This is a genomic window from Mycobacterium sp. 050272, from assembly GCF_039023525.1.
In the GTDB taxonomy this organism is placed as follows: domain Bacteria; phylum Actinomycetota; class Actinomycetes; order Mycobacteriales; family Mycobacteriaceae; genus Mycobacterium.
In genome coordinates this window covers 398,304-441,230 of the sequence record NZ_JBCHKV010000004.1, presented here as the reverse complement: position 1 = coordinate 441,230, position 42,927 = coordinate 398,304, and the positions used below count along the sequence as shown (strand labels likewise).

Annotated in this window: 46 protein-coding genes and 1 pseudogene (1 of these 47 cut by a window edge); 24 read left to right on the top strand and 23 right to left on the bottom strand. The window is 65.3% G+C overall.

Annotated elements, in window-relative coordinates:
• The first annotated feature begins 210 nt into the window (after window positions 1-210).
• A complete protein-coding gene (locus AAHS21_RS12090) occupies window positions 211-852 on the top strand; it encodes a cutinase family protein (protein ID WP_342927886.1) in 642 nt (213 codons plus the stop codon).
• Window positions 853-889: 37 nt separating this feature from the next.
• Window positions 890-2,062, top strand: a complete 1,173-nt coding sequence (locus tag AAHS21_RS12085) for a nucleotide disphospho-sugar-binding domain-containing protein (RefSeq protein ID WP_342927885.1) — start codon at window positions 890-892, stop codon at window positions 2,060-2,062.
• On the opposite strand, the gene AAHS21_RS12080 is transcribed toward AAHS21_RS12085, so the two are convergent.
• Entirely contained in the window at window positions 2,055-2,984 is a 930-nt protein-coding gene (locus AAHS21_RS12080; protein WP_342927884.1) for a DMT family transporter, read from the bottom strand. The genes AAHS21_RS12085 and AAHS21_RS12080 overlap by 8 nt on opposite strands.
• Before the next feature lie 115 nt (window positions 2,985-3,099).
• Here AAHS21_RS12080 and AAHS21_RS12075 point away from each other — a divergent pair, with 115 nt between their 5' ends.
• Together AAHS21_RS12075 and AAHS21_RS12070 are read left to right on the top strand one after the other, a co-directional pair.
• Window positions 3,100-3,648 carry a thioredoxin family protein gene (locus AAHS21_RS12075; RefSeq protein ID WP_342927883.1) on the top strand — a complete coding sequence of 183 codons (549 nt, stop codon included), beginning with the start codon at window positions 3,100-3,102 and terminating at the stop codon, window positions 3,646-3,648.
• A 167-nt stretch (window positions 3,649-3,815) separates the two neighbouring features.
• The gene (locus AAHS21_RS12070) at window positions 3,816-4,574 is read left to right on the top strand and encodes a cutinase family protein (protein ID WP_342927882.1); all 759 of its coding nucleotides are present in this window, start codon (window positions 3,816-3,818) and stop codon (window positions 4,572-4,574) included.
• Between the two features lie 4 nt (window positions 4,575-4,578).
• On the opposite strand, the gene AAHS21_RS12065 is transcribed toward AAHS21_RS12070, so the two are convergent.
• Both AAHS21_RS12065 and AAHS21_RS12060 read right to left on the bottom strand, forming a co-directional pair.
• Window positions 4,579-5,391 carry an MOSC N-terminal beta barrel domain-containing protein gene (locus tag AAHS21_RS12065; protein WP_342927881.1) on the bottom strand — a complete coding sequence of 271 codons (813 nt, stop codon included), beginning with the start codon at window positions 5,389-5,391 and terminating at the stop codon, window positions 4,579-4,581.
• A gap of 78 nt (window positions 5,392-5,469) precedes the next feature.
• Complete coding sequence (locus AAHS21_RS12060; RefSeq protein WP_342927880.1) at window positions 5,470-5,874, bottom strand: PPOX class F420-dependent oxidoreductase; 405 nt, start codon at window positions 5,872-5,874, stop codon at window positions 5,470-5,472.
• 86 nt (window positions 5,875-5,960) lie between these two features.
• On the opposite strand from AAHS21_RS12060, the gene AAHS21_RS12055 reads away from it, so the two are divergent.
• The gene (locus AAHS21_RS12055) at window positions 5,961-7,004 is read left to right on the top strand and encodes a class I SAM-dependent methyltransferase (RefSeq protein WP_342927879.1); all 1,044 of its coding nucleotides are present in this window, start codon (window positions 5,961-5,963) and stop codon (window positions 7,002-7,004) included.
• Window positions 7,005-7,022: 18 nt separating this feature from the next.
• Here AAHS21_RS12055 and AAHS21_RS12050 read toward each other — a convergent pair whose 3' ends face one another.
• Entirely contained in the window at window positions 7,023-8,534 is a 1,512-nt protein-coding gene (locus AAHS21_RS12050; RefSeq protein WP_342927878.1) for an FAD-dependent oxidoreductase, read from the bottom strand.
• Between the two features lie 58 nt (window positions 8,535-8,592).
• Window positions 8,593-9,351 (bottom strand): hypothetical protein, encoded by a 759-nt coding sequence (locus AAHS21_RS12045; protein WP_342927877.1) that lies wholly within the window; start codon window positions 9,349-9,351, stop codon window positions 8,593-8,595.
• 124 nt (window positions 9,352-9,475) lie between these two features.
• On the opposite strand from AAHS21_RS12045, the gene AAHS21_RS12040 reads away from it, so the two are divergent.
• From AAHS21_RS12040 to AAHS21_RS12025, 4 genes are all read left to right on the top strand, one after another.
• Window positions 9,476-10,735: an Ig-like domain-containing protein gene (locus AAHS21_RS12040; RefSeq protein ID WP_342927876.1), complete on the top strand. Its 1,260-nt coding sequence runs from the start codon at window positions 9,476-9,478 to the stop codon at window positions 10,733-10,735.
• A 72-nt stretch (window positions 10,736-10,807) separates the two neighbouring features.
• Window positions 10,808-11,248: a Fur family transcriptional regulator gene (locus tag AAHS21_RS12035; RefSeq protein WP_342927875.1), complete on the top strand. Its 441-nt coding sequence runs from the start codon at window positions 10,808-10,810 to the stop codon at window positions 11,246-11,248.
• Window positions 11,249-11,297: 49 nt separating this feature from the next.
• On the top strand, window positions 11,298-13,538 hold the full coding sequence (gene katG / locus AAHS21_RS12030) for a catalase/peroxidase HPI (RefSeq protein WP_342927874.1): 2,241 nt from the start codon (window positions 11,298-11,300) through the stop codon (window positions 13,536-13,538).
• 197 nt (window positions 13,539-13,735) lie between these two features.
• The gene (locus AAHS21_RS12025; protein ID WP_342927873.1) at window positions 13,736-14,611 is read left to right on the top strand and encodes an alpha/beta fold hydrolase; all 876 of its coding nucleotides are present in this window, start codon (window positions 13,736-13,738) and stop codon (window positions 14,609-14,611) included.
• Window positions 14,612-14,618: 7 nt separating this feature from the next.
• Here AAHS21_RS12025 and AAHS21_RS12020 read toward each other — a convergent pair whose 3' ends face one another.
• The 5 genes and pseudogenes from AAHS21_RS12020 to AAHS21_RS12000 all read right to left on the bottom strand — a co-directional run bounded on the left by AAHS21_RS12020 (window position 14,619) and on the right by AAHS21_RS12000 (window position 19,049).
• Entirely contained in the window at window positions 14,619-15,305 is a 687-nt protein-coding gene (locus tag AAHS21_RS12020) for a DUF1906 domain-containing protein (protein ID WP_342927916.1), read from the bottom strand.
• 127 nt (window positions 15,306-15,432) lie between these two features.
• Window positions 15,433-16,224: an alpha/beta fold hydrolase gene (locus AAHS21_RS12015; RefSeq protein WP_342927872.1), complete on the bottom strand. Its 792-nt coding sequence runs from the start codon at window positions 16,222-16,224 to the stop codon at window positions 15,433-15,435.
• Between the two features lie 95 nt (window positions 16,225-16,319).
• A complete protein-coding gene (locus AAHS21_RS12010) occupies window positions 16,320-17,873 on the bottom strand; it encodes a GMC family oxidoreductase N-terminal domain-containing protein (RefSeq protein ID WP_342927871.1) in 1,554 nt (517 codons plus the stop codon).
• Between the two features lie 146 nt (window positions 17,874-18,019).
• Window positions 18,020-18,175: pseudogene (locus tag AAHS21_RS12005) on the bottom strand (SRPBCC family protein); the annotation flags it as partial.
• Between the two features lie 61 nt (window positions 18,176-18,236).
• Window positions 18,237-19,049 carry an SDR family oxidoreductase gene (locus tag AAHS21_RS12000; protein WP_342927870.1) on the bottom strand — a complete coding sequence of 271 codons (813 nt, stop codon included), beginning with the start codon at window positions 19,047-19,049 and terminating at the stop codon, window positions 18,237-18,239.
• A gap of 62 nt (window positions 19,050-19,111) precedes the next feature.
• Between AAHS21_RS12000 and AAHS21_RS11995 the strand changes: the two genes are divergently transcribed.
• From AAHS21_RS11995 to AAHS21_RS11980, 4 genes are all read left to right on the top strand, one after another.
• The gene (locus AAHS21_RS11995) at window positions 19,112-19,735 is read left to right on the top strand and encodes a TetR/AcrR family transcriptional regulator (RefSeq protein WP_342927869.1); all 624 of its coding nucleotides are present in this window, start codon (window positions 19,112-19,114) and stop codon (window positions 19,733-19,735) included.
• Window positions 19,736-20,052: 317 nt separating this feature from the next.
• Entirely contained in the window at window positions 20,053-21,309 is a 1,257-nt protein-coding gene (locus tag AAHS21_RS11990; protein ID WP_342927868.1) for a glycosyltransferase family 4 protein, read from the top strand.
• Window positions 21,303-22,061, top strand: a complete 759-nt coding sequence (locus AAHS21_RS11985) for a class I SAM-dependent methyltransferase (RefSeq protein ID WP_342927867.1) — start codon at window positions 21,303-21,305, stop codon at window positions 22,059-22,061. Before AAHS21_RS11990 ends, AAHS21_RS11985 begins: the two co-directional genes overlap by 7 nt.
• Window positions 22,048-23,124, top strand: coding sequence for a prenyltransferase (locus AAHS21_RS11980; protein ID WP_342927866.1), 1,077 nt, complete (start codon window positions 22,048-22,050; stop codon window positions 23,122-23,124). Before AAHS21_RS11985 ends, AAHS21_RS11980 begins: the two co-directional genes overlap by 14 nt.
• Here AAHS21_RS11980 and AAHS21_RS11975 read toward each other — a convergent pair.
• Window positions 23,105-23,788, bottom strand: a complete 684-nt coding sequence (locus tag AAHS21_RS11975) for a class I SAM-dependent methyltransferase (RefSeq protein WP_342927865.1) — start codon at window positions 23,786-23,788, stop codon at window positions 23,105-23,107. The genes AAHS21_RS11980 and AAHS21_RS11975 overlap by 20 nt on opposite strands.
• A gap of 161 nt (window positions 23,789-23,949) precedes the next feature.
• Between AAHS21_RS11975 and AAHS21_RS11970 the strand changes: the two genes are divergently transcribed.
• Complete coding sequence (locus AAHS21_RS11970; protein WP_342927915.1) at window positions 23,950-24,594, top strand: cutinase family protein; 645 nt, start codon at window positions 23,950-23,952, stop codon at window positions 24,592-24,594.
• Here the strand turns inward: AAHS21_RS11970 and AAHS21_RS11965 are convergent.
• The gene (locus AAHS21_RS11965; protein WP_342927864.1) at window positions 24,591-25,379 is read right to left on the bottom strand and encodes a glycerophosphodiester phosphodiesterase; all 789 of its coding nucleotides are present in this window, start codon (window positions 25,377-25,379) and stop codon (window positions 24,591-24,593) included. The two genes, AAHS21_RS11970 and AAHS21_RS11965, sit on opposite strands and share 4 nt — an antisense overlap.
• Window positions 25,380-25,538: 159 nt before the next feature.
• Here AAHS21_RS11965 and AAHS21_RS11960 point away from each other — a divergent pair, with 159 nt between their 5' ends.
• Together AAHS21_RS11960 and AAHS21_RS11955 are read left to right on the top strand one after the other, a co-directional pair.
• Window positions 25,539-26,180, top strand: coding sequence for a carboxymuconolactone decarboxylase family protein (locus AAHS21_RS11960; RefSeq protein ID WP_342927863.1), 642 nt, complete (start codon window positions 25,539-25,541; stop codon window positions 26,178-26,180).
• 1 nt (window position 26,181) lies between these two features.
• Entirely contained in the window at window positions 26,182-26,877 is a 696-nt protein-coding gene (locus AAHS21_RS11955) for a GntR family transcriptional regulator (RefSeq protein WP_342927862.1), read from the top strand.
• On the opposite strand, the gene AAHS21_RS11950 is transcribed toward AAHS21_RS11955, so the two are convergent.
• Both AAHS21_RS11950 and AAHS21_RS11945 read right to left on the bottom strand, forming a co-directional pair.
• Complete coding sequence (locus AAHS21_RS11950; protein WP_342927861.1) at window positions 26,865-27,146, bottom strand: hypothetical protein; 282 nt, start codon at window positions 27,144-27,146, stop codon at window positions 26,865-26,867. The two genes, AAHS21_RS11955 and AAHS21_RS11950, sit on opposite strands and share 13 nt — an antisense overlap.
• Entirely contained in the window at window positions 27,116-27,538 is a 423-nt protein-coding gene (locus tag AAHS21_RS11945; protein WP_342927860.1) for a hypothetical protein, read from the bottom strand. The genes AAHS21_RS11950 and AAHS21_RS11945 overlap by 31 nt, the downstream gene beginning before the upstream one ends.
• A gap of 700 nt (window positions 27,539-28,238) precedes the next feature.
• On the opposite strand from AAHS21_RS11945, the gene AAHS21_RS11940 reads away from it, so the two are divergent.
• Entirely contained in the window at window positions 28,239-29,066 is an 828-nt protein-coding gene (locus tag AAHS21_RS11940; protein ID WP_342927859.1) for a glycoside hydrolase family 16 protein, read from the top strand.
• A gap of 9 nt (window positions 29,067-29,075) precedes the next feature.
• Here the strand turns inward: AAHS21_RS11940 and AAHS21_RS11935 are convergent, their stop codons facing one another.
• The 3 genes from AAHS21_RS11935 to AAHS21_RS11925 all read right to left on the bottom strand — a co-directional run bounded on the left by AAHS21_RS11935 (window position 29,076) and on the right by AAHS21_RS11925 (window position 31,631).
• Window positions 29,076-29,711, bottom strand: a complete 636-nt coding sequence (locus AAHS21_RS11935) for a hypothetical protein (protein ID WP_342927858.1) — start codon at window positions 29,709-29,711, stop codon at window positions 29,076-29,078.
• 70 nt (window positions 29,712-29,781) lie between these two features.
• On the bottom strand, window positions 29,782-30,633 hold the full coding sequence (locus AAHS21_RS11930; RefSeq protein WP_342927857.1) for an LLM class flavin-dependent oxidoreductase: 852 nt from the start codon (window positions 30,631-30,633) through the stop codon (window positions 29,782-29,784).
• A gap of 158 nt (window positions 30,634-30,791) precedes the next feature.
• Window positions 30,792-31,631 (bottom strand): SAM-dependent methyltransferase, encoded by an 840-nt coding sequence (locus AAHS21_RS11925; protein WP_342927856.1) that lies wholly within the window; start codon window positions 31,629-31,631, stop codon window positions 30,792-30,794.
• A 44-nt stretch (window positions 31,632-31,675) separates the two neighbouring features.
• Between AAHS21_RS11925 and AAHS21_RS11920 the strand changes: the two genes are divergently transcribed.
• The gene (locus tag AAHS21_RS11920) at window positions 31,676-32,689 is read left to right on the top strand and encodes an NADP-dependent oxidoreductase (RefSeq protein WP_342927855.1); all 1,014 of its coding nucleotides are present in this window, start codon (window positions 31,676-31,678) and stop codon (window positions 32,687-32,689) included.
• 3 nt (window positions 32,690-32,692) lie between these two features.
• Here AAHS21_RS11920 and AAHS21_RS11915 read toward each other — a convergent pair whose 3' ends face one another.
• The gene (locus AAHS21_RS11915) at window positions 32,693-32,884 is read right to left on the bottom strand and encodes a hypothetical protein (RefSeq protein ID WP_342927854.1); all 192 of its coding nucleotides are present in this window, start codon (window positions 32,882-32,884) and stop codon (window positions 32,693-32,695) included.
• Between the two features lie 131 nt (window positions 32,885-33,015).
• Between AAHS21_RS11915 and AAHS21_RS11910 the strand changes: the two genes are divergently transcribed.
• Both AAHS21_RS11910 and AAHS21_RS11905 read left to right on the top strand, forming a co-directional pair.
• Window positions 33,016-34,482, top strand: a complete 1,467-nt coding sequence (locus AAHS21_RS11910) for an amino acid permease (protein WP_342927853.1) — start codon at window positions 33,016-33,018, stop codon at window positions 34,480-34,482.
• Between the two features lie 100 nt (window positions 34,483-34,582).
• A complete protein-coding gene (locus AAHS21_RS11905; protein ID WP_342927852.1) occupies window positions 34,583-34,837 on the top strand; it encodes a hypothetical protein in 255 nt (84 codons plus the stop codon).
• 64 nt (window positions 34,838-34,901) lie between these two features.
• On the opposite strand, the gene AAHS21_RS11900 is transcribed toward AAHS21_RS11905, so the two are convergent.
• The 4 genes from AAHS21_RS11900 to AAHS21_RS11885 form a co-directional block, all read right to left on the bottom strand.
• Window positions 34,902-36,356, bottom strand: coding sequence for an aldehyde dehydrogenase family protein (locus tag AAHS21_RS11900; protein WP_342927851.1), 1,455 nt, complete (start codon window positions 36,354-36,356; stop codon window positions 34,902-34,904).
• A 124-nt stretch (window positions 36,357-36,480) separates the two neighbouring features.
• Window positions 36,481-36,951, bottom strand: a complete 471-nt coding sequence (locus AAHS21_RS11895) for a hypothetical protein (protein WP_342927850.1) — start codon at window positions 36,949-36,951, stop codon at window positions 36,481-36,483.
• Window positions 36,952-37,034: 83 nt separating this feature from the next.
• Complete coding sequence (locus AAHS21_RS11890) at window positions 37,035-37,895, bottom strand: lysophospholipid acyltransferase family protein (RefSeq protein WP_342927849.1); 861 nt, start codon at window positions 37,893-37,895, stop codon at window positions 37,035-37,037.
• The gene (locus AAHS21_RS11885) at window positions 37,888-38,694 is read right to left on the bottom strand and encodes a class I SAM-dependent methyltransferase (RefSeq protein WP_342927848.1); all 807 of its coding nucleotides are present in this window, start codon (window positions 38,692-38,694) and stop codon (window positions 37,888-37,890) included. Before AAHS21_RS11885 ends, AAHS21_RS11890 begins: the two co-directional genes overlap by 8 nt.
• Window positions 38,695-38,764: 70 nt before the next feature.
• Between AAHS21_RS11885 and AAHS21_RS11880 the strand changes: the two genes are divergently transcribed.
• Window positions 38,765-39,331: a TetR family transcriptional regulator gene (locus AAHS21_RS11880; protein ID WP_342927847.1), complete on the top strand. Its 567-nt coding sequence runs from the start codon at window positions 38,765-38,767 to the stop codon at window positions 39,329-39,331.
• A gap of 43 nt (window positions 39,332-39,374) precedes the next feature.
• Window positions 39,375-40,658, top strand: coding sequence for a hydroxyacid-oxoacid transhydrogenase (locus AAHS21_RS11875; protein ID WP_342927846.1), 1,284 nt, complete (start codon window positions 39,375-39,377; stop codon window positions 40,656-40,658).
• Between the two features lie 6 nt (window positions 40,659-40,664).
• On the opposite strand, the gene AAHS21_RS11870 is transcribed toward AAHS21_RS11875, so the two are convergent.
• A complete protein-coding gene (locus AAHS21_RS11870; protein WP_342927845.1) occupies window positions 40,665-41,567 on the bottom strand; it encodes an NAD-dependent epimerase/dehydratase family protein in 903 nt (300 codons plus the stop codon).
• A 59-nt stretch (window positions 41,568-41,626) separates the two neighbouring features.
• Here AAHS21_RS11870 and AAHS21_RS11865 point away from each other — a divergent pair, with 59 nt between their 5' ends.
• Together AAHS21_RS11865 and AAHS21_RS11860 are read left to right on the top strand one after the other, a co-directional pair.
• A complete protein-coding gene (locus AAHS21_RS11865; protein ID WP_342927844.1) occupies window positions 41,627-42,448 on the top strand; it encodes an alpha/beta hydrolase in 822 nt (273 codons plus the stop codon).
• Between the two features lie 117 nt (window positions 42,449-42,565).
• Window positions 42,566-42,927, top strand: the 5' end (the start) of a protein-coding gene (locus AAHS21_RS11860) for a PE domain-containing protein (RefSeq protein ID WP_342927843.1). The gene runs 427 nt beyond the window's last position; only the first 362 of its 789 coding nucleotides appear in the window; it begins with the start codon at window positions 42,566-42,568; its stop codon lies beyond the right edge, outside the window.

The window sequence follows — 42,927 nt, the reverse complement described above, 5'->3', positions numbered from 1 at the left end:
CGACGCGCCGTGGGCTTCCCCGGCAACTGTTCCTTCGGCATACCTGCATCCTCGTTTCCAAGGTCAGGAGCCTCCGGGATTTCCAGGGCGTTTCAGTTGCTTCCCAGCGGCAAGTACCTCATTTTTTATAGGTGGCCCCGCAACTCGTCCGCATCCGGGTAAAGCGAGCCGCCGGTACGGCCGTCTCGGTCGGTATGTCAGCATTTGAGAATGAGTGCACTCAGGCTTGTTCGGATTGTCGGCGTCGCTGCAGCGATGATGTGGGCGTTGGTTGGTTCGCCGATTTCACCTATCGCGGCGGCCGATCCCTGCTCTGACGTCGAGGTGGTGTTCGCTCGAGGCACTCACCAGGAGCCCGGCCTCGGGAACATCGGTCAAGCATTCACCGACTCCCTGACGTCGCAGCTCGGCGGGAAGTCCGTCGGGGTCTACGCGGTCAACTACCCGGCCAACGACGACTACCACGCCAGTGCTCCGGCCGGCGCCGATGACGCAAGCGGGCACATCCAGGGCACCGTCGCCAGCTGCCCCAAGACGAAGATCGTGCTCGGTGGATACTCGCAGGGTTCGACGGTGATCGACCTCGCCACTCAGGCGATGCCGCCCACGGTCGCCGACCATGTCGCCGCGGTCGCCTTGTTCGGCGAACCGACCAGCCAGTTCTCCAGCGCGCTGTGGGGCGGTCAACCGCTGCCCACGATCAATCCGATCTACAGCGGAAAAACCATCAGCCTGTGCGCGCAAGACGACCCGATCTGCTCGGCGGGCGGCAACATCATGGCGCACGTTTCGTATATCCAGTTGGGGATGACCAATCAGGCCGCGACCTTCGCCGCCAACAAGATCCGTTAACCGGCCGTCGCGCAGCGCCGCGAGTGAGGTTTCGCCGATGAAATGCGTGCTGGCCGGCTATGGGAGTCGTGGCGATGTCGAGCCTCTGGCTGCCGTCGGCCGGGAGCTGATGCGACGTGGTCACGAGGTGCAGATGGCCGTCGCGCCCAACATGGTGTCCTTCGTCGAATCCGCGGGGCTGCGGGCGGTCGCGTACGGCCGGGACACGCGCGAACAGATGGACTTCGCCGCGGCGTTCGTCGGCAAGATATCGAATCCGGTCACGATGTGGGCCGACATTGCCCAGCATGTCAACGAGATCAAGGCCGAAAAGAGTACGGCGCTGACCTCGTTGGCCGAAGGGGCAGACCTGCTGGTCGCGGCCTTCAACGAGCAGGGCCTAGCCGCCAATATCGCTGAGTACTACGGCATTCCGCTCGGCGTGCTGCACTACTTCCCGGCGCGAATTCTGGCCGGTGGCACGTTCGGTCCGCAGATCACCAAGGACACCGACGACGCCCAGCGTGCCGCGCTCGGCTTGTCGGACGTCGCCGGAGATTTGGCTCAACCGACCATCGAAATTCAGGCCTACGACGAGGTCTACTTGCCGGGAACGGCTGCCGAATGGCTGGACTCGGATGTGTCGGCGCTGTTCGTCGGCGCGCTGACGCTGGGACTGCCCGCCGATTCCGACGACGAGGTGCTCTCCTGGATCGCCGATGGCACGCCGCCGATCTACTTCGGTTTCGGCAGTACGCCGCTTGCATCGCCCATGGAGACCGTCGCTGTGATCAGCGAGGCCTGCGCACGGGTCGGCGAGCGGGCGCTGGTTTGCACCGGCCCGAACGACGTCGCCGGCCTCCCGAACGTCGAGCACGTGAAGGTCGTGCCCGCGGTGAACCATGCCGTCGTTTTTCCGCGGTGCCGCGCCGTCGTCCACCATGGCGGCGCCGGGGCAACGGCCGCCGGCCTGCGGGCCGGACTTCCCACGCTGATCCTATGGTTCTGGCTCGATCAGCCTGTCTGGGCGGAAGGAGTCACGCAGTTGAAAGTTGGCTCTGGACGGGCGTTTATGGAGAGCACCCTGGACTCGGTGGTGGCCGACCTGCAGGGCATCCTCACGCCGGAACGCGCGGCACGGGCCCGCGAGGTGTCCGAGTTGATCAGCACGGCTGACGAAAGCCTTGCGCGCGCAGTCGATCTCCTGGAAGGAGCCGCACGGCCTACGTGATGATCACATCGTCTTCGTTAGCACGCGGTGTGCCAACATCTTCGGCGGCCGGATGGCTCACACCGGGTGCCTGGTCGCGTGCCAGCGCGACGGTAGATGCCACCATCGCGGCGACGGCGACGAGCAGGCCGATCGCTGCTGAGCCCCGCACCGCAAGGTGTTCGCCGAGCACGATGACTCCAAGCATCACCGCGACAACAGGCTCCCCCACCAACATCAGCGGCACCGAGGCCTGTAACGCGCCGGCGTGAAAGGCCGAGCTCTGCACCATGGTGACCGCCACTGCCAGCACGACCAGCAGGTACGGCGCCGGCACGGTCAGAAGTCCGTGCCATCCGCCGATGGCATAGCGGTGCGTGCAGATCTTCGTCAACACGGCCACCATGCCCAGCAGAACCGCCACCGTGACCGCCAGCAGCATCGCGCGGGTCCGGCCGTGGGTGCGCCGGGCCGCGAGGAGACACACGATGACCAGCGGCGCGGTGAGCATCACCGCCATCGTCCACGACGGTATCGGCGAACGGTGATGGCCCTCGCGGGGTTGACCGACGAGCACGAACGCCGCCAGCGCCACGGTCAACACGATCGCCCAAGCCCACTCGGCCCCGGTGATGCGCTGATGGCAAAGCCTCGCGCTGAGCGGCAGGGCAAACAGCAGCGACGACACCAACAGCGGCTGCACCAGCAGCAGAGATCCGTTAGCAAGGGCCAGGGCCTGAAACACGTAGCCGGCGATGGCGGCGAGAATCCCGGCCCACCACAGCGGCTGACGAACCACGCTCGTCACCGTCGGTCGGGACCGCTCCCCGTCAGCCGGCACGCTTTGGGCGACTCGTTGTCGAACGACGATGCCGACGGCTGCCCAAAACGCGGCGAGTAAACCGGAGAAGATCGCGACGGCGTGCGAAATCACCCACCCCATGTTTCGGACTGGTACCCCGGATTGCAACGCCGCTAACTCTGGCCACACGAGATGCAGCCTTGCGCACCCGCGATCGGTCGCGGTCGCCGGGTCGCCACGGACTAGTCTGGCGGGCATGGCAATCGAGTCGACAATGCTCGCCCTCGGCACGCCCGCGCCGCCGTTCACGTTGCCCGACCCGGCAACAGGCGCCCTGGTCAGCCTCGATGAGCTCACCGGTCCGGCGCTGGTCGTCACCTTTATCTGCAACCACTGCCCCTACGTCAAGCATGTCGCGGCGGGGCTGGCCGCCCTGGGCAGAGACCTCGCCGAGCAAGGCGTCGCGATGGTGGGAATTTCCAGCAACGACGTCGCCACCTACCCGCAGGACGGGCCCGACGAGATGGTGACCGAGGCTCGCCGCCACGGCTGGACGTTTCCGTACCTGTACGACGAGACGCAAGACGTTGCCCGCGCTTTCTCCGCGGCGTGCACGCCGGACACGTTCGTGTTCGACGGCGAGCGCCGACTCGTCTACCGCGGCCAGCTCGACGACTCCCGCCCCAAAAACGACGTGCCGGTAACGGGCGCCGACGTCCGGGCAGCCGTCGACGCTGTGCTGGCCGGACGTCCGGTCAACGCGGATCAGCGGCCGTCGATAGGCTGCGGCATCAAATGGCGTTGAGCCGACTTCACGCCGACGGCCGGCCGGTGCCAGCTACTTACGTCGGCGGGGCGTGAATTCGACTGCGGCTGTGCGCTGTTCGCACGGCGAACACGCCACCGCAGTTCCGATCGGTGGGGTTTGCTGCGAACGCGTGTGGAATATCACTCGTTTGGTGATCGGCACAGATGGGCATTTATGTGGACATGATTGCCGGTTACGTCATTCGCTTGATGGGTGCTGCGGCCGCAGCAACTGCGAGTCTTGGTGCCTCTGTCCTGTTTTCGCCCGTCCCCTCGTCCGCCGAGCCATGCCCCGACGTCCAGGTGGTGTACGCCCGCGGCACCGGCGAGCCGGAGGGGGTCGGCGCGACCGGGCAGGCCTTCATCGACAACCTGCGCGGACGCGAGGGTGGAAAGTCGGTCGACGTCTACGCGGTCAATTACCCCGCCAGTAATGAGTGGGACACCGGCCTCGACGGCATCCGGGACGCGGGCGCGCACGTCGTGTCGATGGCGGCCAGCTGCCCCAAGACCAAGATGGTGCTCAGTGGCTTCTCCCAGGGCGCGGCGGTGATGGGTTTCGTGACGTCGGACGCGGTGCCCGCCGGTGTCGACCCGGCAACCGTGCCCAAGCCACTTTCACCCGAGATCGCCGACCACGTCGCCGCGGTGGTGCTTTTCGGCATGCCTAACGTGCGGGCGATGAACTTCCTGGGTGAGCCGCCTGTCGTCATCGGACCGACCTACCAAGCCAAGACGATCAAGGTGTGTGCGAACGAGGACCCGGTGTGCTCGGACGGCATGAACTTCGCCGCTCACAACACCTACGCCGACGACGGCACCATGATCGACAAGGGCGCGTCCTTTGCCGCCAGCCGGATCGACGCGGGCCCCGCCGGGCCGGCCACGGTGGTGCGCACACCCCCCAATAGCTTCGGCAACTAGACGCCTAGGGGTCGAGGGTGACCTGCTCGCCCACCCGGATGGTGCCTGCAGTTGTGGCTTTGAAGTAGATCCCCGCGCATGCGGCCACGCCGCAACTGCCTGCTTGCAAACGGTTCTCGGCGGCGGGCGTCCGTAGTGCCTGTGGCGCTTTCGGCAGTCGACCGTGCTCGAGTGTCGGGACCACACACCGCGGGGTGAGTTCCAGGCCGCGCAGCCGCACCGATCCGATGGCCAATTCACGTTCGACCCAATCATTTTCGACATATGGCGGCCAGTCGGCCGGTGTCGCGATCACCAGATTCGGCCGGTAACGCAAGGCCTCGACCCCGATGTGGTCCAACGTAGCGGTAGTGATCGCGTGCAGCGGAGCATCGTCAGTGAACGAATCCCCAGGCGTGCCCAACCCGATCTCCAAGATGCGGCCGGCGACATCGGCGTCCAACCCGAGCTCGAGCAGCTTCTCGGGGTCCGGGCGCTCGACCGTCGCGCCGTTCGGGCGCTTACCTACCAGTCGGACCGAGCGCCCCAACAACTTCGATAGCACCTCGTTGGCGTCCGGATCATCGGCGGCGACTGTTGTACCGTCGGGCAGCCCGATGCGGACGTGGCCGACATCCCCGATGGCAGTGCACTTCAACAGCTCGCGCCATAGCCGCGCCTGTTTGGCGCTGGCCACATGCCCCGTCGTGGTGTCCACGAGTGCGAGCCGGCGGTCTCCCTGGGCGCCGCGTTCGTCGACGAACAAGCTCTCGACGTCCTCCCCAAGCATTGATTTCACCGGATAGCGGCGCAAACTCTCGACCTGCATAGCGACCATCTTCCATCAGTTCGACGCGGCTCATTGCCGCGGTTCAGGCGACAAAGCCGCGAACGATCCCGGCAAATAGCACCGACATCACTCGCCGGGCGTCAGCGCGATCCGCAGGACAAACCGCGGCTTTCGGCCGCGGGCGAGGATGGCCTCGATGAAGGTCACCACGCGAAATTCCAAGCCGTACTTGCGTTTGACGAGCGATTCGACGCGGGTGACCTCCGCCGGATCGGTGATCACCTCGGCGGTCCCGGCGAAGACGGGCTGACCGGGGGCGACCTTGCCGGTTCGACCGCACACCGCAAGCGTGACCCGGGGATCGCGCCGAACCCGCTTGACCTTCCACGAGTCTGCCGGTGTCCACACCGAGAGCCGCGCGCCGTCACCGACGACCCACATCGGCGACGCGACCGCATCGCCGTTGCGCTTGAACGTCGTCAAAGACACGAACTTCTTGGCACCCAACTGGGCGGTCACATCGTCGCTCATCATCTCCCCTTCTCGGCCGCGATCGGCTCGCCGGCTATCCCGCGCCCCATTGTGCAGCCAGCAACTCGGTCGTGTACAAGAGTCTGATGGAGGATCGCGACCGCAGATCTTTCGACCCGGCGACGCTGCGCGACGCAATGGCCCGTCGGTTACACCGACGAATGATGTCGGAAGGGCGGCTTCATGTACCGGCCGTTCCCGGCATGCTCGACGAGTACGTCAGAATGTGCACGACCGTCTTCGCCGGATTGGGCATACCGTACACAGACGAAGAGACCGTTCAGCTCAGAGCGGTGTTGGAAGGCGAGTTGGCGAAAGCCTTTAAGGCTTCGTCTCGTTCGAACATCGTCATAGAGTTCAATTCACCGTTCGGTACGACACTGAACTACCGCGTCAAACCTCAGTGGGCAACGATCGGGGCCGATTACGACAATTGGGTCGACACTCGCGAGGGGTCGCTGTTCGGCACCGAACCCGATGCCCGTGTCTGGTCGCTCGCCATGGAAGCCGACGATCCCAGCACCTATCGGATACTCGACGTTGGCGCGGGCACCGGGCGAAATGCCCTCGCCCTGGCCAAGCGCGGTCACCCGGTCGACGCGGTAGAGCTGGCCGGGAAGTTCGCCGACATCATTCGTACAGAAGCCAAACGAATTTCGGTTGATATCAACGTCATCCAAAGCGATGTCTTCGTGGCGATGGAGGGCGTCAGCGGTGACTTTCAGCTGGTCGTGTTCTCCGAAGTGGTGCCGGACTTCCGGACGCCACAGGAACTGGGCGGCATGTTCGAACTGGCCGCGCAGTGTCTGGCCGCCGGTGGATTCTTGGTGTTCAACGCGTTCCTGCCGCGCGAGGGCTACACGCCCGACGACGCCGCCCGACAACTCGGGCAGCAATGCCACACCATGATCTTCACCCGCGACGAAGTCAGCAAAGCCGCGGCCGGTTTGTCGCTTGAACTCGTTTCCGACGAGTCGGCGTACGAGTACGAGAAAGCCCATCTACCGGAAGGCGCCTGGCCGCCCACGGCCTGGTTCGACGGATGGGCCAGTGGCCAAGACATTTTCGATGTCGAGCGGGAGGATTCCCCCATCGAGTTGCGCTGGCTTGTATACCGGAAAGCGGGTTGAGTCAGCGGGACGAGCGTGTCAATGCGATGCGGTCAAGTCTCTGGTGGCGGGCCCTTCTAGCAGCGTGCCGTCCGGCGCGAATCGCGACCCGTGCAGTGGGCATTCCCAGGCCTTGTCGGCGTCGTTCCAATTCACTATCCCGCCAAGGTGCGGGCAGACCGGCGAAACGCGGTGTTCGGTACCGTTGACGCGACTCCTGGCCTCCAGCTGCCACGGGAGTCCGCTCACCACGCCGCCCTCGTCAGGGCCGGGGCTGCGCCGGCCGATGCGAGCAGCCGGGGTGATCCAGCCTTTCGCCAAGTCGAATCCCACCTCGAGGTTGGCCTGGATGGCCGTGGGCAGGCCAGTCAGCTCGTGCGGGCTCCAGCTGGCGAACGCGCGCGCCCAGTCCATCCGGCCACCCAAAATGCGGCTGGTCAGTGCCAGCGCAGCGGCGGCGCCGTTGGTCATGCCCCACTTGTTGAAACCCGTTGCGATATAGATGGATTCGTTATTCGGCAGGATCGGACCTACGTATGGCAGATGGTCGATCGGCGTGTAATCCTGTGCCGACCAGAAATGAGTCTGCTTGGCGCCCGGAAAGTGTTTGCGTGTCCACGACGAGAGTTCGGCGAGGGCCTTGGCCGGACTCTTTTCACGACCCACGGTGTGTCCGGCACCCCCCACGATCAACAGCTCCCCGTCGGAGACCGGGGCGTACCGCACCGAACGAGTCGGTGAGTCGGTGGAAATCATCATCGGCCGGGTGATGTCTCCGGGCACCTTGAACGCCAGGCAGTACGACCGGCTGGGCTTCACTCGCGCGAAATATCCGCCGCGATCGAGGATCGGGACCCCGGTGGCAAGGATCAGTTTCCGAGCCTCGAGTTCGATGTCGCGCTGTGCCGCGTCGTTCACCTGCACATGCACCTTGCCGCCGCGACTCGACACCCGCCGGACCCTGGTGCCCTCTACCAGTCGTCCGCCGCGTTCGAGCAGCTCGGCGGCCAGCGCGTCCAGGAACTCCACCGGATCGAACTGCACTTGGTTGGGCAGCCGCACCCCGCCGTGGTAAGGGAACGGCACGTCGGCGTCGTCCGCCCATTCGACAGGCAGCCCAACCGCCTGGCATGCCTTCAGTTCCAAGCGGGCCGACGGCACGCCCTTGGCGGACTGGGCGTAGGTGTAGGCGTCCTCGCGTTGCACGGCGATGCCGCGCGACCGGCAGTGCTCGACTATCCAATCCTGGCCCTCCCGGTTGCCTTCCACGTAGGCGTGGGTCAGCTCCTTGCCGTGCCGGGGTAACGCCTTCGACAGCTGGGTGCCCTGCAGCAGGCTGATCTTGGCGGTGGTGTTTCCGGTGGCGCAGGCGCCGACGCTGCGCGCCTCCACCACCATCACCTCCTTGCCGGCGCGGGCCAGCAGGACACCCGTCATCAGACCGGTGAGGCCGGCGCCCACCACGATGATCTCGGCGGAGCGGGATCCATCGTCGAGTTGGCTCGCAGTCCACGATGGCTGGGTTCGATCGGCAAGCCACAGAGAAGTCATGGCTGGCCTGATACCCGGCGTTGCCACCCGGAAACGCGGCCGCGGCTCGGAGTCGTGGCTAGCTTCGCTGCAGGTGCGCTTTCGCCTCCCGGAGCAGTTCGGCGGCATCGCGGCTGGCTTGTTGCGCTTTGCCGTAGTTCTTATCGGCGCGGTCGAGCTCGCGTTCCGCCCTGCGCAGATCGACAAGCGCCTCGTCACGACGCTCGCGGGCCGTCTGCCTTTCGGATTCCGACCGCGCCAGCCTGTCGTCGGCGTCGGCCTTATCGCGCTCGGCGGCGCCGACCGCCGCGGCGAGTTTCTCCCGTCGGCGCTCAACACCCTTGTCGGGCGGTTTGGCGGGTGCCGGTTCGGCGTCATCGCCGTACGCACCGAATCCCGACCATCGTTCGGGCCGGTCCAGTCGCCCCAGTCGCGCCCTGACCCCGGGATCGGCGATCGCGGCCTGCAGTGTGCTCGTGACGTCCTCACGCACCGCGGCGGACGCGCTGATGCCGGCCTTGTCAAAGGCCGACCGAACCAGGTCCTGGATCAGTCGATGTTGCTCGCCGGACAGCTCGCGGATGCGGTGGCCATCCATCGCGGCGTGCGCGGAACGCAGCCTGTCGCCCAGGTCGGCGATACGCCGCGCGACATCCTTGTCGCGGATCGCAAGTTGATTGACCACCCAGGCCGCGGTGGTCGGTTTGCGGCTGGCCGAGATCCGTTTGGCGGCGGCCTCGTCGCCTCGGCGCCGAGCGGCCGCGGACAATTCGGTGCGCTGGGCCGTGAAGCCACTGGGCCGCGCCGAATACAGCGCGTCGAGTTCATCGTCGGCCATCACGCCATGATCTCTCGCAGACGTTTCAGGACGTGCCGGTGGGGCTACTTGTTAGGCAACGTTGTTTCCGCGCGGGTTCAACCTCGAGCCGGCTGATGAGTAACCCTCAAGGATGCGCATCCAGATGAACCCCAGGAACGGTGCCGAATTTTTGCGGCGGCTTCGACCGGCGCACCGGATCTTGCTGTGCGTATTCGTCGTCGTCGGAATTTGCGCCGCGATCCAGCTCGCCGCCTCACCGCGCTGCACGAGTTGTGCTACGAAAGTTACTGATGCTCTGACGATTTCGTTTACTCCCGGTGTCAATGCACGAGATGTCGATCCGGTTTCGCCGGTGCAGGTGAAGGTTCAGAACGGGACGCTCACCGAGGTCCGTATGGTCAACGAGGCCGGCAAGTCCATCGACGGCGTGATGACGCCGGACAACACCGTCTGGAAGCCGACCGCCCCGTTGGGCTACGGACGTACCTACACTCTCAATGCCAGCGGCCGCAGCCCGGACGGCGTTGTGGCGAACCAGGTTTCGTCGTTCTCCACCCTGCGGCCGTCGAATCAGACAAAGGTCTCGTTCACCACCACCTCCGAGGCTGCGCTGCGCGACGGCGGTACCTACGGCGTCGGGACGGTCGTGGTCGCGCACTTCGACGAACAGATCACGGATCGCGCGGCCGCCGAGCGTCAACTGAAAGTGACGACCAACCCGGCGGTTGCGGGCTCGTGGTACTGGATCGACGGGCAGCATGCCCATTGGCGGCCGGAACACTACTACGCACCCGGCACCACCGTCACCGCCGAAGCCAAGATTTACGGAATCGCTTTGGGCGACGGCCTGTTCGGGCAGGAAGACACCCGGGTGTCATTCCGGATCGGTGACGCGCATGTGTCGATCGCCGATGACGCCACGAAAATGGTGAGCGTCTTCGACAACGGGGCACTGGTCCGCACGATGCCCACCTCCATGGGGATGGGTGGCGAGGAGAAGATCGGAACGCAAACCATCTCGCTGTGGACCCCGCCGGGCACCTACACCGTGCTCGACAAGGGCAACCCCGTCGTGATGGACTCGTCAACCTTTGGCCTGCCGAAGAACTCGCGTCTGGGTTATCGGGAGACCATCAACTACGCGACCCGAATCAGCATCGACGGCATCTATTTGCACCAACTCGACGCCACGGTATGGGCCCAGGGGCACACCGATACCTCGCACGGATGCCTGAACCTCAACGGCGACAACGCGAAATGGTTCTATGACTTCTCCGTGCCCGGAGACGTGGTGGAGATCCGTAACACCGGAGGACCACCGTTGAAGCTGACTCAAAACGGCGATTGGACGCTTAGCTGGGACCAGTGGCGTGCCGGCAGCGCCGTAAAGCCGGCTTCCTGACGTCAAATTTTTACGGGGTGTTGCCCCGAGAAACTCTTGACCGAATCCAGATAAGCGGGGCATATTGGCGTTGTGTCGTCAACGTCGGACTACGCGGAGCGGCTGCGTTCGGCCGAGCTGCGTGTGACCCGGCCCAGGATCGCCGTCCTGGAAGCAGTGCACGCCCATCCTCATGCCGACACCGAGACGATCTTCTCCTCGGTGCGGACCGGTCTCCCCGACGTCTCGCGCCAAGCCGTGTACGACGTACTCAATGCCCTGACAGCGGTGGGCCTGGTTCGGCGCATCCAGCCGTCGGGGCTGGTCGCACGGTACGAATCCCGGGTCGGCGACAACCACCATCACGTCGTGTGCCGATCCTGCGGGGTGATCGCCGACGTCGACTGCGCGGTCGGCGATGCCCCGTGCCTGACGCCAGCCGACGACGACAACGCTCTCGACGGCTTCGTGCTCGATGAGGCCGAAGTCATCTATTGGGGCCTGTGCCCCGACTGTTCGACCGCGGATTCCTGATCACAGGTCGTGATCACAGCCCAATCACCCACCACTGGAAAGGAATGCTGTGTCATCAGATATCTCCGAGAGTCGCCCGCCGCAGCCGGACGCCGATACGTCCAGCACGAGCGAAAGCGAGAACCCGGCAATTCCCTCGCCCAAGCCCAAGGGCGACGCTCCCCTGACGAACCAGGACTGGTGGCCCAACCAGATCGACGTATCGAGGCTGCACCCGCATTCGCCTCAGGCCAACCCGCTCGGTGATGACTTCGACTATGCCGAGGAGTTCGCCAAGCTTGACGTCGAAGCGGTCAAGGCCGACCTGATCTCGGTGTTGACCACCTCTCAGGACTGGTGGCCCGCCGACTACGGCCACTACGGCGGCTTCTTCATCCGGATGAGTTGGCACGCCGCCGGTACCTACCGGATCTTCGACGGCCGCGGTGGTGGCGGTCAGGGCATGCAGCGCTTCGCCCCGCTGAACAGCTGGCCGGACAACGCGAGCCTGGACAAGGCCCGCCGGCTGCTATGGCCGGTCAAAAAGAAGCACGGCAACAAGATCTCGTGGGCGGACCTGCTGCTACTGGCCGGCAACGTGGCTCTGGAATCCATGGGGTTCAAGACCTTCGGGTTTGCCTTCGGTCGCGAAGACGTGTGGGAGCCCGAAGAGATCCTGTTCGGTGAAGAGGGCGAGTGGCTTGGCACCAACAAGCGCTACTCCGGCAAGCGTGACCTCGCGCAGCCCTACGGTGCCACCACGATGGGTCTCATCTATGTGAATCCCGAAGGGCCCGAGGGTAAACCGGATCCGGTCGCCGCGGCGATCGACATCCGCGAGACCTTCGGCCGGATGGCGATGAACGACGAAGAGACGGCCGCGCTGATCGTCGGTGGCCACAGCTTCGGCAAGACCCACGGCGCCGGTGACGCCGACCTGGTCGGCCCCGAGCCGGAGGCCGCTCCGATCGAACAACAGGGGTTGGGCTGGAAGAGCTCCTACGGCAGCGGCGTGGGCAAGGACGCGATCACCAGTGGCCTGGAAGTCGTCTGGACGCCCACCCCGACCAAGTGGGACAACACGTTCCTGGAGACGCTGTACGGCTACGAGTGGGAGCTGGTGAAGAGCCCGGCCGGAGCGTGGCAATACCAGGCCAAGGACGGCGCCGGCGCGGGCACCATCCCCGACCCGTTCGGCGGGCCGGGCCGGGCGCCGACGATGCTGGTCACCGACGTCTCGCTGCGTGAGGACCCGATCTACCGCGAGATCACCCAGCGGTGGCTGAAGAACCCCGACGAACTGGCCGAGGCGTTCGCCAAGGCCTGGTACAAGCTGCTGCACCGCGACATGGGACCGATCTCGCGTTACCTCGGCCCCTGGATTCCGGAGCCGCAGTTGTGGCAGGACCCGGTTCCGGAGGTTGACCACAAGCTCGTCGACGACAAGGACGTGGCCGGCCTGAAGAAGAAGGTGCTCGAATCGGGCCTGTCGGTACCCCAGCTGGTCAAGACCGCCTGGGCGGCTGCCGGCAGCTACCGCAACACCGACAAGCGCGGTGGAGCCAATGGCGCACGTATTCGCCTTGAGCCGCAACGGAATTGGGAAGTCAACGAGCCTTCAGAGCTGGACCAGGTGTTGCCGGTGCTGGAAAAGATCCAGCAGGACTTCAACGCCTCGGCCTCGGGCGGCAAGAAGATCTCACTGGCTGACCTCATCGTGCTGGCCGGCTCTGCCGCGGTCGAGAAGGCGGCCAAGGAGGCCGGGTACGACATCGCGGTGCACTTCGCACCGGGCCGCACCGACGCCACCCAGGAGAACACCGATGTGGAGTCGTTCGCGGTGCTCGAACCGCGTGCTGACGGGTTCCGCAACTACGCCCGGCCGGGCGAGAAGGCCCCACTCGAGCAGCTGCTGCTGGAGCGGGCCTACCTACTCGGTGTAACCGGCCCGGAGTTGACGGTGCTCGTCGGCGGCTTGCGGGCTCTCGGTGCCAACCACGGCGGCAACAAGCACGGCGTGTTCACCGACAAGCCGGGCGCGTTGACCAACGACTTCTTCGTCAACCTGCTCGACATGGGCACGGAGTGGAAGCCGTCGGAGACTCAGGAGAACGTCTACGAGGGCCGCGATCGGGCCTCGGGGGCGCTGAAATGGACCGCGACCGCGAACGACCTGGTGTTCGGGTCGAACTCGGTGCTGCGCGCGCTGGTCGAGGTTTACGCGCAGGACGACAACGCGGGCAAGTTCGTAGAGGACTTCGTCGCCGCGTGGGTCAAGGTCATGAACAACGATCGATACGACCTGAAGTGACCTGATCATCAGCACGAAGCGACACCCCGCGGGCCCGCCCAGCTCGCGGGGTGTCGTCATTTCGTGGTGGACGCGTCGGACGCGTGAGGCCTGCCACACTATTACCCGCCAGTAACCTACGAAGGCGTAAGTTGCGTATTCTTGGGTAATCGCCGGTGTATCCAACTACCACCAAGGCTGGGGCAAACGGTCTGATTATGAGCGAATTGAGCTACCTCGAACTTCACGGCGACCGGATCGCCTACCGCGAAGCGGGCCACGGCCACGCGCTGCTGCTGATCCACGGAATGGCAGGCAGCTCGGCCACCTGGCGAGCGATCATCCCGCAGCTCGCCAAGAAATACCGCGTCATCGCGCCTGACCTGCTCGGTCACGGCGAGTCGGCAAAGCCACGCGGTGACTACTCACTGGGCGCATTCGCGGTCTCGCTGCGTGATCTGCTCGACGAACTCGGCGTGTCCCGTGCCACCGTGGTCGGGCAGTCGCTCGGCGGCGGCATCGCGATGCAGTTCACCCATCAGCACCGCGACTACTGCGAGCGCCTGGCCTTGATCGGCAGCGGCGGCCTCGGCCCGGAACTCAGTCCGGTGCTGCGGATGCTGTCCGCACCCGGTGCGGAGTTGCTGTTGCCCATCGTCGCGCCGCGACCGGTGTTGAACCTCGGCAACAAGCTGGGCTCGTGGCTGACCTCGGCCGGCATCCGCGCGCCGCGAGCCGGCGAGATGTGGCAGGCGTACTGCTCACTGTCGGATGCGCGGACCCGCCAGGCGTTCCTGCGCACCTTGCGCTCCGTCGTGGACTACCGCGGTCAGGCCGTCAGCGCGCTCAACAAGCTGCATGTCGCCGCCGGTTTACCCACGGTGCTGATCTGGGGCGACCAGGACCGGATCATTCCCGTCGCGCACGCCTACGCCGCCCATGACGCGCTGGATGGCAGCCGTCTTGAGGTACTCGAAGGCGTCGGACACTTCCCGCACGTCGAGGCGCCGGCGGCCGTGGCGGACATCCTGGAGAACTTCATCGCTTCGACGACGCCCCAGGCGACCAACAATTCGGTGCCGCTGGGCATGTAGGGACGGCTCAGCGGCCGAGATCCCACTGTCCGTAGTCGGCCGCGAGAACGTCGTCCACATCGACGTTGATCCCGCCCAGCAGCGGGCCGGGGTTCGACGGGCTGTTGACGACCGCCTGGTACAGCACCGCCATCGGCTCGCGCTGGCCGTGCGACCATGACCGAGTTTGCCACGCCCAGCGGTGCCCCGGGCTGGACGAGGTGCCGATCACCCCGTCCCTGATAGCCCACCCACACGCGTTGTAGTGGCCGTAGATACCGGTGCGGCCCACGCCGAGGACCGAGTTGATTCCCCGAAACCACTCGACGGCAAGGCTATTCCAAGTGTTTTGGTCGATATCGTCGTCGACGCTGAAGAAGATCGGCGCCGAATTCGGCCCGCCTGCCGCGGCATGCAGCTGCTGAGCCGTTTGAGCGTCCGCGACACCGCCGTCGTGTCCGCGGGTCAGATCCGACGGGGTGGCCGGCCAACCGGGCTTGCCGTATTGGAAGTTGCTGACGATGTGCAGGCCCGCGGCGCGTAACGAGTCGGCGTACCAGCGGGTGAGGGGCTTGGCCTCGAAATGGGCTCCCGGTCGCTCCGCGGAGACGTAGTTGATCACTCCGGCGTAGCCCGCCGCCTTGATCTCGTCCGGTGCGATCCTTTTCTCCGCAAAGTCAATCAGCTGGATGTCGGCGGCGGACGCCTGCCGCATGCCGAAGGGCGTTGCCAGCGGTGCCACACTCAGCAGCGCCGGTGACAACGCGTACTTCAGGGCATCGCGTCGTGAAAGAGATCGTGGCGCAGCCGAATCGGGCACGGCGCGATCGTAGCAAAGCCGGCTACAGTCCCTGTTCTTTCAGCCAGGACACCATGTGGCCGGCAAGGGTCGCCCACTCGGGTTCCAGCGTCACGCTGTGCCCCATGTCGGGGATGATCGTCGCGCGGGTGCCATAGGCCTTTGCCGTCTTGTGCACGACGGAGGGAGGATAAATCTCGTCGTGCTCTCCCCCGACCACCAGCAGGGGCGTGTTCACTCGTGCGGTCTTGACGAGGTTGAGGGCGACCATGTCGCCGATGATCGCGCGCGTGCTGTCCGGCTGGAGACGCGCCACGCTTTCGGCTACCAGGGATTCCGGCGTCGACGGCGCAAAGAGCAGCCCGCGCGCACCCGCGAGTGTCCCGCCGTACATGTCGGCGGGCCGGCCGCTGACGGCGAATTTGTGGCAGCCCCAAGGGTGTTTGCGCATTGCCCGCAACAGGGTGCGCAGGTGTCCGCGTGGCGGTGCGGCGGCCAGCAGGACACCCGCGGGGGCGTCGTGGTTTTCCAGGTACTTCTGCACGATAAATCCGCCCATCGAGTGCCCGATCAGGACAGGCTGCGGCGCAAGGGTTTTGGCAATCGAGGTGACGTCTTCGACGTAGTCCGAGATCGAGCACAGGCGAAGGGGTTTGTCCGCTGGACTCGAGCCATGACCCCGAAGGCTGGGTGCCAAGACGTGAAACCCGTGATCGGCGAAGTAGTCCAGAAAGTGCACATCCCAGCTCCATCCAGCCTGGAAGGCGCCGTGCACGAAAAGCAACGGGTGTGGGTGCTCCTCGCTGGGCTGACCCTTGTCGATGACTTCTAACATGATTTCGAATTCCTATCGAGGCGTTGATGATTGGTCGTCAGGGATTCGTTGCAGTATGCGCGGCGGACTGGTTTGCGGCCCGACATCATTTGATGTCAGAGCCGATGTTCGGCCTTGATGAACTGCGCGGCGCGCTCGCCGATCACGACGCAGGGTGCCATCGTGTTGCCGGTGGTTATGCGCGGCATGATCGACGCGTCGGCGACGCGCAGATTCTCGAAGCCATAGACGTTGAGCCGCCCGTCGACCACCGACATCGAGTCGCGGCCCATCTTCGCCGTTCCCGATTCGTGCCAATAAGTGGTCACCGCGTCGCGCAAATACGTTTCCAGCTCGTCGCCGGTCAGGTTGCCCGGCATGACTTCCCTGGTAACAAGCGGCCGCAGCTCAGCGGAATTGCCGATTTCGCGCAGGGTTTCAATGCAGGCGATCGCCGTCTTGACATCGTGTGGATCCGACAACGCGTTCGCTTCGATCCGAATCGGGTCGTGCGCATCGGGCCCGGTGAGTCGCAGCCGGCCGCGGCTTTTCGGATGCGTCAGTGAGCCGAACAAGGTCCAGCCGTTTTGCGGCACGACGTATTTCGCGATGTTCTCCGGGGTGGCCATCGGGAACGCGCCCAGGCAAGCGAAGAGATCCGGTCCATCGACGTCACCGAGACCGGAGTCCCAGAACAAGGCCGCTCCCGCCTGGGTGCTGGCTTGGTAGTCCTCGGAAAACTCCCATACGCAGCCGAACCCGTAGTGGTCTTGAAAGTTGCGTCCCACCCCGGGCAGGTGCTGACGGACTCTGACTCCGACGCGATGCAGCTCGTCGGAGTCGCCTACACCGGACCGCATCAGCACCTTGGGGGTATGCATCGCCCCGAGGGACAACACCACCTCGGTGTCCGCCGTGATGTGGTGGACTGCGCCGTCGTGGATCACTTCGACGCCGGTGGCCCGATCGCCCTGGAAGGTCACCCGCGTCACCAGGGCATGCGGCACCACGGTCAGGTTTGGCTTCTCAAGATGGGGCGCCGTGTAGGTGCGGAAAACGGAAAGACGCTTGCCGTCGCGGTATCTCACGTCGGTGATTGCGGCACCCCGCATCTCTTCCATCAGTCGGCCGTTGGGGCTCTGATAGGTCGGAATCCCCAGTGTCCTAGCGGCTTTCACCGCCGTTAGGGCGACCGGGTGTAGGTCGGGCGTCGGCTGCACGAAGACCGGCCCTCCGGTGCCGCGATGATTCGGCTCACCCGTGCCGTGCCAGTCCTCGAGGTGCCGAAACAAATCCAGGACCGGCTCGTAACCCCAGGCCGGCTCCCCGGATTCGGACGCGAAAAGGTCCCAGTCGCTGCGGTGTCCGCGCGCCCAGATCATCACGTTGATGCTGGAACCGCCGCCGAGCACCTTGCCCATCGAAAACGGGATCGAGCGGCCGTTCAGCCCCGGATCGGGCTCCGAGGCAAATCCCCAGTCGCGGTCGGTGCCCAGGTTCAGTGGCCACTGGTTGGCCTCGGTGACGCTGGGCGCCTCATCGCTGCCGCCGGCCTCCAAGAGCAAGACGGTCACATCGGGGTTCTCCGCCAATCGTGCGGCGACGACCGAACCCGACGATCCCGCTCCGCACACGATGAAGTGATAGCGCGCTCCTAGTACAGCATTCACGATGGCTCCTACCGGGTCTGCTAGGTATAGCTTCCAATATCTAGCCACGCGCGGACTGGCCGAATGGTTCACCCGTATCGCGAATTACCGCGTGACTGAACCTGATTCGGAGCACTCGTCGCGAAGGTTGTCTCGTGTGACGTAAATTATCGGCGTTCAGCCGCTTTCACGAGGCGACTGGCAAGGAAACTGACCACGCCGCGTAGAAATACGCGCATGATTTGTCCCGTGCCGCGCAAACCTTCAGTGAAGGACCCCGTCCAGCGGATGTCGGTGCCTCCCGCGAGATTGGGCGTCAGCAGCGTGGCGGCCGATGCGCTTGTCATCCAGTTGATTTCGAACGTGAAGACTTTGCCGGGCATCTCAGCGGCTTGCATGGGTCATGGCGGCCGCGGGCCGCAGCATGCGGGCGCTGATCAAGGCCGAAAGCCAGCCTGGTGAGAAGCGGCCACCGGCGGTCATGATCCGGTTGCGCCACCCGGGAACCGCGACGACGCGGCCTCGGTCGAGCGCGCGCAGCCCGGCGGCCACCACTGGTTCGGGTGCGGCCAGGTGCCGGTAGATCGCGGTGTGCGACACATCCGATCCCAGCGCGTCGACGAATCCCGTGCGGGTCGGTCCAGGGCACAACGCGGTCACCGTGACGCCCGCCCCGCGGGTTTCGGCCCACAGGGCCTGGCTGAGTGACAGCACGAACGCCTTCGAGGCGCCGTAGGTCGCCTGATAGGTCCCGGGCACAAACGCGATGCTGGAGGCGACGTTGAGAATGCCGCCGCGACCGCGGGCGATCATGCCGGGCAGCACCGCGTGGGTGAGACGGACCAGCGCGTCGACATTGACCGCCACCAGCTGGTGCTCGCGGTCGGCGTCCAGTTCCGCGAATCGGCCGTAGGTGCCGAACCCGGCGTTGTTGACCAGCACCTCGATCGTCCGCCCCGACAGGCGGGCCGCGAGCGCAGCGACGCCGTCCTCGGTGCCGAGGTCGCCGACGACCAGTTCGACCTCGACGGGGCCCGCCTGACGGGCCCGCTGCGCTACCGCGTTGAGCCGGTCCTCGTCGCGTCCGGCAAGCAGCAATGACAAGCCGCGCCTGGCCAGCTGGTCGGCGAAGACCGCGCCAAAACCGGAGCTGGCACCGGTGATCACCGCCCAGCCTGTTCTTGGTTGAGATGACATTTCCGCTCCTCTCGGACATGTGAATGTGATTAACATAGGCCAACCATGTTAATGTCGTCAACATGTCCGGAAAGAAGTCCCCCACGGCGGCCAAGGCGCGCCGGGACAGCTACCACCATGGCGACCTCAAACGCGCGCTGACCAGTGCCGCGCTGTCGCTGGTGGCCGAGCGGGGGCCCAAGGGCTTCACCTTGACCGAGGCGGCCCGGCGGGCGGGCGTCAGCGCTGCGGCGCCATACCGGCACTTCTCCGACAAAGCCCACCTGCTCGCTACCGTTGCCGAGCAGGGGTTTATCGACCTCCACGCCACATTGACCGCGGGCGTCGATGTCGCGTCAGGGCCGACCGACAGGCTGGTCGAAATCGGTCGCGCCTACGTCCGCTGGGCAATCGGGCATCCGGACCAGTATCGGGTCATGTTTGGTGCGGATACCGACAAAACCAGGCATCCGAACCTGGCTGTCGCCGCTGGTCAAGCGTTCGGAGTCCTGCTTGACGCGATCGCCGGATGCCAGGCCGCCGGGTTGCTGCGCGGCCGGGCGCCGCGCGAGGTGGCAGGACCGCTGTGGTCGCTGGTGCATGGCATCGCATCCCTTGCCATCGAGGGCGAGCTGCGGAATGTCGAGATCGACCAAGACCCCGAGGACATGGTCTCCGACGCCCTGTCCGACCTGTTCGATCGCTGAACGACGGCGCCAGCGGCGGGCGTCCCAGCAAACAAGGCCGCCGTCTGGTCCGGCACCGCGCCGACCATTGCCTCACAACATGTTACGACTCTCGGTGGGCTCCACGCGACCGGGACCAGTTATTCAACGGACCTCGACGTCCGACGAAAATCGCCGCTACCTAGTATTGAAGGGCACCGATGGCGCGTTGCGTCGATTAGCTGATCGAACTATAGTCTGGACACATGTCCAGTTTGCTGTCACGGAGTTCGGGAGCCCGTTGATCGCAATGGATTCGGCGCCCTCCGCGTTCGTTAACCAGCAAAGAAGAGTTGAGTATGCGAATTGCCTTGCTGTCCTACCGTAGTAAGACCCATTGCGGCGGACAGGGCGTCTACATACGACATCTCAGCCACGGTCTGGTGGAACTCGGTCACGATGTCGAAGTGTTTTCCGGGCAGCCGTATCCGGAATTGCTCGATCCTCGGGTGCGATTGACCGAGGTGCCGAGCCTCGATATGTACCGAGAGCCCGACCCGTTCCGGATCCCCCGGCCCAGCGAGATCCACGATTCGATCGACCTTCGGGAACTTCTGACCGTATGGACGGCGGGCTTTCCCGAACCGCGGACTTTCACGCTGCGCGTCGCGCGTCTGTTGGCCGAGCGCGCATCCGAATTCGACGTCGTCCACGACAATCAGAGTCTGGGAACCGGCCTGTTGACCATCGCGGCCACTGGAATGCCGGTGGTGGCCACCGTGCACCATCCCATCACCCGTGACCGGGTGCTCGATGTCGCCGCAGCCAAATGGTGGCGAAAGCCGTTGGTACGCCGCTGGTACGGGTTCTTGGACATGCAGCAACAAGTGGCGCGTCAGATTCCGGAGCTCTTGACGGTCTCGTCGTCTTCGGCCGCCGACATCGTCTCCGATTTCGGTGTGTTGCCCGAGCAACTCCACGTGGTGCCGTTGGGCGTGAACACCGAGCTGTTCAAACCGGGTTCGGGTCCACGTCAGCGCGGCCGGGTAATCGCGATCGCCAGCGCCGACACGCCGCTGAAGGGCGTCAGCACCCTGCTGCACGCGGTCGCCAAGACTCGGGTGAACCGCGATGTCGAGTTGCGGCTCGTCGCCAAGGTGGAACCCAATGGGCCCACCCACAAGCTCATCGCAGAACTGGGGATCTCGGACATCGTCCATATCACCAGTGGACTCACCGACGCCGAACTGGCCGCCTTGTTCGCCTCGGCTGAGGTGGCCTGCATACCGTCGCTCTACGAAGGGTTTTCGCTGCCCGCCGTGGAGGCGATGTCGAGTGGTACCCCGATCGTCGCGAGCCGGGTAGGTGCGCTGCCCGAGGTCCTCGGGACCGACGGCGCCTGCGCCGAGCTGGTCCCGCCCGCCGACGTCGACGCGCTGACCCGCGCACTCGGCGAGCTCCTCGACTCGCCGGAAAAGCGACGTAGCCTCGGCAAGGCGGGACGCGCGCGCGCAGTCAGCGTGTTCAGCTGGGAAGCCGTCGCCGCACAGACCGTGCGGATCTATGAGCGCGCGATCGCACGAGGTGCCCTCACCCAAGGCGAACTGCAATGCTGACAGTCGATTTCGATCGGCTTGGCATCGGGCCTTCCAGCAAGGTGATCGACGTGGGCTGCGGAGCCGGTCGGCACGCGTTCGAGGCGTACCGCCGCGGTGCCGACATCATCGCGTTCGACCGTGACGAGGCCGAGTTGAAGTCCGTGGAAACCATTCTTCGCGCAATGGCCGAAAACGGCGAAGCGCCCGCCGCGGCAACGGCGGAGGCGGTCGTCGGCGACGCGTTGAGCTTGCCGTATCCAGACGAGACGTTCGACTGCGTCATCGCATCCGAGATTCTGGAACATGTCACCCAAGACGACGCGGCGATTGCGGAATTGGTCCGGGTGCTCAAAGTCGGTGGGACGCTGGCAGTCTCCGTGCCCCGCTGGCTTCCCGAACAAGTGTGCTGGCTGCTGTCCGACGAATACCACGCGAATCTGGGTGGCCATATCCGCATCTACCGGGCCAGTGAACTGCGGGACAAGATCGCGGCCAATGGCCTGGAATTAACACATTCGCATCATGCGCATGCGCTGCACGCGCCGTTCTGGTGGCTGAAATGTGCTGTTGGAGTTGATAATAGCGACCATCCGGCGGTGACTGCCTACCACAAGCTTCTGGTGTGGGACCTGATGCAGCGCCCGAGGCTCACCCGGTTCGCTGAGTCGGTGCTCAACCCGCTGGTGGGCAAGAGCGTGGCGATGTACTTCACCAAAGCGCAGAAGGCGGGAACCGAGGCAACTCTGGGGTGTTCAGTTGCGTCGATATAGCCCACCGGCCGTTCCGGGTGTGTTGAGTCCGGAGCAGTGTCGCCAGACGGCCCTGTCCATCGCCGCCGAGCAGGAATCATCGGGTGCCATCCCCTGGTTCCACGGCGGTCACACCGACCCGTGGGATCACGTCGAATCGGCCATGGCGCTCACCGCGGCCGGATTACTGGAACCGGCCCGAGCCGCCTACGAGTGGAGCCGGCGTAATCAGCGGCCGGACGGATCCTGGCCGCTGCAATTTCGTTCGGGAACAATCGAAGACGCCAACAGCGACAGCAATTTCTGCGCCTACATCGCCACCGGCGTCTGGCATTACGTGTTGGTCACCGGTGACAGGTCCTTCGCCGCATCGATGTGGCCGATGGTGCACAAGGCCATCGACTTCGTCATCGACCTGCAGGTCGGTTACGGCGAGATCTGTTGGGCGCGAAGCGAAACCGGCCCGGTGCGTGAAGCCCTGCTCACCGGTTGCGCCAGCGTGTATCACAGCATCCGGTGCGCATTGGCGCTGGCCGCTCTGGTGAGCGATCCCCAACCCGAATGGGAGCTGGCCTTGGGCCGGCTGGGCCATGCGCTGGTCGCGCATCCTGAGGCGTTCACCGAAAAAGACCGGTACTCGATGGATTGGTACTACCCCATCCTCGGCAGCGCGCTGCGGGGCCCGGCCGCCGCCGCCCGTATCAAGCACCGCTGGGACGACTTTGTCGTCGACGGCCTTGGCATCCGCTGCGTCGACGACCGGCCATGGGTGACCGGCGCCGAGACCTGCGAGCTGGTCATGGCGCTCGAGGCGATGGGTCAACGGTCGGTCGCGCACCGGCAATTCGCCGCAATGCAGCATCTGCGGGAAAAAGACGGCTCGTATTGGACGGGTTTGGTATTCGCCGACGGGAAGCGCTGGCCCGAGGAGCGCACGGCGTGGACGGGCGCGGCGGTGATCTTGGCGGCAGATGCGCTGTCGGACACCACCGGAGGTGCCGGGATCTTCCGCGGCCACGACCTGCCGCTGGGTCTGCAGACCGACTTCGATTGCGAGTGCGTGGTTACCGGCCCGGGTCGGTAATTTCGATCGGCTCGCCGACCTGACCGCTGGTGCGTTCGAGCACCCGCAGCGAGCCGAGGGCGGAGATCTCTCGGAATTGGCCGGAATCTATTGCGCGGCAATAGATGTAATAGGGTGGCCGCCCGCCGTCCTTTGGATCGGGAAACACGTCGTGGATGACCAGGGCCCCGCCGACTTGCACCCACTTCGCCCATCCGTTGAAGTCCTCGGTGGCCGCGGCCTCGGAGTGGCCACCGTCGATGAACAAGAACCGCAGCGGTGACCGCCACCCGCGGGCCACGACCGGTGATTTGCCCACGATGGCGACTACGTGGTCGTCCAGTCCGGCGGCGTCGAGCGTGCGACGAAACGTCAGGAGGGTGTCGAACAGTCCGGTGACCTCGTCGACCAAGGTGGCATCGTGGTATTCCCAGCCGGCCTGATGTTCTTCGGAGCCGTGATGATGGTCCACCGTGTAGAGCACACCGGCCGCCTGCTGTGCCGCCGCACCGAGCAGCAAGGTGGATTTGCCGCAGTAGGTACCGATCTCGACACCGACACCGCCGTCCAGATAGCGCAGCGCCGCGTCATAGAGGGCGCGCCCTTCGTCGTCGGGCATGAAGCCGGTGACCTGTTCGGCCAGTGCGAACAAGCGCTCGGGTGCGCTGCTGTTGGTGTTGCTCATCAGCTGAACCTATCGCCCGGCGTGCTTTGACCGACAGCGTGGTCAGAGTCGGTATGCCGAGCCGTTCACCCCGCCAGGCGCAGGCGCCGGGTTCGTCCTAACATCGTGCTGTGCGCGCTTTACCTCCCCTCAAATCGTGTGGTGTGTGCCTGGCGGCGGTCATGATCGCGGGCGCACTGATATTGGCTCCGGCGGTGCTGCCCTTCCGAACGCTGGGTGCCGTGCCGTCCGCGGCGGCCAGCTGTCCTCAGGTTCAGGTGGTATTCGCCCGCGGCCGCTACGAATCGCCGGGGCCGGGTCAACTCGGCAACGCGTTCATCAACGCGCTGCAATCCAAGGTCGGCAACAAGAGCTTCGGCTCGTATGCCGTCAAGTATCCCGCCGATACGCAGGTCGACATCGGCGCCAACGACATGAGTCACCACATCCAGGACATGGCCGCCAATTGCCCGGACACCCGACTCGTGCTCGGCGGCTACTCACTCGGAGCGGCGGTGACCGATGTGGTGCTCGCGGCGCCGATCGGCGCGTTCGGCTTCGACAGCCCGCTGCCGGCGGGCATGGACCAGCACATCGCCGCGGTCGCCTTGTTCGGCAATGGCAGCCAGTGGGTGGGGCCGATCACGAACTTCAACCCGACCTACAACGACCGGACCATCGAGTTGTGCCACGGCGCCGACCCGATCTGCAACCCGGCCGACCCGAACACCTGGAAAGAGAACTGGCCGCAGCACTTGGCCGGCGCGTATATCGACGCCGGCATGGCCAACCAGGCCGCCGACTTCGTCGCCGGCAAGCTCAACTAGAGCCACTCGGCGCGGGCGATCAGCACGTCGCGCAGCAGGTCCGCGCGATCGGTGATGATGCCGTCCACGCCGATATCGAGCAGGGCACCCATGACCGCCGGGTCGTCGACCGTCCACGCATGCACCTGACGTCCCGAGGCGTGAGCGGCCCGGACCAGCGTCGGCGTGATGACGGGCAGCCGACCCAGTCGCGGCGGCAGTTGCAGGCAGTCGCTGTCGTGCAGCAGCCGCCAGGCGTACGCGCGGCCGGCCGGGGTCTTCGCGGCCACGAGTGCAGGGAAGGCGACCGTGCCCGCCGAACTCGCGACCCGTTTGGTCAGCAGACCCAACGCGCGGCGGCGACGCCGGTCGGAGAACGACGTGACCAGCACTCGGTCGTGCGCGTTGAGGCGTTCGATGACCGCGACCGTGGGTTCGATGGCCGACTCGGCTTTGATATCGATATTGACCCGCATCTGAGGCAGTGCGACCAGGAGCTCCTCCAGTGCCGGGATGGTCTGCCCCGCACCGAGATCCGCCGTCCGGGCTTCCCGCCATGTCAGGCGGTCGATTGTTTCCGGTAGCCCGCACTGCGCCGGGAGCCGGCGGTCGTGCAGGATCACCGCCACACCGTCTCGGGTGGCACGCACGTCGGTCTCGATGTAGCGGAATCCGAGCTTGGCGGCCTCGTCAAACGCACCCATCGTGTTCATCGGAAACTTGAACGACGTGAATCCCCTGTGTGCCATGGCGATTCGCCCAGTGCTGCGCAGATACTCGCATGCTGGCCCGTCGCCGCGACTCATGGCGCTAAGGCTACGTCGCACGACCGGGATCGGCCGACCAAAGCTGCCGATCTAGGCCGGACTGTACGCAATCCGGGGTGCAGCCGGGCCGCGAAGTGCATTGACGTGGCCACTGAGGCTGGGATTGAATGCAATCTGCACCCGCCGAGAGGACCCGCAATGCCGCGCCTGAATCCCGTTCCCAGAGGTGAGGTCGATGACGAGTTCACGCTCAAGATGTACGACTTCATGTTCGGCGACCGTGACCCGGTGGCTCAACCGGGTGCCGTCGGCGGTACTCCAGGGAATTGGTGGACGGTGATGGCGCAGTCCCCCGCCGCGCTGCGTCATGCGGTGCGCGGCTTTCGCCTGTACCGCGAAGAAGTCAGCATCCGGCCCGATCACCGTGAGCTGGGCCAGATCAGGGCGGGCTGGGTGGTCGGTAGCCAGTTCGTGTACTCCCAGCATTGCAAGGCGTGCCGGTCGGCCGGGATATCCGAGGAGAAGATCGCCGCGATCCCGTCGTGGCAGACCGCTGATTGCTTTGATCACACCGAGCGCCTGCTGCTTGCCTACGCGGATTGCCTTGCGGGGCAGCAGGGCCGGGTGCCCGAGCGGTTGTTCACCCAACTGCGCGAAGAATTCGCTGACACCGAGATTCTCGAATTCACCTACACCACAACGATGTACGTCATGCACGCGATCATGTCGCGGGCGCTGCGCCTGGAGTTCGACGACGTCGACGACCCGATTGTGGAGGTCGACGACCCCGAAGGCGGCGGGGTGCTCGACATCGGCGCCGCGACGTCCGGGGGCGACTGAGATGACCGAGATCGACGGCCGGTCGGACCTGGCCTACCGGCTGATCCGTCGCGCGATAGCAGAGGGTGACTTCGAGCCGGGTTCACGGCTGGTCGAACAGCGAATCGGCGAGATGTTCGAGCTGTCTCGTACCCCGGTACGAGAAGCATTGCGGGCCTTGGCCGCCGACGGCCTGGTTGTCATTGAGCGCAACCGGGGCGCAGTGGTGGCGACGATGTCCGAGGCCGACATCCGCGACCACTACGAGCTACGCGCGAGGCTGGAATCGCTGGCCGCCGAGCGTGCCGCCACCCGGATGGATGCCCAGGGAATCGCAGCCCTCGACGCGGCGATCGCGGACTTCGACGCGGGAATCGAGTTGGTGTCGAGCGGCTCGCTGGATGCGGGTTTGCGCCGAATCACGACCGCCAACAGCGCTTTTCATCATTGCGTTGTCGAGGGTTCGGGCCATCGAAGGCTGTCCGTGCTGCTCGTGCACGCGGTTGATATTCCGTTGGTATATCAGGTGTTCCGAAATCAATCGCGGGGCGATAGGGAACGGTCCAACCTGTTCCATCGAATGGTGCGTGACGCGATCGCGGCCGGTGAACCCGAGCGGGCCGGGGCGCTGATGGCCGAGCACATCATGCAGGGCCGCGACTGTGTTCTGGCGTTGAGATCGCACGCGCATCCCGAAGCCGAAACTCATGCCTCGTGATCGACATCAGGCGTGCGGTGACGCACACCTGCGGCTTCGTAGGTGACGTGGTACCAGTGCCTGACTGGCTGGTGGCTCGTGTCGTCTTGGCCCGCGTCCGTCGCGCTCACCACGTTGACGCCGCTGGCGTCGGGATTATGGGCTTCGATGTAGCGCTGCAGCTCGTGAACAACCGCGCTGTGCGGCTGATGCGGGTTGGCTAACGCCCTCGCTCGGTGTGTTTGCGGCACACCGAGAATTATGCCGACGTACTCTTCGATGTGCAGCATTCTCTATCACCTTGTCGCGCAAGCTGATTGGCGGCCTTTCGCATCCGAAAGCCGATGTAGGCGAGTGTCAGCCCGGCTCCGATTTCGCCGGCGGCGGTAAGCCAGGAGAACCATGTGACATTGACGCGCGGCCCGTAGCTGAAGCTGTCCTGATAGTCAGGCAGAAACGTCGGCAGGATGTGCGCATAGGTGAACAGTGCGGCACTGCCTAAACCAACGAGGGACGCGAATAGGGGCGCCGAAGGATGTTGTCGCAGAACCAGCACCAACGCGACAACGACGAAAACGCCCTGGATCATCCCGCCGACCATGACTGCGGGCGGAGATGCCGTCATCCCGCGTCGAAAATGATCGACGCCATGCAGTCCGAATGCCGCCATGAACGCGATCATCGCGACAGTCAGGCAACGGTCCGCCGGCAGCGGATTCGAGTCGTTGGACATCTTTGTCTCCCAATCCCGTCTACTACAAAGCGTAGTAGACGGGACCGCGCCTGTAAACGGGTTGGGATCAAAGAAGGGCAACGCCGATGATTTCGGCTTCGATTTAAGGATCTGGCGGTGGTGATGCGTTCCTGACTGCGCTGCGGCCCCGACCGATCATTCGGTGTCGGGCCGCGCGAATGCTTTACGCGGGAGTATCGCCGCTCGAATAAACCGTGAAGTGACGGCCACCGACGCCGACCGCGTGGTCAATCTCGGCAGCACCTCGGCGGCCCCGAAATGAGGGGTGACGACGCATGGATTCGGCGCGCTCGCGATCGCGTCGCCGGGCTGCGATCCAAGCCGGGTGTGACTGAAGGAAAATTACCGCCGAACCTGGTGCATTCGCCATAATCGTCAGCTCCTCTCAGCGCAACCGACTCAACCGCAAAGCAATGGACGTGTTATTTGTTCGTGTCCAGGATGCCCAGGCAATCCTGAGACCAAACCAAGCGTGATCATGAGAATTGACCGTGAATTCATCCCAAATCCCGAGCTAGTGCCGTTCCGCCGTCCGTTTCGGGCGACAGCGATCCAAATGCTAGCGACGGCCACCGACACAATTTCTGTTTCGACCCGGTGCCGCCCGGGCTGCTATCGTCGCTTGCTTATGCCTGAGATGGACCGTCGCCGGATGATGCTGACGACCGGGATCGGCGTGCTGGCCGCCGCGCTCCCCATCCCCGAGGCCAGGGCTTATCCCGGCCGGATCCCGCCGCCCAACGCGCCCAGTGGGCCGGCCGGAAGCTACATCTTCTCCGACGAGTTCGATGGTCCGGCCGGTTCGGCCCCCGACCCGTCAAAGTGGGCCATCGCGAAAGCGCGCGAGACGATCAAAGACCCGACGTATTGGGAGCTGCCCGAGCACATCGGGCAGTACCGCGACGACCGCAAGAACGTGTTCGTCGACGGCAATTCCAACCTCGTCCTGCGTGCCGCGAAGGATGGCCCCACCTACTTCAGTGGCAAGGTGCAAAGCCTGTGGCGGGGCGGCGTCGGCCACACCTGGGAAACCCGGGTCAAACTGAACTGCCTGACCCCCGGCGCCTGGCCCGCGTACTGGCTCGGCAACGACGATCAGGGCGAGATCGACGTGATGGAGTGGTACGGCAACGGCAGCTGGCCGTCTGCGAGCACCGTCCACGCCAAGGCGAACGGCGGCGAGTGGAAGACCCACAACATCGCGGTCGACAGCGCCTGGCACACCTGGCGATGCCAGTGGGACGAGGCCGGCATCAGGTTCTGGAAGGACTATTCCGACGGCGCCCAGCCGTATTTCGACGTGCCCGCCAGCTCGCTGCCGGATTGGCCGTTCAACGGCCCCGGCTACACGGTGTATCCAGTGTTCAACCTCGCCGTTGCCGGCTCCGGCGGTGGCGATCCCGGGCCGGGCAGCTACCCCGCCGACATGCTCGTCGATTGGATACGCGTCTGGTAGCCGGGCGCGTCAGCCGGGGATGCGGTCCCCGGCGAACCATGCGCTCGCGACCGCGCGGGTCTGCGGTGGCGGAAGGTGCGGGTTCCCCGCGCCCAGCTGACCGATTTTGACCGTCCACGTCGGCCCGGTGCGGTCGTCGATGCAGGACTTCGCGTCCGGGAGGCACAACACCGCGGGATTAGGGCCGCCGTTGCTGCACCCGTAACCGGCGACGTAGCCGTCGTCGCGCCCGCCCCAGGCCCCGCCGTTACGCAGCAAGCAGCGGGTGCCGTCGTCGAGAACGAGCGCATACGGTTCCGGTGAGGCAGGCGGGTGCACCGGCGGGAGCTGACCGTTATAGGCGACCCGATGCAAACGCTGGTCCCACGGATCGTCCACGCACAGCAGCGATCCCGGCGTTGACGGCCAACAGGTTGCGGCACCGGCCACGCTCGGCGAGCACGCGTAGACGTCGTCCGCCATTGCCGCGGGTGACGCCACGCAGTCGCTGACTACGGCGAGGTTCCCGTCGGGCGGAGTCTCGTGAAAGCCGTTGACGGGCTGCCCCTTGGACCCGACGGCCACCGTGGTGATCTGCTGAGTGGGTGGCGGATCGGCAGCGGCCGGTCCCGCGAACCCGAACATCGCCAGGACGGCGATTGGCATTACAGCAACTCGAGACGCGTTCATCGGGCTAACAATCCCCTACGCGAGCCGCCATGGAAAGGGTGGCGCGTTAGATAGCCACGATCGGCCGCGTACCGGAATCGAAAGCTAGGCAGCGTTTTAGCAATGCCTCGGTTGGTGGCTGGCGGAAGGCCAGCACCATCTGCTCGCAACCGAGCGAGTCGAACTCCGGCAACAAGGCCAGTTGTTCATCCACCTGGCCGGCTTCGGCCGGATGCAGCGACAGCTGTGCCGAGCGCAGGATCTCGCCCGGCGCGCGCTGCATTTCGGCGCACGCCTGGTCGAGCTGGGTGTTGACGGCACCCCATCGCTGCGGCCCCTCGTGTCCGGGCATGTTCCACATGTCGGCGTGACGCGCGACCACGCGCAGCATCTTCGGCTCGCTCCCGCCGATCACGATCGGCGGGTGTGGCTGCTGCAGAGGTTTGGGCTTGCACAGCGCGTTCTCGAGGGTGAAGAACTGCCCGTTGAAGGTGACCGAGTCCTGCGCCCAGAGCATGCGAAGCACGGTCAGCGCCTCGTCGACCATCGCGACGCGGGTGCCGGCGCCGGGAAACTCGATTCCGTACGCGCGATGTTCGTCCGCGATCCAACCGGCACCAAGCCCGAAGTAGAGGCGACCACCCGAGATGTGGTCGACGGTGACCGCCATGTTGGCCATGACCGCCAGGTTCCGGAACGTCACGCTGGACACCAGGCAGCCGATACGCGCCCGCTTAGTGACCGCGGCCATCGCGGCCAGGGAGGTCCAGCCCTCGTAATTCGGGTCGGTGTTTTCCCGCGGTCCGTAGAAATGGTCGTAATCCCACACCGCTTCGAAACCCAGGCGATCGGCCGTGCGCCACAACTGCTCAAGCTCGCAGTATTGGAAGCTCAGGTCGAATTTGACCGCGATCTGCATATCGCGATCCTAAGATCGGCGGCGAACTTTGGCAGGGCGAATAGTCCGCATTCCGGTCTTGTCCCCCGCTCGTAAGATGCCAGACGATCTGGATTAATGAAACGCCCGATCGGTGCGCCAGAAAGGCGCCGAATCGGTTGCGGAGGTGGCTCGTTGGTTCAGTGAGTCAGCAGGGCCGCCGCGCTCCATGGCCTGCTGCCGGGATGGCGCGGATCTGGTTGGGGCAGCCGTGCCGCCAGACGCATGATCATCGGCAAGCGGCGGAAGCGGCGGGCGGCAACAAGCAGCGATTCCACTTCGACGATGCGCCAGCCCAGCTCTTCGAAATAGGCCACGCCATTTTCCGGGGCGAATAGGAACGGCGCATTTTCCAGGATGCCCGGCATCTTCTTGTTCATCATCTTTCGCAGACCGGGACCGGCGAAGTCGAGCATCCACCAGGCCACCTCGGGCCGGGAGATCGCCTGCGACAGCGAAATGACGTCGGCCTCGGCGAGATACACCACGAGGCCCTCGGTCAGCACCAAAGCCTTCTGCGCGCCGTCGAGCGCGTCATCGAGGAATGCGTCCCGGGCTTGCGGATCGGCCAGGTCGACGGCCGTACGGCTCAACCGGCATCGCGGTGTCTGATCGGCAAGCACTTGTGTTTTCTCCGCGAGCAACGCCGGTAAATCCGCCTCTACCCACCCGAGTTCGGCGGGAAGGTCCAACCGATATGGCCGGGTGTCCAGGCCGGCCGCCAGATTCAACACCCGGTCGCAACCGTTGGCGATGGCCTCGGTGATCGCGTCGTCGATCAGTTTGGTGCGCGCGACCAGCCACCAACCATTGCGCGTCGATCGGGGCAGGTTGGCGACGATTGCGCGGCCGTGTTCACCGGCCAGCATCCCGGCGAGCGAGTCATGAAACAGCGCGTCGGGGCGAGCCGACTCGTTCGCCCGATGCAATGCCGTCCACCGTGCGGTATCGGAAACGTGGGTAATCGTGTGTTCCGCCATAGGTTGGGTTATAGCAGCCACCGCCGTCGGCGTAGCGTGCGCTCATGCCTGATCGAAATCGCCGCTTCCTATTGCGTGAGCGCCCCACCGGACGTATCGGCCCCAACACGTTTGAGCTCAGTGAGGAGGCGATCCCGGATATCGGGGACGGCGAGGCACTGGTGCGCGTCGAATGGATCTCGCTCGATCCGACCAACCGGACCTGGATCAATGACACGCCGACCTACCTGCCTCCGGTCGGTATCGGCGAGGTCATGCGTGCGGGCGGACTCGGCCGCGTCGTCGAATCGAAGAACCCCAACTATTCGGTCGGCCAGATCGTGCAGGGTCTCGTCGGTTGGCAGGACTACGTCGTCGTGTCGGACACGATGCCGTTGTTCGCGGTCGACGTCGCCGAAGGCATCTCACCCAGCGCCTACATGGGTGCGCTCGGGACCACCGGGCTCACCGCATGGGTCGGGATCCGCGATATCGGCAAGCCGCAGCCCGGCGAGACCGTGGTCGTCTCGGCCGCGGCGGGCGCGGTGGGCTCGGTTGCCGGCCAGCTCGCCAAGGCCGACGGCGCGCGTGTGGTCGGGATCGCCGGCGGCCCGGACAAGTGCCGGCTGCTCACCGAGGAGCTCGGGTTCGACGCGGCCGTTGACTACCGCGCCGACGACTGGCTCGCCCAGCTGCGGGCGGCCACGCCCAACGGCATCGACGTCGACTTCGAGAACGTCGGGGGCGTCATCATGGACGCGGTCTTCGCGCGCCTCAACATTGGCGCACGGGTGGCGCTGTGCGGCTTGATCTCCGGCTACAACGAGGCAGACCCACCGCCCGGACCGCGCGCATTCGGCAACCTGCTGATCCAGCGCGCGAAGCTGGAGGGCTTCATCGTTCTGGACCACTTGGGCCGCGCACCCGAGGCGGCAAGCGAGATCGCCGGGCTGATCGCCGCGGGCAAGCTGACCCCGCTCGAGACCGTGGTGGAGGGTTTCGAACAGCTGCCGACGGCGATCAACATGCTGTTCGACGGCAAAAATGTCGGCAAGCTCATGGTCAAGACGTCGAGTTAGGCCCTACGGCCTCGCCACGACGAGAACTGTCCAGTGATCCGCGGGATCGACGCGCACCGGGCCGTCGCGCAGCAGCCGTTCGCGATCGGCGCCCAGCGCGTGGAGTTCGGCAACGGCGTCGATCGCGTGCTGCTGGTCAGCCCTCGTGACCCGCTGTCCCGCACCGGTTTTCTTTGCCCGCTGGAACCAGCCCATGCAGCGCAGCGTACGTCAGTTGACAATTGGAATGGTCAGCAGCGGTGCGAGACGATAAGAACTATCGTGTTTGGCTACAACATTGGTTAGCTGGTGGCTACCAACAGCTTGGAACCACTAGGACGTGACACATGGCCGAGGACGTCGCCGAGCTCAATGCTGTTGTGCCCCAGCTCCACCGAGGCCTGTCCAACCGCCACATTCAGCTGATCGCGATCGGGGGCACGATCGGGACCGGTCTCTTCATGGGCGCCGGGCGAACGATCTCGCGCGCCGGCCCGTCGGTGGTCTTGGTGTACGCGATCATCGGTTTCTTCCTGTTCTTCGTGCTGCGCGCGATGGGCGAGCTGCTGTTGTCGAACCTGAACTACAAGTCGTTCGTCGACTTCGCGGCCGACCTATTAGGTCCTGCGGCAGGGTTTTTCGTCGGGTGGTCGTACTGGTTCGCCTGGATCGTCACGGGCATCGCGGAACTCGTCGCGATCGCGGGCTACCTACAGTTCTGGTGGCCCGGTCTCCCGGCCTGGCTACCGGCGCTGATCGCGTGTGTGCTGATCCTGCTCATCAACCTGTTCAGCGTGCACAACTTCGGGGAAATCGAATTCTGGTTCGCCCTGATCAAAGTCGTCGCGATCATCGGTGTCATTGTAGTTGGAGTCATCCTGCTGGCCACCAATTTCGTCTCGCCGCGGGGACATCCCGCAACGATCGAAAACCTTTGGAACAACGGCGGATTCTTCGCTACAGGCCTGACGGGCATGGTCGGCGGATTCCAGATCGCGTTTTTTGCGTTCGTGGGCGTGGAACTCGTCGGTGCCGCGGCGGCCGAAACAGCGAACCCGCGTCGCACCCTGCCGCGCGCGATCAACGCCGTGCCGCTGCGCGTGGCGATCTTTTATATCGCCGCGCTGCTGGTGATTCTGACCGTCGTCGAATGGCGGCGGTTCGACAGCAACCAGTCCCCGTTTGTCGCGATGTTCTCGCTGGCCGGTCTTGGCGGTGCGGCGTCGATCGTCAATTTCGTCGTGATCACCGCGGCCTGTTCCTCGGCCAACTCCGGGATGTTCTCCACCGGCCGCATGCTTTACGGTCTGGCTGACGAAGGAAGCGCGCCGGCGGTTTTCCGCCGGCTGAACCGCGGCGGCGTGCCGGCGTCCGCCCTGTTCGTCACGGCCGCACTGCTGCTGACCGCCATCCCCGTGCTGCACGTCGGCGGTTCGGTGATCGGTGCATTCACACTGGTGACAACCATTTCGGCGCTACTGTTCATGTTCGTCTGGGCGATGATCCTGGTCAGCTACCTGGTCTATCGCCGCCGGCACGCACAGCGCCACGCGGACTCCGCGTTCAAGATGCCCGGTGGCCGGGTGATGTGCTGGGTCGTGCTCGCCTTCTTCGCTTTCGTCACGTGGACGCTGACGACGGACACGGACACCGCGATCGCCCTGGCGTGGTTTCCCGCGTGGTTCGTGCTGCTCGCTGTCGGATGGCAGGCCATCCGACGCCGCCCGGCCCATGCCGAGCGTTATCGCCAATTCCTGGTCGAGATCAACGGGCCCGATCGAGGAAACGGCGCGGGCCGCCTTGGCCGCGCGTGACCGGTGGACCCGTTGTTGGGATCGGTAGCCGGTGTGGGCGGCTGTACTTGTCGCATCGACGTCGCCAAGGAGGTGGCGCCCCACGAAAGGAAGACAGCAAATGAACATCGTGCCGACCGGCATCCAAGAGCAGATCAACCGCGTCGATCGCCAACGGAGCCTGTACATCGGGATCAGCACCGGCCTGCTCGCCGTCTGGAGCCTGTACCGGCTGGTCTGGATGCTCTACATCGGAATGACGTTTGGCTGGTTTTTCGGAGCGATGGCCTTCCAGTTGGTGCTGTGGGGTGTGATCGGCACCGCCGCGGCGGTGGCGTCCATCGGGTTCCTGACCCGGTACAACAAAGGTTCTTGAAGCGCAGGGGCAGATAGCTCCGAACCCGCCAGGGTTCGGAGCTATCTTGTTGTGGCGCAGGGATTTACAGCTGGGCCCAGACCGACTTCGTCTTCAGGTAGATCTCGAGACCCTCTCTGCCGAACTCGTGGCCCCAGCCGGACTGCTTGTACCCGCCGAACGGTACATCGTGGTCGAAGACCAACTGGCAGTTGACCTGAACGCTGCCGGCCTGCAGTCTCTTCATGATCCGGTGAGCGCGGCCCAGGTTCTCCGTCCACGCGGTAGCCGCCAGGCCGTATGTCGTGTCATTGGCCAGCGCCACGGCCTCGTCCTCATCGTCGAACGGCAGGATGCTCACCACCGGCCCGAAGATCTCCTCCCGGTACAACCGCATGGCAGGGTCGACGTTGGTGAGCACTGTCGGGTGTACGAAGTAGCCCTTGCGATCCAGCCGATGGCCCCCGGTGACCACCTCGACGCCGTCCTTGCGGCCCTCGTCGATGTAGCCCATCACCCGGGTCAGCTGCTTCTGGCTGATCAGCGGGCCGCTGACGCAGCCCTCTTCGCTGGGAGCGCCCAGCTTGAACGAGTTCGCCATCATCGAGATGCCTTCCACGACGCGGTCGAACACGCCGCGCTGCACGAAGATTCGTGACCCGCACACGCAACCCTGGCCGGAGTGCACGAAGATGCCGAGCGAGGCCATCATGATCGCCTTGTCGAGATCGGCGTCGTCGAAGATCAGCACCGGCGACTTGCCGCCGAGTTCCAGCGTCACCTTTTTCAGGTTGTCGGCCGACGCCCGCACTATGGCCTTGCCGACCTCCGTCGACCCGGTGAAGGCGACCTTCTGCACGTCGGGATGCGCGGTGATCGCCGCGCCCGCGGTGTGGCCGTATCCGGTCAGCAAGTTGACGACACCCTCGGGCACGCCGGCCTCGTGAATGAGCCTGTCCAACAACACCGCCGACAGCGGCGTCTCCTCGGCGGGCTTGACCAGCAGGCTGCCGCCCGCGGCCAGGGCCGGCGCCAGCTTCGCGCTCGCATTGAAGATCGGACCGTTCCACGGGAATATCAGGCCCACCACGCTGTAGGGCTCCTTGAGCGTGTACGCGTGCATGTTGACGTAGGTGTCGGTCGCGATACCGTCGGTCTTCACGTCGTACGCGACGCCGTTGATCTTCGAACACCAACCGGCGTAATAGCGGAAGAACTCCGAGCAGGTCGACATCTGCAACTGCGCCTGCATCAGTGGCATACCGGTGTTGAGCGAATCGAGTTGGGCGAACTCCTCGGCGTGCTGGTCGATCAATTCGCCAATCCGCCACAACACCTTCGCCCGCTCGCGGCCCGGAAGGTCGGACCACACACCCGACTCGAACGATGCCTTCGCCCGCCCTGCCGCCTCGTTGACCGCGTCTTCGCCGCAGTCGGTGAATTCGGTGATGGTCTCTTCGGTCGCGGGATTGATGATCGCAATGACCTCACCCGATCCGGGGCGCTTACCCAGGTCGTCCAGTACTGCCTGCAGAGTCATCTATTCCCTTCCCGATCAACCCTGATCGAGCCCGGCGCTCCCGTGCCCGTGAATGCTGAGCACCTGCTTAGCATTGTGATCGTAGCCAGGTCAAGATTGCGCCGCGTCGCCCCCTCGACAAGGCCTAGCGCTTGGCTGCGCTGATCGCCTCGTGCACCGCCGAAACGCAGCGCAGCGCATCGGCTTCGGGCCCCAGCCCGACGTAGTAACTACCGGCTTGCTCGCCGCCGAAGCCGGTGATCGTGAATCCGGCGGCATCGTCGCAGACCGCCTCGGTGGCCATCGACGCCCGCGCCAACGGCAGGGACATGACCGTGGTCCCGCGCTTAGCCCCATCGGTGGCCACCAGAAGTTGGGTCGGATGCAGCACCACCGCGGTCCAGTGCTCCTCGTCGGGATCGGCCGGATTGGCGCGTCGCCGCAGCAGCTTGCCGAATGCCGAACTGGCCGGCGGGTTTTCGCTATGCGTCAACCACACCTGGACATCGTTGAGGTCGACTTGATGGGACGCGGCGTGCTCGGCCAATTTGCCGCAGATCGGGCGCGGCAGTTCGACGATTCGCGCCGAACGGGTGTGACGCACATAGAGCTGCATGGGTGCATCATGCCCGTGGGCCAACCCGGTCGCCATTCGCGCCGTGCAGTGTTTGGGGTTGTCTGGACTCCGCCGATTAGGGCTCAGGGTCCGGGCGCGACCGCCTTGCGCCACGCGAGCGGGTTGAGTCCGCGATATGGGTCGTCCTCTCGAAGCTGTCGCAACTCCACCAGGATTTGGTTGAGCGCACGCTGCGTCTGCTTCTTGACGACCTCCACCCAATCGCCCGCACCGATGCCCAGGGGTCTGCTGGTATCGATCGGTGCACCGAAACGTAAGTACATGCGCTGCGGTCGGGGGATCAGCGTCGGGCCGATCCCCCGCACCAACGGCATCGCCATGTCCGACCGACCGTTGAGCCTACGGCTCAGTGCGGCAGCGAATTTCGCATAGGCACTCTCCCGAGTCGCCAAACTGCGGTAGACGTCGTCGCCGCCGACCAGACCGGCCGGCACGATCGGATAGCCGTTTTCCATGCCGACCCGCGCGAACCCGGAACGGCCCTGCCAGCGCAGCGTGTACTCCTCGCCCTTGAACTTACCGATCTCGCGACCCCCGCCGGGAAACACCAGAACGGTCTGGTCGTGCGTCATCAGTTCGCGGGCGGTCTCGGGTGCGCCCACCACACCCCCGAATGCCGCGATCAGATCGGCGGGTAGCCCACGCATGCGGCCGAATTGTCGATCGGCCAGCGGCCGCACCCGGGTGCCGATCGCGCGCCGCACCGCATCGGAGATCAGAAATACCTCAGAGCCGGCCTGAGTGTGGTTGCCTACCAACAGGAATCGTCCGTCAGCGATTAGGTTCTCGGTGCCGTCGACGTACGGGCGGGAAAGGTCGACCACCGGGCGCAGGCGTTCGGTCATCGAATCGAGCATGGTGCGCAGCGTCTGCACCCGCCGATTCGGCGCCATGATGGCCGCCAGGTCGATGCCGTCAGTCATGGTCGGCCGAGCGGGAGAAGACGACGTTGTGTGATGGTGGGCCGAACCGCCTTGGCGGGGGCAGTGTTTGGAGCCTCATGCCCGGATCGGCGGCGCGGCCGAGCTCCTCGAGGGCCGACAGGCTGTAGGCGCGCAGAACGCTGATGAAGCCATCGTGCAGGCCGGGCCAAATCCAGGACCATGGCATTCGCGTGAGGTTGACCGGCAGGGCCAGTGCCGGGAAGAGCAGGGTACGCACGGGCGACTGGCGTTTGAGGTCGATCACCAAGAACCGCCCGCCAACCCGCGTCGCCTCAGCGATCGCACGGCACGCGATCGGCGGCGGCAAGTGGTGAAATGCGAGCGCGAATACCACCAGGTCGTAACTGGCGTCGGGGGCGTCGATCGCGGTGGCGTCGACGACCTTGACGACGGCTCGCGGGTGGCTGCCCAGCTCCCCGGCGGCGATGTTGGCCACGGAATCAGGATTCACGTCGCTGACGGTGACGGTGGCTGTTGGATGCAGTTCCAGAATCTTTGCCGACAGCTTGCCGTGGCCGGCGCCGAGTTCCAGAATGCGTGGATCTTTGATGTCGGCGACGACCTTCAACGCCGTGCGGGCGTGCTCCTCATGCTGGTTGCTCAGCGTCCCCAACCGGTCGAGCATCCCGATGACTTTCTGCTTGACGGCGTCTGGCACGTCGTCGCGGTCGAGATACTCCAGTGCATTGGTCTGAAACCGCCGATCGAGCCAGGATGCTCGTGAACCTCCCCTCGGCATCGTCGCAATCGCCTGCTCAAGAACGTTCGCCGTGTCCATCGTCGCTCCCTTTCTGGTTCGCTGCGACCACTATAACAAACGAACCGGTTCGTCTGCGTATGATGTTTTCGTGCGCACCAGGACCGAACTCCGCGACGAGATCCTCGCCGCAGCCCGCGCCGAGTTCGCCCAGTACGGGTTGGCCGGTGCGCGCGTCGACCGCATCGCCCGCGTGGCCAGCGCGAGCAAGGAGCGCCTCTACGCGCATTTCGGCGACAAGGAAACCCTCTTCCGGGACGTGGTTGCCACCGACGGTGCCGAGTTTTTTCGGGCCGTCGAGTTGCGCCCGGATGCGGTGCCCGAGTTCGTCGGTGGGGTCTTCGATCTCGCCCAGCGCCGGCCCGAACACATCCGGATGATCACCTGGGCCCAGCTGGAAGGTTTCCCGCTCGACAATCCTGAGGTGGACGGCGTACATCCGCCCGAGAAGGCCATCGCCGCCCTGCGACAAGCGCAGGCCGACGGACACGTCGACCCGGTGTGGGAACCCGAACAGCTCATCGTCCTGTTGTTCGCTATTGGCTTGAGCTGGGCGCACTTTCCGGATCCCGCGGCCGCTACGACGGATCCGGACGTCATCGCCGGCCGCCGCGCCGCCGCCGTCGAAGCGGCTGCCCGCGTTGTCGAACCCAGATAGCGGGTAGATTTCCATCCCGATGGGATGCTGCGATTTTCCCGCTGTGGCCGACGGTTGCGATTCGGCCTTCACCGTCGACGCTTCCCGCATCACGTTCGGACGTGGCTGCCTCGGTGAGTTGGGCGAGCGGGCCGGGACGCTGGGCATGCGGCGGGTGGCGCTGTTCTCCGATGCGAATGTGGCCGGCCTGCCCATCTTCGCCACGGCGCGCGACTCGCTGATTGCGGCCGGTGTGGACGTGGTCGCCTACACCGACGTACACGTGGAACCGACGGACGCATCCTTCGCCGAGGCGACCCGCTTCGCCCAGGAGGCCAGACCCGACGGTTATGTCTCGCTCGGCGGCGGTTCGGTCATCGACACGTGCAAGGCCGCCAACCTCTACGCCACCTACCCCGCCGACTTCCTGGCTTACGTCAACGCCCCAATTGGCGATGCAACGCCGGTTCCGGGACCGCTCAAGCCACACATCGCGTGCCCCACCACAGCCGGCACCGGCAGTGAGGTCACCGGCATCGCGATATTCGACCTGCTGTCGCTGATGGTCAAGACCGGAATCGCCTCCCCTGCGTTGCGGCCCACCGAGGCGCTCGTCGACCCCGATTGCACAGCCAGCCTGCCCGCCGGAGTCGTCGCCGCGGCGGGCCTCGACGTGCTGTCGCACGCCTTGGAGTCCTACACCGCGCGTCCCTACGTGCACCGGCCCGCTCCCCCGCGGCCCAGCCTGCGGCCGATGAGTCAGGGCGCCAATCCGTGGAGCGACCTGGGCTGCAGCGAGGCGTTACGAGTGCTGGGCGCCAATTTGGAACCGGCGGTTCGAGACGCCTCGGACAGCGCGGCGCGTGAGCAGATGATGTGGGCCGCGACGCTGGCAGGGATCGCCTTCGGCAACGCAGGCGTGCACGCGCCGCACGGCATGGCCTACGCGGTTGCCGGGCTGGTGCGTGACTTCCACCCCGCGGGTTACCCGGACGACGAGCCGCTGGTGCCGCACGGCATGTCCGTGATCGTCAACGCGCCCGCGGTATTTCGGTTCACCGCACCGGCCAGCCCGCGACGGCACATCGAGGCGGCCCGGTTGCTGGGCGCTGACACCCGAGACGCCGGACCCGACGACGCGGGTGAGGTGCTCGCGACCGAACTCATCCGCATCATGCGCGCGGTCGGCATGCCCAATGGGCTTGGCGGGGTGGGTTACACACCCGACGACATCTCCGCCCTCACCGAGGGCGCGTTCCCGCAGCAGCGCCTGCTGCAGAACGCGCCGCGCGAGATGAGCAAGCCGGTTCTGGCCGATTTATTCGGCTCCGCGATGCGCTACTGGTAGCCGCGCTTAGGCGCTGACGAGCTCCGGGTGGAACTTGATTGCCATGCGCCGCATGCCGTCACGCCAGTCGACCGTCGCGGCGCCGACGAGCTCGCGCATCCGCGTGGCGTCGGTGGGGTTGCCGCGCAGCGCCTGCGCGCTCTCCTCGAACACCGGCTCCTTGCCGACCAGTGATCCGAGGTAGGTGCACCACTCCTGCAGGCTGACGTTCTGTTCGCCGCACCAGTTGAGGGTGGTGGCCGGCACCGATGCCACCTCGAACAGCTTCGGGATGGTGGCGATGATGTCATCCTCGTGGATCGGGGTGTACCGGGCCGGACCGCCGGCCGGGACCGGAATCGGGATGCCGGCCAGCATCATCTCCATGTGATAGAAGGGCCACCCGCCGTTGTCGCCATAGGGGACGTTGAGGCGGGCGATCGTGGTGGGGACGTTCAGGGCGCGCGCCATCGTCCGGGCGACGACCTCGCCCGCGATTTTCGAGATGGAATAGGTGGGGAATAACGGCTTATGGTTGTCACCCAACGCGGCGTCCTCGCTCCGGACTTCGTCGTCCGGTGGGTCGTACACCGCCCCAGATGAGCAGTGCACGAAAGCTTTTGCGCTACGGCAATGTGCCATAAGAAGTCCGACGGATTCGGCGTTGGCGGCCAGATCCGTGTCCCAGTGGCCGCTCTTGGCCACCGCGAGATTCAGGACGTAGTCGAAGTCATTTGGCAGGCCGGCGAAGTCACCGGCGGCCAGGTTGACCGTCTCGCACCGCACGCCCGCCTTCTCGAGATCCTCGCGAACCGCGGGATTGGTGAACCGGGCGATGCCCCACACTTCGTTGTCGGCTGCCAGCGCCTTGGCGACGGGGGTGGCAACTTGTCCGGTCGGACCGGTGATCAGGATCTTTGAGCCGCGCATGCGCTGATGGTAAGCGACGCTCGCTGGGCGGCGACCATCGGCGTAACGTCGCGCTCGTCATGGCCGATTCGACGCGGTTCGTCGAGGCGAATGGGCTCAGATTCGCCTATCTCGAGGAGGGCTCGGGCCCCCTCGTGCTGATGCTGCACGGGTTCCCCGACACCGCGCATTCGTGGGACCAGCTGCGCCCGGCGATCGCGTCCAAAGGCTATCGCGGGGTGAGTCCGTTCATGCGCGGCTACGACCCCAGCGGGATCCCGGACCGCGACCCCGATCAAGAGACCCTGGCCCGCGATCCGCTGGCGTTGATCGAAGCACTCGGGGCGCGCGAGGCCATCGTGATCGGCCACGATTGGGGCGCCTCAGCTGCCTACGGCGCGGCCGCGCTCGGCCCGGATCGCGTGAAAAAGCTGTTCGTCATCGGCATTCCACATCCGGCAGCGCTCAAACCGACGCTGCGGAAAGTCTGGGGCGTCCGCCATTTCGTGGCCTACAAGCTGCCGGGTGCACCGAACCGCTTCGCGCGCAACGACTTCGCGGCGCTACCGGCCATCTACCGGCGATGGTCTCCGACCTGGAACCCGGATCCGAGCGAATTCGAGGCCGTGCGCGCCAGCTTCGCGAATCCGGCGAGTCTCAATGCTGCGTTCGGCTACTACCGAAAGCTCTCCCCCATACCGAGCCCGTCGCTGAAGGCGCGGATCACGGTGCCGACGGTTGTCTTTGCCGGACTGGATGATCCGGTCGCCGAGCCCGCGGATTATCGGGGTGCCGCCCGGATGTTCGAGGCCGACTACATCGTCGAGGAGGTTCCCGGCGGCCATTTCATGCACCGAGAACATCCCGAGGAATTCACCGAGCGGTTGTTGACTCACCTTTGACCGGATAGCCGTCCGCTGTGTGGACGAGAATTTGTGCCTTTGGCAGCCGTTCGCCTCGGTAGAATCAATGCAATCCGCCACGGCGCCGGCGCACACACACCTAGGAGCACGACGCACATGACATCCATGTCGCACGATCCGGCCGTTGCCATCATCGGCGGGCAGTTGACGGCAATGGGCGCCAGCGCCTTGGCTTCCGGAGCCGCCGCGGCACCGATGGTGACCGCACTGGTGCCCGCGGGCGCCGAGGAAGTCTCGATGCAGGCCGCGATGGCGTTTGCCGCCGAGGCCAGCAAGACGTTGGCCGCGCACGCCGCCGCCCACCAAGAGATTTCGCGGACCGGCGCGGCGCTGGTGAACATCACCCGGATGTATGCCCAGACCGACGCGACCGCCGCGGGCGCCCTACAGACCAACGCGGCGCGCACCACCGCCGTCGAATTTCAAAGCGCCGGCGCGCCCATGTCGAGGTCGTTGGC

What these genes read in the sequence shown, in the direction of transcription:
- AAHS21_RS12090 (WP_342927886.1), top strand. Translation starts at nt 211, where the DNA reads ATGAGTGCACTCAGGCTTGTTCGGATTGTCGGCGTCGCTGCAGCGATG.
- AAHS21_RS12085 (WP_342927885.1), top strand. Translation starts at nt 890, where the DNA reads ATGAAATGCGTGCTGGCCGGCTATGGGAGTCGTGGCGATGTCGAGCCT.
- AAHS21_RS12080 (WP_342927884.1), bottom strand. Translation starts at nt 2,984, where the DNA reads ATGGGGTGGGTGATTTCGCACGCCGTCGCGATCTTCTCCGGTTTACTC.
- AAHS21_RS12075 (WP_342927883.1), top strand. Translation starts at nt 3,100, where the DNA reads ATGGCAATCGAGTCGACAATGCTCGCCCTCGGCACGCCCGCGCCGCCG.
- AAHS21_RS12070 (WP_342927882.1), top strand. Translation starts at nt 3,816, where the DNA reads ATGGGCATTTATGTGGACATGATTGCCGGTTACGTCATTCGCTTGATG.
- AAHS21_RS12065 (WP_342927881.1), bottom strand. Translation starts at nt 5,391, where the DNA reads ATGGTCGCTATGCAGGTCGAGAGTTTGCGCCGCTATCCGGTGAAATCA.
- AAHS21_RS12060 (WP_342927880.1), bottom strand. Translation starts at nt 5,874, where the DNA reads ATGAGCGACGATGTGACCGCCCAGTTGGGTGCCAAGAAGTTCGTGTCT.
- AAHS21_RS12055 (WP_342927879.1), top strand. Translation starts at nt 5,961, where the DNA reads ATGGAGGATCGCGACCGCAGATCTTTCGACCCGGCGACGCTGCGCGAC.
- AAHS21_RS12050 (WP_342927878.1), bottom strand. Translation starts at nt 8,534, where the DNA reads ATGACTTCTCTGTGGCTTGCCGATCGAACCCAGCCATCGTGGACTGCG.
- AAHS21_RS12045 (WP_342927877.1), bottom strand. Translation starts at nt 9,351, where the DNA reads ATGGCCGACGATGAACTCGACGCGCTGTATTCGGCGCGGCCCAGTGGC.
- AAHS21_RS12040 (WP_342927876.1), top strand. Translation starts at nt 9,476, where the DNA reads ATGAACCCCAGGAACGGTGCCGAATTTTTGCGGCGGCTTCGACCGGCG.
- AAHS21_RS12025 (WP_342927873.1), top strand. Translation starts at nt 13,736, where the DNA reads ATGAGCGAATTGAGCTACCTCGAACTTCACGGCGACCGGATCGCCTAC.
- AAHS21_RS12020 (WP_342927916.1), bottom strand. Translation starts at nt 15,305, where the DNA reads ATGCGGCAGGCGTCCGCCGCCGACATCCAGCTGATTGACTTTGCGGAG.
- AAHS21_RS12015 (WP_342927872.1), bottom strand. Translation starts at nt 16,224, where the DNA reads ATGTTAGAAGTCATCGACAAGGGTCAGCCCAGCGAGGAGCACCCACAC.
- AAHS21_RS12000 (WP_342927870.1), bottom strand. Translation starts at nt 19,049, where the DNA reads ATGTCATCTCAACCAAGAACAGGCTGGGCGGTGATCACCGGTGCCAGC.
- AAHS21_RS11995 (WP_342927869.1), top strand. Translation starts at nt 19,112, where the DNA reads ATGTCCGGAAAGAAGTCCCCCACGGCGGCCAAGGCGCGCCGGGACAGC.
- AAHS21_RS11990 (WP_342927868.1), top strand. Translation starts at nt 20,053, where the DNA reads ATGCGAATTGCCTTGCTGTCCTACCGTAGTAAGACCCATTGCGGCGGA.
- AAHS21_RS11985 (WP_342927867.1), top strand. Translation starts at nt 21,303, where the DNA reads ATGCTGACAGTCGATTTCGATCGGCTTGGCATCGGGCCTTCCAGCAAG.
- AAHS21_RS11975 (WP_342927865.1), bottom strand. Translation starts at nt 23,788, where the DNA reads ATGAGCAACACCAACAGCAGCGCACCCGAGCGCTTGTTCGCACTGGCC.
- AAHS21_RS11970 (WP_342927915.1), top strand. Translation starts at nt 23,950, where the DNA reads ATGATCGCGGGCGCACTGATATTGGCTCCGGCGGTGCTGCCCTTCCGA.
- AAHS21_RS11965 (WP_342927864.1), bottom strand. Translation starts at nt 25,379, where the DNA reads ATGAGTCGCGGCGACGGGCCAGCATGCGAGTATCTGCGCAGCACTGGG.
- AAHS21_RS11960 (WP_342927863.1), top strand. Translation starts at nt 25,539, where the DNA reads ATGCCGCGCCTGAATCCCGTTCCCAGAGGTGAGGTCGATGACGAGTTC.
- AAHS21_RS11955 (WP_342927862.1), top strand. Translation starts at nt 26,182, where the DNA reads ATGACCGAGATCGACGGCCGGTCGGACCTGGCCTACCGGCTGATCCGT.
- AAHS21_RS11950 (WP_342927861.1), bottom strand. Translation starts at nt 27,146, where the DNA reads ATGCTGCACATCGAAGAGTACGTCGGCATAATTCTCGGTGTGCCGCAA.
- AAHS21_RS11945 (WP_342927860.1), bottom strand. Translation starts at nt 27,538, where the DNA reads ATGATCGCGTTCATGGCGGCATTCGGACTGCATGGCGTCGATCATTTT.
- AAHS21_RS11940 (WP_342927859.1), top strand. Translation starts at nt 28,239, where the DNA reads ATGCCTGAGATGGACCGTCGCCGGATGATGCTGACGACCGGGATCGGC.
- AAHS21_RS11935 (WP_342927858.1), bottom strand. Translation starts at nt 29,711, where the DNA reads ATGCCAATCGCCGTCCTGGCGATGTTCGGGTTCGCGGGACCGGCCGCT.
- AAHS21_RS11930 (WP_342927857.1), bottom strand. Translation starts at nt 30,633, where the DNA reads ATGCAGATCGCGGTCAAATTCGACCTGAGCTTCCAATACTGCGAGCTT.
- AAHS21_RS11925 (WP_342927856.1), bottom strand. Translation starts at nt 31,631, where the DNA reads ATGGCGGAACACACGATTACCCACGTTTCCGATACCGCACGGTGGACG.
- AAHS21_RS11920 (WP_342927855.1), top strand. Translation starts at nt 31,676, where the DNA reads ATGCCTGATCGAAATCGCCGCTTCCTATTGCGTGAGCGCCCCACCGGA.
- AAHS21_RS11915 (WP_342927854.1), bottom strand. Translation starts at nt 32,884, where the DNA reads ATGGGCTGGTTCCAGCGGGCAAAGAAAACCGGTGCGGGACAGCGGGTC.
- AAHS21_RS11910 (WP_342927853.1), top strand. Translation starts at nt 33,016, where the DNA reads ATGGCCGAGGACGTCGCCGAGCTCAATGCTGTTGTGCCCCAGCTCCAC.
- AAHS21_RS11905 (WP_342927852.1), top strand. Translation starts at nt 34,583, where the DNA reads ATGAACATCGTGCCGACCGGCATCCAAGAGCAGATCAACCGCGTCGAT.
- AAHS21_RS11900 (WP_342927851.1), bottom strand. Translation starts at nt 36,356, where the DNA reads ATGACTCTGCAGGCAGTACTGGACGACCTGGGTAAGCGCCCCGGATCG.
- AAHS21_RS11895 (WP_342927850.1), bottom strand. Translation starts at nt 36,951, where the DNA reads ATGCAGCTCTATGTGCGTCACACCCGTTCGGCGCGAATCGTCGAACTG.
- AAHS21_RS11890 (WP_342927849.1), bottom strand. Translation starts at nt 37,895, where the DNA reads ATGACTGACGGCATCGACCTGGCGGCCATCATGGCGCCGAATCGGCGG.
- AAHS21_RS11885 (WP_342927848.1), bottom strand. Translation starts at nt 38,694, where the DNA reads ATGGACACGGCGAACGTTCTTGAGCAGGCGATTGCGACGATGCCGAGG.
- AAHS21_RS11870 (WP_342927845.1), bottom strand. Translation starts at nt 41,567, where the DNA reads ATGCGCGGCTCAAAGATCCTGATCACCGGTCCGACCGGACAAGTTGCC.
- AAHS21_RS11865 (WP_342927844.1), top strand. Translation starts at nt 41,627, where the DNA reads ATGGCCGATTCGACGCGGTTCGTCGAGGCGAATGGGCTCAGATTCGCC.